The organism is Defluviimonas salinarum (assembly GCF_026013545.1).
In the GTDB taxonomy this organism is placed as follows: domain Bacteria; phylum Pseudomonadota; class Alphaproteobacteria; order Rhodobacterales; family Rhodobacteraceae; genus Albidovulum; species Albidovulum salinarum.
This window is the reverse complement of sequence record NZ_JAPDOG010000008.1, coordinates 1-55,815: the sequence shown is the minus strand read 5'-3', so window position 1 is coordinate 55,815 and position 55,815 is coordinate 1. Positions and strand designations below refer to the sequence as shown.

Sequence of the window (55,815 nt, the reverse complement as noted above, 5' to 3'; positions counted from 1 at the left end):
TCGCTTCGTTCGTCAGACGCGCGCGGCACCCGGCGCTCTGGCGACCTATCTCTTCGCGGCGAAATATTACGATCTCGCGCTGGCGGGCCAGATCCGCAGGACCGCGGGCGCGGTGCCGGCCACTGCGAAAGTCGCGATCTATCTGATCTATCCCAATCACGGGCTCCAGGCCTCGCATCTGCGCAGTCTCGAATACCTTGCGTCGAAGGGCTATGCGCCGGTCGTCGTGTCGAACCTCGCGCTCGAGGCCGCCGACCGCGACCGGGTCCTGCCGCTCTGCCATCTCTGCATCGAACGGCCGAACTTCGGCTACGACTTCGGCGGCTATCGCGACGGGGTCCACGCGGTCGCGGCCGGGGTCGCGACGCTCGACCGGCTGCTCCTGATCAACGATTCCACCTGGTTCGCCCTGCCCGGCCGCAACGACTGGCTCGACGAGGCGGAGGGGCTGAACGTCGATCTCGCGGCCGCCGCGTCGAACTTCGGCATTCCGCGTGTCGATCCGGCAGAGTTCCAGAGCATCGAGTGGAATTACCGCACCAGCCACCGGAACTTCCATTTCTGCTCCTTCGCGCTCCTCTTCGGCAACCGGGTTCTCGCCGATCCCGACTTTCTGCGGTTCTGGCGGAACTTCCCGCTGACCAACCGCAAGAACCGGACCGTGCGGCGCGGCGAGATCGGGCTCAGCAAGTGGATCCTGTCGCGCGACTTCAGCCACGGCGTCACCTGCGACCTGACACGCCTCGATGCGGAACTGGCAGCCCTCGACGATGCCCGGCTGCGCGAGATCGCGGACAACCTGATCGTGCCCGAGGACCGGCGCATGCTCGCGGTCAAGCACGCGGCGCTGAAGGGAAGGCCCGGCCGGCAGGACCTGATCCGGCTGATCCTGACCGGCGTCGCGCGGCAGGGATCGAGCTATGCACTGGCCGACTTCACCATCAACGAATGCGGCTTTCCGTTCCTCAAGAAGTCGCCGGTCTGGCTGAGCCGCGAGTCGTCCGACATCACGCTGCGCCTCGCGGCGAACCTGCCGGGAGAGGCCGGGGCGGAAATCCTCGCGGAGGCGCAGGCGCTCAGGCGCGCGCGGGTGCCGGAGTTCGACCGGCCCGCGTGAGCGGCCTCAACGACCGGCCGGCCGGTGCCCGGCTGGCAATCCTGATCCTTGATCTCATGCGATGACCCTGCCGAGGGCAGCGATGTCTGCAAAATTGTCCAGATTCAGGGGCATGGCAGCACCTTCCGTTGCGGCAGGAAGGTGTCCGAAAGGCGGCAAACGGGGTTGTGCGACTCGGCCCTCCACTATTACGCTTCGCGCACAATTACGAAAATCAACGGAGACAAAAGAACAGGGAGGAAAGGAATTGAAGAGATTTGTTTTTGCGGTGGCGGCGATGATGGCGGCCGGGCCGGCCTTGTCTCAGGACGCCAAGCCTCTGAATTTTCTCATGATCTGGGGAGATGATGTCGGGTACTGGAACATCTCGGCCTACAACCAGGGCATGATGGGCTATGAGACCCCGAACATCGACCGGATCGCAAACGAAGGCATGCTCTTCACGCATGCCTATGGCGAACAGTCCTGCACCGCCGGCCGGGCGGCTTTCATCACCGGGCAATCCGGTTTCCGCACCGGGCTTCTGAAAGTCGGCCTGCCGGGCGCGAAGGAGGGCATGGACCCGCGCGATCCCACGATCGCGGAATACGTCAAGTCCAAGGGCTACATGACCGGCCAGTTCGGCAAGAACCACCTCGGCGATCTTGCCGAGCACATGCCGACGAACCACGGCTTCGACGAGTTCTTCGGCAATCTCTACCATCTGAACGCCGAAGAGGAGCCGGAGAACGAGGACTATCCGCAAAGCGACGAGTTCCGCCAGAACTTCGGTCCGCGCGGAGTCATCCGGGCGACTGCCGACGGCCAGGAGGAGGACACCGGACCGCTCACGCGCAAGCGCATGGAAACGATCGACGAGGAAGTCACGACCGGCGCGCTCGACTTCATCGACCGTGCGGTCGCGCAGAACAAGCCCTTCTTCCTGTGGTACAACACCACGCGCATGCACATCTTCACGCATCTGAAGGAGGAAAGCCGGGGCGTGACCGGGCTCGGCATCTATCCCGACGGCATGGTCGAACACGATGGCATGGTCGGCCAGATGCTCGACAAGCTCGACGCGCTGGGGATCGCCGACAACACGGTCGTCATGTACTCGACCGACAACGGCGCCGAGGTCTTCTCCTGGCCCGACGGCGGAGCGACACCGTTCAAGGGTGAGAAGAACGACAACTGGGATGGCGGATTCCGGATTCCGCTTCTGGTCAAGTGGCCGGGCGTTATCGAACCGGGCCGGCGCTCGAACGCGACGATCAGCCATCTCGACTGGTTCCCGACCATCATGGCTGCGCTCGGCGATCCGGACATGAAGGAGAAGATGCTCCAGGAAACGCCGTTCGGCGAGGAAAACACCAAGGTCCATCTCGACGGCTACAACTTCCTGCCCTACTTCGCGGGCGAGACCGACAAGGGCCCGCGGCGCGAGTTCTTCTACTTCTCGGACACCGGCGACCTGCTCGCCATGCGCTACGACCAGTACAAGGTCGTCTTCGCCGAGCAGCGCGCCGAAGGCTTCGAGGTCTGGGAGGAGCCCTTCATCTTCCTGCGCCTGCCTAAGCTGATCAACCTCCTGTCCGACCCGTTCGAGCGCGCGATCGAGGAATCGATCTACTATTCGGACTGGCGGCTGCGGCGCGCCTATGTGCTCGCTCCGGCACAGGCCTTCGTCGGGGCGTTCCTGCAGACCTTCGTCGAATATCCGCCGCGGCAGACGCCGGGCAGCTTCTCGATCGACCAGGTGATGCGGAAGCTTCAGGACGGCGGCACCGCGTCCAACTGACGGGAATAGTGCGGGGCCGCGTCTGGGCGCGGCCCCGCCCTCTCAGGAGAGGGCAGACAATCATGAGGACGAGCTATTGCGCGGCCCTTCTGGGCACGCTTCAGATCGCCGTTGCGGCACAGGCGCAGGAAGCGCCGCCCTTGGTGCTCCAGATCACCGTCGACCAGTTCCGGGGCGACCTGATCGATCGCTACGGACGCCACCTCGGCGACGGCGGTTTCCGCTACCTGCTGGATCACGGCGTCCATTTCGCCAACGCGCATCACCGGCACGCAAATACCGAGACGATCGTCGGCCACACGACGCTGGCGACCGGCACCGATCCCGCGATCCACGGCATGGTGGCGAACCTGTGGTTCGACCGCGTCGCCGGAACCCAGTTCTACAACGTGCAGGACCCTGATTTCCCGCTCGTCGGCGCCGCCGGTGTGGACGCCTCGGCCGAGATCGACCCGACGCAACGCGCCGCCACGACCGACGGCCGCTCGCCGCGCAACATCCTGACCTCCACGGTCGCGGACGAGATCGCGCTTCATTTCGGGCCTGCGTCGAAGGTCTTCGGCGTCTCGGTCAAGGATCGCGGCGCGATTTCGATGGCCGGCCATGCCGGCACCGCCTACTGGTTCTCCAAGTCCGAGGGCAGGTTCGTCAGCAGCACCTTCTACCTCGACGCCTACCCCGAATGGATCGCAGAATGGGAGGCGAAGGGCACCGTCGCGGGCTATGCCGGGCAGAGCTGGGAGCTTTCGGCCGCGCCCGAGACCTACATGTTCGGCACGAGCGACGACCAGCCCTGGGAGACCGACTTCCCCGGCTTCGGGCGCACCTTTCCGCATGCCTGGGGCGAGGCGGACAACCGCTATTTCACGACGCTCCTGACGCTCAGCCCGGCGGGCGACGAGATCACGGTGGACTTTGCCAAGTCGCTGATCGACGCCGAGGGGCTCGGGCAGGACGCGGTGCCGGACTTCCTCGCGGTGAGCCTGTCCTCGACGGACTATGTCGGGCACCTCTTCGGCCCGTCCAGCCTCGAAGCCGAGGACAACTTCGCGCGTCTGGACCGGACGCTCGCCAACCTCCTCGCCCATGTGGACGAACGCGTCGGGCTCGACCGGACGCTGATCGTGCTGTCGGCCGATCACGGCGCACCCGAGCATCCGGGCTATCTCGCGACGCTGGGGATCGAGGCGGGAACCTTCGATTTCGAGCGGGTGGACACGGAGCCCGGCTTCGTGCGGCTGCGGGCGGAATTCGGGGAAAGCCGGGATCTGATCCTCAACTACTCGAACCCCTACCTTTACCTCAACACGGCGGCGATCGCGGCGCGGGGACTCGACAAGGCCGAGGTCGAGCGGGTCGTGGCCGACGAGCTGGAGAAGCTGCCGGGCATCGCCTACGCGATCCCAAGCTCGGCGCTGCGCGAGGGCGCGGTCCCGCGCGGCAAGATCCAGGACGCGGTGCTCGCGAACTTCAACCCGGACCGGTCGGGCGATATCTACGTCGTCTTCGATCCGCACTGGTTCATCGCCGATTTCGACGGGCTCACGGTCGCCTCGGCGCATGGCTCGCCCTGGACCTACGACAGCCACGTGCCGATCCTCGTCGCCGGCCCCGGAATCGCGCCGGCGCGGGTCTCGCGCAGGGTCGAGACCGTCGATGTCGCCCCGACCATCGCCGCCTATCTCGGCGCCAAGCCGCCCTCGGGCGCATTGGGACTGCCGCTGACGGAGGCGCTGCCGGCGTCCGGCGACGGAACGGCGAAGGCGACGGCAGAATGACGGCGCGCGACGCAATCGAAGAGCTCCGCGCCCGGATGGGTCAGGCCATTATCGGCCAGCGCGACGTCATCGAGCGGCTGCTGATCGGGCTTCTGGCGAACGGCAACCTTCTGGTCGAGGGCCTGCCCGGTCTCGCCAAGACGCGCGCGATCAAATCGCTCGCGAAGAACCTCGACTGCGATTTCTCGCGCATCCAGTTCACGCCCGACCTCTTGCCATCGGACGTGACCGGCACCGAGGTCTACCATCAGGCCGAGGGCGCGGCCGAGTTCCGCTTCGAGCCGGGACCGATCTTTGCCAATCTCGTCCTTGCGGACGAGATCAACCGGGCGCCCGCCAAGGTGCAGGCCGCGCTTCTCGAGGCGATGGAAGAGCGGCAGGTGACCGTGGCCGGCACCACCCACCGGATGCCGCCCCTGTTCATGGTCATGGCCACCCAGAACCCGGTGGAGCAGGAGGGCACCTATCCGTTGCCCGAAGCGCAGATGGACCGGTTCCTGATGCATGTCCTCATCGAGTATCCGCCAGTGGAGGACGAGGTGGAGGTGATCCGGCTGGTGCGCGGCGAGGAGATCGCGACCCAGTCGAAGGAGAAGCCGAAGGAGAAGCCGGCGCCGATCTCGCAGGAGGTGATCTTCGCGGCCCGCCGCGAGATCGGCGCGATCCATGTCGCCCCGGCGATGGAGAGGTACATGGCCGATCTGGTCAACGCGACCCGCCACCGGGAGGGCTACGGCGACGATCTCAAACGCTGGATCGAGGTCGGCGCGAGCCCGCGCGCCTCGCTGGCGCTCGATCGCTGCGGGCGCACCCATGCCTGGTTGAACGGCCGCGACTATGTCGACCCCGAGGACGTGCGCGCGATCGCGCGCGAGGTGCTGCGCCACCGGATGATGCTGACCTACGAGGCGCAGGGCGAAGGCGTGAGCGCCACCCGCGTCGTCGAGGAGCTGATCGCGCAGGTGGCGCTGCCCTGATGCGCGACCTCGCCGCCCGGAGCCGAACCGCCACCCTGCCGGGCCATCCGGCACCCGAAGGCGACACGCGGATCCGGACGAACCTGCCGCATCTGCTCTCGCTCGAAGCCCGGTCGCGGGCGCTCAGCTTCCTGCCGCGCCAGCCCGCCCGCTCGGTGTTGAACGGCCGCCACGCCTCGCGGCTCCGGGGGCGCGGGCTCAGTTTCGAGGAACTGCGCGGCTACCTGCCCGGAGACGATGTCCGCTCCATCGACTGGAAGGTGACGGCGCGGACCGGCGAGCCTTATGTGCGGGTGATGACCGAGGAGCGCGACCGCCCGGCGCTGATCGTCGTCGATCAGCGGATGTCGATGTTCTTCGGCTCCCGGCTCAACATGAAGTCGGTGACGGCGGCGGAGGCCGCCGCGCTGACGGCGTTTCGCATCCTCGACCAGGGCGACCGGGTCGGCGGGATCGTCTTCGGCGACGCGACCCTCGCCGAGATCCGGCCGCAGCGCAGCCGCGCCGCGCTTAGGCGGTTCCTGACCGCGATCGCGGATGCGAACGGGCTTCTCAGCGCCGACGCGCCGGCGGTGGAGGCGATGCCGCTGTCGAGGATCCTGCGCGCGACCGCGCGGATCGCACCGAAGAACCACCTCGTGATCGTGCTCTCGGACTTCGACGGCGTCGACGATGAGGCCGAGCGCCTCGTCTCCGGCCTTGCCCGGCGCAATGACCTGATCCTCGGGCTCGTGACCGATCCGATGGCACATGACCTGCCCGAGGGGCTGCGGCTCGTCGTCTCGGATGGCACGCTCCAGGCCGAGATCGACACCGGCGACAAGGCGCGGCACCGCGCGCTTTCGGAGATGGCCGAGGGGCGGCTCGCGACGGTGCTCGACTGGCAGAGGAAGTACGGCCCCCCGGTCCTGCCGCTTTCGACGGGCGAGGAGACCTTGCCGCAGATGCGCCGGCTCATGGGGCTCGGGCCGCGATGAACGGCGAAGACGCGAACGTGAACCTCGTGGACCTGATGGGCCGGTTGATCGAGCCCGAGGTCCCGGCCCCCGTCTCGCTGGTGCCGCAGACCGCGGGATGGTGGGTGCTTGGCGCGCTTGTTCTCACGGCGCTCGCCTACGCGCTCTGGCGGGGATGGCTCCATTGGCGCGCGAACGCTTATCGGCGAACCGCGCTCGCCGCGCTCGCCACCGCCGGGAACGATCCCGCCGCGATTGCGGCGATCCTGCGCCGGACCGCTTTGGCCGCCTATCCACGGCGCGAGGTGGCGGGCTTGGCGGGGCCGGATTGGGTCGCGTTCCTGAACGCGACGGGCGGCTTTCCCGAAGCCCTCGGCCCCGCCCTTATCCGCGCGCCCTATGCGCGCGAGGCCGGGGCGGCGGATCTTCGCGCCGCCGCGATACGGTGGATCCGCGGGCACCGGAGGGCGTCGTGATCCAGCTCGCATTGCCCTGGGCGCTGATCCTCCTGCCCCTGCCCTACCTCGTCTGGCGCTTCGCGCCGCCCTACCGGCGGCGCGTCGAGGGGCTGCGCTTTCCCTTCTTCCGCCGCATTGCCGAAGCCGCCGGGGCGGAGCCGAAACCGGGCGCGGTGGTGCTTGCGCGCTCACGGTTGCAGATGGCGGCGGCGGTCATCGTCTGGGCGCTGGTCGTCCTCGCGCTCGCGCGGCCGGAACGGGTCGGCGCGCCGGTCGAGCGGGTGAAGGCGGCGCGCGACGTGGTGCTCGCGATCGACATTTCGGGCTCGATGGGCACGCAGGATTTCCAGACGCCCGACGGCGAGCGGCTGCAGCGGCTTGCCGCGGTGAAGCAGGTGGTGGCAGAGTTCCTCGCCGGGCGCGAGGGCGACCGGGCCGCGCTCATCGTTTTCGGCTCAAAGGCCTATGTCCAGGCGCCGCTCACCGAGGATCTCGACACGGTTTCCGGCCTCCTGGGCCAGACCAGCGTCGGCATGGCGGGGCCGCATACCGCGCTCGGAGATGCCATCGGCCTCGCGATCCGGACCTTCGAGGCCTCCGAGATCGAGCAGCGGCTGCTGATCCTCCTGTCCGACGGATCGGACACGGCCTCGGCGATGTCTCCAGTCAACGCCGCCGAGATCGCCGCGAGCCGGGGCGTGGCGATCTATGCCATCGGCGTCGGCGATCCTGAGGCGCGGGGCGAGGCGCGGGTGGATCTCGGCGCATTACGGGACATCGCCGCGCGCACGGGAGGCGCCTATTTCTTCGCCGACGACGTCGCGGCGCTGGGCACCGTCTACGACCGGATCGACACCCTCGCCCCGCGTGAGACCCAGACGCTGTCCTACCGCCCGCGCCAGTCCCTCGCCCATTGGCCGCTGGGACTGGCTGCGCTGATCGCGCTCGGGGCGGTTGCGGTGCTGCACCTGCGCCCGCGCCTTGGCGCCGGGCCCGCGACGGAGAGGAGGTCGGCATGACGGGCTTCGACCTCGCGCTCGAGGCGTTCCACTTCCTGCGGCCGCTGTGGCTGCTGGCGCTCCTGCCGATCGCGGCGCTCTGGTGGTCGGTGCGGCGCGGCGCGACGCGGCGGCCGCCGGTGCGGACCGGGATCGCCCCGCATCTCGGCGCGGCGCTCACCGTCGGCGGCGACAGCCGGCTGCGGATCCTGCCGATCGACGGCGCCGCGCTCGCGATGGCGCTCTTGTGCCTCGGGGCGGCCGGGCCGACCTGGTCGCGCCAGCCGGACCCGTTCGTGGCGCAATCGGCCGCCCTCGTTGTCGCCCTGAAGGTGACGCCGTCGATGGAGGCGGCGGACATCGCGCCCTCGCGGCTGGAACGCGCCAAGCAGAAGATCCGCGACCTGCTCGACCTCCGCTCCGGGGCGCGCACGGCTCTGGTAGCCTATGCGGGCAGCGCCCACGGCGTCGTGCCGATGACGGAGGATCCCGGCGTGATGCTGCCCTATCTCGAGGGGCTCGCGCCGGAGGTGATGCCCGAGGAGGGCAACCGCGCGGCCTCGGCGGTGACGCTGGCCCAAGGCCTTCTCGCGGGCGAGGAGGGGCCGGGCGCGGTCCTTTTCGTCGCGGACGCGCTCGATCCCGCCGACGCGGCGAGCCTTGAGGCGGCCGGCTCTGCGATCATGCTTGCCATGCTCCCGGCCGGTCAGGGCGATGCCGGTTTCGACCGGCTGTCCGCCGTGCCGGTCCTGCCGGTCACCCCCGATCAGGCGGATGTCGTGCGGATCGACCGGATGCTCGACGCGGCGCAGGCGCGGGCCGCGCTGGAGAACAGCGAGCTGCCGTGGCGGGACCGGGGCGCCTGGCTCGCCTGGCCGGCGGCGCTGCTGACGCTGCTCTGGTTCCGGCGCGGATGGACGATGCGCTGGGTCGTGCTTGCCGCGCTCGCGCTGTGCCTTCCCGCGCACCGGGCGCAGGCGGACGGCATCGCCGACTGGTTCTTCACGCCCGACCAGCAGGGCCGCCTCGCCTTCGAGCGCAACGATTTCTCTGCCGCGGCAGAGGCCTTCATCGACCCGCTCTGGCGCGGCTACGCACTTTACCGGTCGGGCCAGTACGAGGCGGCGGTCGAGGTGCTTGCGCGGGTCGAGACCGCCGACGCGGCTTTCATCAAGGGCATGGCGCACATGAAGTCGCGCGGCTACCGGGACGGCGTGCGCGCCTTCGAGACCGCGCTCGCGCGCGACCCCGACCATGCCGCCGCCGCGGAGAACCTCGCCGTGGCGAAGGAGATCGTCGACTACGTCGAGCGCGTGCGCGAACAGTCCGACACCGGCGAGGAACAGGGGATCGGCGCCGACGAGGTGGTGTTCGACAATGAATCGGGACGCGGCGCGGAGACGGAGATCGAAGCCACCGAGGAGGGACCCGGCGAGGGCATGCTGACTGCGGAAGCCTGGATGAACACGGTGGACACCCGCACGGGCGACTTTCTCAGGAGCCGGTTCCTGCTGGAGTCGCTCGCCGCTGCCGGTGAGGCCCAAGGGGAGGCGCCGGAATGATGCGCGTCATCCTTCTGCTGTTTGCTTTGGCCCTTCCCGCCTCCGCACAGGAGGGCCCGGTCCTTGAGATGGAATTCGACGAGACGGCGGCGATCCCGGGCCAGCCGCTGTCGCTTCGGCTGACGGTTCTGGTGCCGACCTTCCTGCCCGATCCGCCTGCCTGGCCCGCGATGGAAATCCCGAACATCCGGGTCCGGATGGCATCGAGCGGGCCGACGAGCCGCCGGATCGACGGCGCGACCTGGGCGGGCGTGAGCCGGCGCTACCTGCTCACGCCGATGATCGCCGGCAATTTCGCGCTGCCGGCGCAGGAAGTGGCCGTGAGCTGGGCCGATCCCGAAACGAACGCCGCGCGCGAGACCCTGCTCGCGACCGAGCCGATTGCCTTCTCGGGCGTCGTGCCCGCGGGGGCGGAGGGGCTTGACCCCTTCATCGCCGCCGATACGCTGACGATCGAGCAGAGCATCGAGGGTGAGACCGAGGGTTTGGCACCGGGTGACAGCGTGATCCGCAACGTGACGGTGATGGTTGGGGGCGCCTCGCCGATGTTCCTGCCCGTGCTGCTGCCAGCGCACGACATACCCGGCTTCCGCGCCTATGCCAAAGAGCCGGTCGTCGAGGAACGGGAGGAGCGCGGCGTCCTCTCGGGCACGCGAAAGGAAAGCGTGACGCTGATCGCGGAAGGCGGCGGGACCGGAGAGGCGCCGGCGATCATGCTCGACTGGTTCAACCTCGCGACCGGAGAGGTCGAGACCGCCCGCGCCGATCCTGTTCCGCTGTCCGTCGAAGGCCCGCCGGTGTCGCTCGCTCCCGTGGAGGCTCCACGCGACTGGCGCAGGATCGCGGGCGCGGCCCTTGCCGGCGCGGTCGGGCTCGCGCTCCTCGGGGTGGTGCTGCGCTGGCTCACGCCGGTCGTGCGCCACCGGGTGGCAGAACACCGCGCCCGATGGCTGGTGTCGGAACAAAGGGCCTGGCGAATGCTGACCCGGACCGTCCGCCGCCGCGACGACGCCGCGCTGCGGCCCGCGCTGGACGAGTGGGCATCGCGCCTTCCCGGCGCCGACCCGAGACGCGACCCGCGTGTCGGGGCCGCGCTCGCAGCCCTCGGGGCGGCGCGCTACGGACCGGCGGGCGCGGGGGCGCAGGACGGCTGGCGCGGGCTTGCCGGCATCCTGCCGTCGCTGCGGTACGATGCGCTCCGGCATCGAAGGAAGGTTCTCCTTCCCCCTCTCAACCCGGCTCCCGGCCGCTCGTGACAGGCAGTTCCATGCGATTGAGATTTGTTGCCATCGTTCTCACTTTGCTCGGCCTGCCCGCCGCGGCGCAGGTGCCGCCGGCCTATGTCGGGTCGGACACCTGCGCCGGGTGCCATGCCGACGAAACCGCGCGCTGGTCGGGCTCGCACCACGCGCTGGCCTGGACCGAGCCCTCGCCCGAGACGGTGATCGCGGATTTCGACGGCACCAGTTTCGCGCATGACGGCATGACGGCGCGGTTCCGGCTGGGGGCAGACGGCGGCTACTTCGTCGAGGTGACGGAGAAGGAAGGCAGCACGACCGAATACAGGGTCCATTCCGTCGCGGGGATCGAGCCCCTGCAGCAATATCTCCTCGAGACCGAGCCGGGCCGCCTGCAGAGCTTCGATGTCGTCTGGGACAGCGAGGCGCACCGCTGGTTCCATCTCTATCCCGATCAGGACCTGCCACCGGGCGACGGCCTGCACTGGACCGGGCCCTACAAGAACTGGAATGCCCGCTGCGCGGAGTGCCACGCCACGGGGTACCGCAAGAACTACGATCCGGCAAAGCGGAGCTATGCCTCGTTCGAGGCCGAGATCGGGGTCGGCTGCGAGGCCTGCCACGGGCCGGGCGAGGCGCATCTGGCCTGGGCCGCGGGAAAGGAGATCAAGGGGTACAGCCTCGACCTCGACGCGGTCGGCTTCTCGAAATCCTTCGCGACGACCGGTTCGATGATCCAGCAATGCGCCACCTGCCATTCGCGTCGCGAGGCCCTTGACGACCGCTCGCCCTATCCCGGCACGCCCTATCACCAGTCCTACAACCTCTCGCTGCTGCGGCCCGGACTTTACTACGCGGACGGCCAGTCGCAGGACGAGGTCTATGTCTACGGCTCGTTCCTGCAGTCGAAGATGTACGCGAAGGGCGTCGGCTGCGGAGACTGCCACGACCCGCATACGGCGGAGCTGGTGGCGGAGGGCAACGCGGTCTGCACCCGCTGCCACAACCCCTCGGGCAACCCGGACTTCCCGAGCCTTGAGCCGGCGGACTACGACAGCGCCGCGCACCACTTCCACGCGCCGGGCACGACGGCCGCCGAATGCAAGAGCTGCCACATGGTCGAGCGCGTCTACATGGGCAATGACTGGCGCGCCGATCATTCCTTCCGTGTCCCGCGGCCGGACCTCGCGGCCGAGACCGCTGCGCCCGACGCCTGCACGACCTGCCATCAGGACCAGACCGCCGGCTGGGCCGCCGAGCGGATCGCGGCCTGGTATCCGATGAGCAACAACCGCGGCCCACATTTCGGCAATGTACTCGCCCACGGCCGCGAGAATCCCACCGCCGCCGCCGGGGATCTCGCCGACCTCGCCGCCGACGAAAGCCAGCCCGGCATCGTCCGCGCCACCGCGCTCTGGCTTCTGGAAAATGCCGACGCGCCTGAGCCCGTGAACCGCCTCGCGACGCTGCTCGAGGACGACGATCCGCTCGTGCGGGCCGCCGCCCTGGGGCTCCAGATCAAGGCGCCGCCGCAGGAGCGGGTGATGCGGGTCATCGGGCTCCTGGGCGACCCGGTCCGGCCGGTGCGGATCGCGGCGGCGCGCGCGATGCTCGGCAGCCCGATCGTTCGATTGCCCGGCCAGGCACAGGCGGCGCTCGAGGCGGCGATGTCGGAATGGCAAGCGTCGCTCGCGAGCCGGCTCGACTTCCCGGAGACGCATCTGCAGCTCGCCGGGATGGCGCTGACGATGCGCTCCGTTGCCGGCGCCACGGCGGCGTTCCGCGAGGCGGTGCGGATGGACCCGCAGCGGAGCGACGCCTGGATCATGCTCGTCCGCCTCGCGGCGGCGACGGATGGGGCCGAAGCGGCGCGCGAGGTGCTGGACGAGGCGCTCTCGGCCGCACCCGAAGATCCGGGCCTTCTCCAGCTGGGCCGGGAACTGGCCGCGGATTAGGAAAGCGTTCCCGGGCGGCTCCGGCCGGGAACGTACATCCGCCATGTCCGGGTGCGAAGACTCATGAGGGCAACAGACAAGCCAAGCCGCCATGCCCGGCGCTCACACGCGGAACCTGGCGCGCTGAGAGGCGCCAGATCACAGGATCCAGCTCCTAGATCAGGTTGTCGCAGTCGATCCGTCCGATGCGCCGGAGATCGTCGTAGATCTGGCACGACCGTTCTTCGATCGATCCCTGCCAGCCCTTGATCGTGCGATCGCGGAGCAGGCGGGGCGGGAAGTCCATCGTCTCCAGCAGGCGGTGATACCCGATCGCGAGCGCGGTCGGCATTTTTGGCTGTTCCAGAAGGATCTTCACGGCCTCATGGAACGCGGAGACCTCCACCATATCCCGATGCCGCCGAGAGCATGATGCGTCCCGCCGGGCGAGCGCGAGCCAGAGACGGATGGCCCGAAGCCTTTGTGCCGGGTCTTGCGACCGCGACAGGCTGCCGTGCCATTTGTCGCTGCGGTCCCAGTAGTAGGTGACCTCCTTGGTCATCGTTATGGAACGGCATGCCATGAACGCCTCAAGTAGGAATATCCGGTCCTCTCCGAGCATCAGGTCTTCGTGGAAACGAAGGTAGTTGTCAGCAATGACTCTGCGGTGGATCAGCGTGTTCCAGGTCGTCCACAGCATCGTCAGGCTCGGAACCGCATCGAATCGGGCCGCGCGAATCTCGGGCTGGTGCATCTGTTCCAAAGGATTGACCTCAAAGCCCGACTTGCCGTTGAGGTTGTAAAAGAGATGACTGCCGCGAACGATTTCCGCGCCGCTCTCGGTTGCTAGGTCCAGAAGCGTCGCGATCGCGTCATCCGGGAGCCAGTCGTCTCCGTCGACGAACAGGTGATATGTACCGTGCGCCAGCCGGAGCCCTTCATTCCTTCGCGCCGAAATGCCCTTGTTCGGCCCGCCGACCAGGCGAAACCTTGGATCGGCGTTTGCGAATTCGGTGACCAACGTCCGGGTTCCGTCCTCCGAGCCGTCGTCGATGACGTTGACCGCGACATTGCCCTCACTCTGCCGGGCGAGCGAGTTCAGGCAACGCAGGATCTGATCCTGGTTGTTGTACGTATTCACCGTCACCGTCACCAGCGGGCTGCACTTCTTCGGCGCCACGGCCGCGGGCATCGGCATTGCAGAGTCGTCGTCCGTGTCGATGCGGTCCATCATGTACACCGACATGTCATGGTAGGCCGCAATCTTCACCGGCTCCTTCCAGCCGTCGAGCTCCCGAAGGAGCGCGTGGAGGGGACGATGGGAATAGACGATGTGCCGGCTCTCAACCGGTCGGTCGTAGCCGGACACGATCAGACGCCGGCGCGCATGCGCGGACAGGAAGTCGATCAGGGCGCGCGCCTTTTCCACCGTCGGCTGGTGGATCAGCACGTCAAAGCAGATCACGGCGTCCGCGCCGGGCGGATCGATCTGCTCGGTGGAACCGAGGTGGAAGGTCCATTCGGGGCGGATGTCGCGGGCGTGATGGATCGAGGTCTCCGATACGTCCATTCCGGTATAGGACGCGAACCGAAGATCCTTGACGACCTCGAGGTCGCCGCACCCCACGTCCAGAACCGAATGACCCGGATCGACGACGAAATCCGTAAGAATCCGGCGTTTAAGTTCCTGGAAGCGCCCGCGCGAGCCGAGGCCGCTGCCCAGCTGCGGACAGAGCGCATAGCGGCGGTTCCAGAAGGCGCGGTTGCTGAAGACCGTCCGGAAGGCTTGCTGGACGCGCGCCACCTCCTGGGGCGAGTGATCGAGCAGGCTCTTTCCGGTGACGAGTCCATTCGCGGCGAGGCCGTCGTCGAAGGCAACGATGCCCTCCGGCACCGCGGAGGTCGGCGCTCCCGGCCCGTGAAGGAGCGCGAGCGATCCGGATGCAGCCGAGATCGCGAAACCGTCTGAAAGCGTCAGGTCCCGCGAGAAGAAGAATGCAGGCTCTCCGACCAGCCACAGCTCGTCCGTCGGGGCATCCGGCAGCTCGGGACCGACGGAAAAGCTGACGGCGAGGTCACCAAACAAGCCCATCTCTTCCCTCAGGACCGACAGATCCTCTTCCCTGCGCCCGTGGATCAGCACCTGCCGTATCGGATTGCGCAGGAATTCGCCGCAACTCGCGAGAAAGAGCAGCGCGAGATAAGACTGCCGGAGTCCGTCGTCGATGCGTAGGGCGATCGAGATCGGCGCCGGATCAGCCATTGGCCTTTGTCCCGCGAATCATATGCCGGATCCTGCGTTCGAAATTTCGAAGCGATTCCGGTGTCCGCGAGCGTTTCAGGGCCTTGCTGCTGACGATATGCGGCACGCCTGCGCCAACGTAGATCGCCTGCACAAGCGCAAGATCGTTCGGAATGCTGAAGGGCATCGGGACGATGCGCTTGGACTGAACATGGTAGCCCATCGCCTCGATCTCGGCGAGCACCCGCTCGAGCGTCAGGAGCGACCCGTCCGCAGACGTCAGGTTGTTGGTGCGCTTTTCGAGATCGAACGTGAACAGGAGCATGCCGCCGGGATTGAGCAAATGCGTGACACGGCTCAGTGCGGCCGCACGATCATTCGCCAACGTCCGCCAGATCGAGCGGTCGATGACCCAGGCGTCGCACTTCGCCTGCGCCATGTCGTTCGTGCCACCCGTCTTCTGAGCATTCCCCGAAGCGGTCCCCGTCTTGGTGAACGACAGCCTGACCGCGTCGGCGGTCATCGTGACGAGCGATGCCCCACAGCCGGAAAGACCTGCCGACACGGGTGTGAGCTCCGGGCCGACCAGACCGATACGCCGCGCCTCCAGGTTGTCCTCCAGCGTCCGGACGATCCACGGAAGCTCGATCAGCGACGCGGCGTCGATCGCCGCCTCGCCGGCCGCGCCGCTCCGGGCCGCGCGTGCGGCGAGGAGCGTGCGCAGTACCGCCGCGGAGTCTGCGGAGGCGTCGAGCAGACGCCCCGTGCCCGCCGGCCCGTCGGCTACCAGGGCCGACACGGCTGCCGGCTTGAGCGCAAGGAACACGTCACGCCCGCCATGCCGGGCGAGAGACATGACATGCTGAAACTGACCGGACCGCCTGAGACTGCCGGCGACATCGAGCGTGATTTCCGGATCGTCGCCGAGAAGAGCGGTCGAGACGCATTCGCCGGCCAGGAGAACGCTGTGCGACGCGGCCAGGGCGAGCTCGTCAACGAGGGCCTCGATACTCTTGAACGTCTCGAGGGCGCCGGCCAGGTCAAGGCAGATGACCATTTCGGCCCTGTCCGAACGCGTGAGCCCGCGGCTTTCGACGTGGTGCCCAGGCAATCGTTGCCGGGCGCTTTCGGCATAGGCCGCGCGTTCCTCGAAACCGGCATACTCCTTGACGTCGAGCCCTTCGATATGGCGCGCCGAGGCGCAGCGATGCTCGGCGACCGACCGGGCCGTCTCTATGCCGGCCAGCCTGAGCAAGGCATGCAGATGGCTGAGGTTCTGTGACGTGATGGACATGGTGGGTTCGATTTCAATCCAGTTCTTGAACGGCCGCTGCTCGGTCAGGCCGAAGCGCGCTTCGGCTTCGGCCTGCAGCGGCGCCAGGACATCGTTAACGCGATTTGTCGCCCGGTCGAGTGTTCGCGAGCCAATCGTCCCAATGCGACCATCGGACCTCAGGTTGTGATGATAGTGGATGACCCGGGGCGGATCGCTGTTCTCGTTCACTTGCGGCCAGACATAATGTGTCGCGCAGTTGAAAGTGTTGTCCAGGATCTCGAAATCCAGCCCGGCGTCGAGAGCTGCGAAATAGAACGAGATCTGATCCACATGCCAGAAATAGCTGTCGAGGATGATCTTGGCCTGCGAGCTGCCGAGGAGCCGCCCGGCCCATTCCTTCCAGCGGCCGCCGAATTCGCCGGCGAGCGCCGTCGGCAGGCAGTAGAGGCCTCCGTTGAAGTAACCTTCGGGCGTCAGGTCGCGTTCGAGCGTTCCTGCGATCATGCGGAACTCGGCGTTGATCTTGAAATGGTCGCGGAGCCGAAGGAACAGATCTGCCGGAGGGTTAGGGGCGTCGACCGTCTTTCCCATTGCGAAACGATGTCCCGATACGCCCGCCCGTTTCCGGAAGCGACGTGAGACCGTCTCGCTGAACGTCCCGCTACATACGGTATCGCAGTCGAACAGCGCGATGGCGCCGTCTTCGAAACGCTCGTGGCAGTCGAATTGCACCAGCTTGTTGCAGTGCTTGCCGTCGCCGAAGCGGTCCACCGGAATGACATTGGTCCCGAGCGCCCGGAAATGATCGAGAACCGGCAGATCCTTGTCGACCGACTGGATGAAGATGCGCGACGGATCAACCCCTTCGATGCGGATCAGGGCGTTCGCCCAGCGGACTGCCGCGGACTGGATCGACTGTGGCCTATCGACGATGCAACTGAATGAAACTGGAAGTACTTGCGTCATGCCAAGGATGTTCCCTAATCGGCAATCGCTGCGGTGCGATGGCGGTATGCGCGGAGTTCGCTCACAGTGATTATTAGCTGGTCCGAGTACTGTCTCGGAGACCTTTCTCAAGACCGGATGCGCTTCCACAGCTTTGACAGAAGCGAGCGCCTGCGTGCATGGCGTGGTTCCGGCGTCTGAGGACCGGGCGCCCTTTCCACACGATTCAGCTCCTTGCGCAGTTTCTCGCCCCCATCGAACGGGTTGGGGAAAGCCTTTCTCAGGCGCCGGTCCTGGTGGTACATGCGGCGATGGTCGTCCGGGATGGTGACGCCGTCGCGATATGTGCCGTAACCCCAGTCGCGCGAGCAGTCCTCCCGCGCCTGAAACGGAGCCAGGCGCTCCGCGTAGGCTTCCGACAGGGCATCGAGCGTACCGACATCATCGCACCACTTCTCGGAAGTGGCATCGTAGAGCCCGCGCACATATCCGCCCTTCTTCAGGAAGCCGGAGAAGTGGATGAAATCGGCGGGCGCATCGTCGATGAGGACGGTGCCATCCGCCGTCTGCTCGACCTTGCGCTGGAATGTGTTCCAGCGCGCCAGGTTCATGGTCGGCTGGCGCAACACCTTAACGTTGTCGAAATAGCACGGCACGAGGTCGAGCCATTTCTGGTCCGTGAACAGCCGCCTCTTGTCATCGATCAGGCAGTAGTCGGTGAGGCGATGGCGCCACCATTTCCCAAAGGCCTTGCCTTCCTGATCGGCCCGGACGCCAAGAAAGCCGCCGTTGAACACGCCCACGCGATGCGTGTTGAGTTCGAAGAAGACCCACGGATCCTTGACGTGCGGAATGTTCGCATGCGGCGTGAGAACGATCGAGTGCCGCGAAACGGCATCCAGGATCGTCTGGCAGGTGGAGTGGATCTCGCAATCGGGATCGAAGAACAGGACCGCATCGCAGTCCGGCCGATCAAGAAGGTCGGCCAGCACGAATCCCTTTGCCGCGGTCGCCAGCTCCATGACGGTATGCTGAAAGAGCCACTGGTCCAGATTGGGAACATGATCGGCTATGGCCGAGAGCGGGTAGATTTCGTGGAAGCCGTCCGCCTGCGGATCTGTGTCGCCCAGATCGCGATCGACGATGCACACGACACGCCGCGCCTCCGGCAGGAACTTTTCCAGAGAACGCGCCAGAAGGACGGCGTTCGGATAATAGTTCAGAGCGCAGGTGGTAAAGACATAAATCACTTGAGAATCTCGTCGATGAGAGAGCGGTACTTGTCGCTCCGTGAAAAAAAGAGCGAGAACGGCCAGCGTTTCAGCTTCCGTGCAACCTTGATCGCGGCTTTTTCTTTATTGTGATTGAATTCACGATCGACCAGTTTGCGGGTTTCCCCGATCTGAAGCGTCAACAGGGCATTTGTCAGGATCAATCCGGTCGGATCGTCGCTGAACTGCGCGGCGGCATGCCCGAAGTTCCCCTTGCCCGCGGTGTCCAGGCTTTCGAACTCGTCCCAGATGTCGCCTGCGGCGGAGGCGAGTTCCCAGTTCATCACCGGCAGGGGCGCGACGGCGCGCGTTACAGCCTTGGCATCGAATGTATCCGCCACATCGGCCGGCTCAAGATCGAGTCCGAGGCGATCCCGCACTTCGGATGCGAGATTTCGTCCCGCGGCGAAACTGGCATGACCGACAACGATCGTACGCTCCGGAAACCGCCGGGCCACTTCGAGCAGCTTCTCGTTGTGAGTGACCCAGAGCGCCAGTGCGTGGTCCGGCTCCGTCAGAAACCGCGCGCTCGTCTGATTTCTGTCGGTTCCCTGAACGACCTCACGGACCGAGCGGCGGTAGAGCGACCAGCTGCATTCCGCAGGCGAACGATAGACGATCAACGCCTTGAGCGATGGGACGACGTCCATCCAGTGGCCCAGGAACTGGCAGACACGCGGATCCTTGAACCCCCATACCGGGGCATTCGCCTCCCGCTCGGCGCAGTAGCCTCTTATGAATTCGCGGTCCCTTTCCACGAGAGGAATGTCGTTGTAGGTGACCGAGGCCCAGTCCAGTCCGGCCGCCGCCAGCACCTCGTCGTGAAACGTTACCGGAGGCCAATCCTCGAAATGGCCATAGCGGTTGTACTCGTTCGCGCCGATCAGATTGGTCCCGGGGTTAAGCCCCGACTGGGCCAGGTGTTGTGTGACGGAAGACGTTCCGCTTCGGTGAAACCCTCCAATCGCCAAACCCATCGCGCCCTCGTGATGCCATTTTCGCTCACTTCGTCGGGCATGGCACTACACTATCAAGTTTCGTTGTCAATCCGACCAAGGCTTGCAAACCGGACCCGGCGAACCAGCTCCGCCTCGTCGGCAGGGATCCGCCACGCAACCAGAACCTTGCTTGATGCGGGGACGACCGGCGCCTGCCGCGCCGCGAAAATGACGGAACGCGTTCCGAAACCGGTCTTGAACTCCAGCGGCAGACTGCCGTCGCGGCTCCAATCTCTCGCGTTCCGGCAGAATCTGGCACTGCCATCCGCGAACCTGTCCGGGACTGCGGGACCGGCTTTCGACCACCGGCATACCTCTTCGCCATTGGCTGGCACATGTTTGGCGGCCCCGATAGGATTCGAACCTATGACCTACCGCTTAGGAGGCGGTCGCTCTATCCCCTGAGCTACGAGGCCGCACCGATACAGCGCGCTGCACCGCGGTCGGTTCACCCCGTCAACGCCGGTCAAGTGATCCGCCCCCTTGTCTTTAGTCCGAGTGTCGGCGGGCTTCAAGAAAAGTCGGCGCCCCGCCGCGCGGATCGTGGCACCCGCCACCGGCGGCGCGGTCGCCGTTAGCGCTAATTTTTTGCAACCGATTGCTTGGACAAGCCCGAAATTTGGCGCTAATCAGAAGTGACGCCAACCAAGCTGGAGACCGCCCCGTGAGCAGCAACGGACCCGCCGAGCCGCGCCGGACCCTGACCTTGCGCGACGTTTCCGAAGCCTCGGGTGTCTCCGAAATGACCGTCAGCCGGGTGCTGCGCAATCGCGGCGATGTCTCGGACTCCACGCGCGAAAGGGTGCTCGAGGCGGCCAAGAGGCTCGGCTACGTGCCCAACAAGATTGCCGGCGCGCTTGCCTCGCAACGTGTGAACCTCGTCGCGGTGATCATCCCCTCGTTGTCGAACCTCGTCTTTCCGGAGGTCTTGAGCGGGATATCCGAGGAACTGGAGGAAAGCGGCCTGCAGCCGGTCTTCGGCGTCACCAACTACTCGGCCGAGCGCGAGGAGGCGGTGCTCTACGAGATGCTGTCCTGGCGGCCGACCGGGGTGATCATCGCCGGGCTCGAACACAGCGACGCGGCGCGGGCGATGCTGCAGAACGCCGGCATCCCGATCGTCGAGATCATGGATGTCGACGGCACGCCGGTCGACTCGGTCGTCGGCATCTCGCACAAGCGCGCCGGGCTCGAAATGGCGCGCGCGATCATTGGCGCGGGCTACCGCCGGATCGGCTTTCTCGGTACCAAGATGCCGCATGACCACCGGGCGCGGAAACGGCTCGAAGGGTTCGAGGCGGGGCTGGCCGAGGCCGGGATCGAGCTTGCGGACAGCGAGTTCTACTCGGGCGGCTCGGCGCTCCTCAAGGGGCGCGAGATGACCGAGGCGATCCTGAAGCGCAGCCCGGATCTCGATTTCCTCTACTATTCGAACGACATGATCGGGGCGGGCGGGCTGCTCTACTGCCTCGACAAGGGGATCGACGTGCCGGGCAAGCTCGGGCTGGCCGGGTTCAACGGGGTCGATCTCCTCGACGGGCTGCCGCGCAAGCTCGCCACGATGGATGCCTGCCGGCGCGAGATCGGGCGGCGCGCGGCCCAGATCATCTCGGGCCACAGCGACGCCGGGCTGATCGGCGGCGAGCATGTCGAACTGACGCCGGTGCTCGAACCGGGCGACACGATCCGGCAGGGCTGACGGAAACCCGAATTTTCGCCGAAAGTTCGCGACCCCCAGTTCAGGCCCTTCGCAGGATGTAGATGTCCATGATCCAGCCATGCCGCGCCCGCGACTCGGCGCGGGTTTCGACGATCCGCGGCGCCAGTTCGGCGAGCGGACCGGAGAGGATGATCTCCTCGGCCATGCCGACATAGGCGCCCCACCAGATCGTGACGCCTTCCGGGTCGACCGCTTGGAACGAGCACTCGCCGTCGAGCATGATCGCCAGCGTGTCGGCGCCAGCGGGCCAGCCCTCCTCGCGCAATTTCCGGCCGGTGGTGACGAGGAACGGCGCGCCGATCTCGTTGATCGGGATCGCGTGGGACGCGGTCAGCGCCTGCAGCGAGGTGATGCCGGGAATGACCGTGACCTTGAGCGGCACCGCCCGGTCCACCCGTCCGGCGATCCGGAGCGTGCTGTCGTAAAGCGAGGGATCGCCCCAGATCAGCAGCGCGACCCGACCCGTATCGCCGATTTCGGCCTGAATAGTGTCTGTCCAGACCCTAGCGATGGCGTCGTGCCAGTCGTCGACCCCGGCGCGGTAGTCGAGGTTCTCCGCGTCTCGCTTCGGCAGGTCGAAGATCACCACCCGCGCCGCGCTGCCTTGCAGCAGCTCATCGCAGATCGCCTGCCTGAGTTCCGCGAGATCGGCCTTGTTCGCGCCCTTCCTCGGGATCAGCACGAGGTCGGCCGAGCGCAGCGCCTTCTCGGCCTGCCGCGTCAGGTGATCCGGATTGCCGGTGCCGATGCCGATGAGAAGAAGCTCGATCATGTGCGCCCTTCCGCGCTGGATAACAAAAGGCCCCGCGCAACACCTCGCGCGGGGCCGGTGCTTTCTGTCAAGCCCGTCAGGCGTCCCGGGTCCAGAGCCGCGCCGCGAGCCAGCCAAGCGCCGCCCAGGCGAAGAAGCCGACGCCGAGGACGCGGGCCGAGTACTCGCCCGCCACTTCCGGCGGTGCGACACCGAAAAAGCCCTCCGGATGCGGCGCGCCGATCAGATGCGGCCCGGCCAGAAGCGCCCCGCCTATCAGCGCCGGCACGAAACCGCGGCCGAAGGCGAGCAGCGCGAGCCCGCCCGCCGTCGCGACGACCGTGCCGAGCCACCAGGCCTGACGCGCGCCAAGCTCGGCAGCGACCGATCCCGGCAGTTCCGGCGCCAGCCCCATCGCCGGGGCCAGCATCAGCGCGGCAAAGCCCGCGAGGCCCCAGAAGATGCCGTCCCGCGCCTCGACCCTGCGGCCGAAATGCTCGGCCAGCGCGAAGCCCGCGACGAGGATCAGCCCGTAGCTCGCGTAGATGAGCCCGGTGAAGAGCACGGTGAGCGCATTGCGGGTGGCGGCGGAAGTCTCGCCCTCTTCCGCGGCGGCGCCGTCATCATGCGCGGGTTCCCCCTCGGCATGGTCGTGGCCGGCAGCCTCAGCCGCCTCCCCCGTACCGCCGAAATGCACCAGCGCCCCGGTTTCGTATTCCTCACCCAGGAGGATCAGTTCCTGGATGAACGCGAAATGCAGCAGAGCCGCGAACAGCCCCGCTGCAAAGCCGGCGATCAGCCCGCCGGCCAGCAAACGTTGGATCATTGGTTCAGACCGTCAGGTCCTGCTCAGTGGCAGGGGAAGCCGGTCGCGTGGCGCATGTCGTGCGCGGCATCGTGCAGCGTCGCCGACTGGGCGTGGCCCGCGACAAACAGCATCGTCGCACCGATCAGCGCAACGAAGACGATGGACAGGAGCCCGGTGGAGGTCTTGGCGGCGGAATGGGTCGTAGCGTTCATGTCGTTCTCCTTGCCGTCACACCCGACGGCTTTTGTTGCCTTCCCACATGGCCGGTCTCCTGACTTGCGGGTCGCTGCGGCCTTCCGCCTTCCCGGGGGCGAACCCCAGTGGCCGTTGGAAAGCCGCTCGCCGCTCACAGTCGCGGGGGCGGTTGGGGCTTCGGGTGCCGCCTTTGGTCCACCCTTCCCCATTCCCGTTTCGGTCCGGACGCTTTGCGCCTGATGGACACCATGCCCTTCCATCTGCCAGCAAGCGGACCATCCGGTCAAGGCGGATTAGCGCCAATCGCCGCACCGATTGCGACCTGTCACCCCGGAATCCGGGCGATCGCCTTTTCCCTCAGCGTGCCGAGCGGGCGCGCATCGGCAAGGGTGCCGTCGGGCGCGGCGGCATAGAGCGCAAGAAAGGTCACGAGATTCGGGATCTCGGCCTCGGTGATCTCGCCGAAGAGATAGGCGGTCTTGCCCTCAGCCCGGAAGGCCACCGTCGAGGGCCGGGTGCAGCCCGACATGCAGTCGATCTCGCGCACGGCCGCTGCATCGCCGACCGCCTCGGCGAGTCGCGCCGCAAGCCCGGCCTGCCCCGCCGGGCAGGACCGGCAGACGGTGATGGTGACGGCGCTCATTTCCCCTCGGCCAGGGGGCCGAGCAGGATCAGCGCCGGCCCGTCGGAGGCCTCGGCCTCGATCAGGCGTTCCATCGACCCCAGCGTGCCGCGAACGATCTTTTCCGCCGGCGTAGAGACGCTTTCGGCCAGAAGCGCCGGCGTCTCGGCCGACATGCCCGCCCCCTGCAGACGCCGCGCCAGCTCGGCGAAGGTGCGCTTGCCCATGAAGACAACCGTCGTCGCCGTCGGATCGGCGAGTGCCGCGATGTTCAGGTCCTCGGGCAGCGCGCCGGTGACGTCATGGCCGGTGACGAACTGGACCCGCCGCGCGGTTAGACGCCGGGTGAGCGGGATGCCCGCCGCCGCCGCCGCCGCCATCGCCGAGGTCACGCCCGGAATGATCTCGTAGTCGATCCCGGCCTCGCGGCAGGCGGTGATCTCCTCCTCGAGCCGCCCGAAGAGCCCCGAATCGCCCGACTTCAGCCGCACCACCTTCGCGCCGGATTTCGCGTAATCGACCAGAAGCCGGCTCACATGGTCCTGCTTCGGCGAGGCGCGCCCCGCCCGCTTGCCGACGCCGACCATGTCCGCGCCCTCGCGCGCCTTGGCGAGAATCGGACCCGAAGAGAGATCGTCGAAGAGCACCGCATCGGCCTTCTGGAGCCGGTCCACCGCCTTCAGCGTCAACAGCTCCGGATCACCGGGGCCGGAGGAAACGAAACTGACGAAACCCTTCATGTCGCCTCCGCGATCAGGTGGAAGAACGTGCCGGTGGCCTGGCCCCGGCGCGACCCGGTCTCGGGCACCGGATCGCCATTGGCGTCGACGACGCTCGCGAGCGCCATATCCGGCTGCTCAAGGATCGTCGAGTAGTGAAATTCGTGGCCCCTGAGCCGCGCCCCCGTCCCGTGCCCCGGCACCGGCGCCGAAAGTGTGGCGAGCCGGTAGCCGAGATGCATCCTGCGCTTCTCGAACGAGGTCACGAGGCCGAGAAGCCCCGCCATCTCGTGACCCACGCCGTCGCGGTCGATGATCGCCGCCCCCATCGCCATGTAGCCACCGCATTCGCCGTGCACGGGGCGGGTGTCGGCAAACCGTCTCAATCCCTGCCGGAAATGCCCCGCTGCCGCGAGCCGCGCCCCGTGGAGTTCCGGGTATCCACCCGGCAGCCAGCAGCAATCGGCGCTCGGCTCCGGGGCCTCGTCGGCGAGCGGCGAGAACGGCAGGATCTCCGCCCCCGCCGCGCGCCAGCCATCGAGAAGGTGCGGATAGACGAAGGAGAACGCCTGGTCCTGCGCGAGAGCGATACGCTGCCCCGGCGCCGCCACCGCAACCGCCGCGCCCGGCGAAAGCCGGGTCGCCCGCGCCGCCGCGCGCAAGCCGTCGAGATCGAGATGCGCGGCCACGAACTCCGCCGCATCGGCGATGATGCGGTCAAGCTCCGGCGTCTCCTCGGCCTGAACGAGCCCGAGGTGTCGCTCCGGCACCTCGATCGTCGCCCGCCGCGGCAGGGCCCCGAAGACCCGGATCCCCGCCGCCGCCATCCCGGCGCGCACCAACGCCTCGTGCCGGGGCGAGGCGACCCGGTTCAGGACCACGCCCGCCACCGTCACATCCGGCCGCATCCGCGCGAAGCCGAGCGCCACCGCCGCCGCCGACTGCGCCTGGCCGGACACGTCCAGCACCAGCACGACCGGCCACCCGGTCAGCGCCGAGAGATCCGCCGAGGCCCCGGTCCCGGCCTCGCCAGCCACGGCCACGCCGTCAAAGAGCCCCATCGAGCCCTCGGCCAGCACGAGATCGGCCCCGTTCGCCGCCCCGATGAGCCCGCCAATCCGGTCCTCCGCCATCGCCCAGGTGTCGAGATTGACGGAAAACCGCCCCGACGCCGCGCGGTGAAATGCCGGGTCGATGTAGTCCGGCCCCGATTTGAACGGCTGCACCTGAAGCCCGGATGTCCGGAATGCGCCCAGAAGCCCCAGCATCAGCGTGGTCTTGCCCGTGCCCGAGGCCGGCGCCGAGATGATCAGCCCGTCAGGAACCACCGCCCGTCCCTTCTTCATTGCCGAAATACCCTCGGGGGGCGCGGGGGGCAGACGGCCCCCCGCTTCGGTCGGCCCGCCCCCGGCGGGCCGATACCCGGTCGGCTCCGGTCACGCCTCGGTCTCCGGGAACCGCGGGTGGGTCCCGACCGGCCGGTAGCGGCGGTCGTAATCGCCGGCATAGAGCCGGCTCTCGTCAAACTCCTCCGCCCCGATCGAGCGGCCGACGAAGATCAGCGCCGTGCGCTCCATCTCGGCACCGACGGCGGTCTCCAGAGTCTCGAGAGTCGCCCGCACGATGCGCTGGTCGGGCCAGCTCGCGCGCCAGATCACCGCGACCGGGCAGTCGGCGCCGTAATGCGGGGTCAGCTCCGCCACCACCTTCTCCAGCACATGGACCGAGAGATGGATCGCCAGCACCGCGCCGGTCCGGGCGAAGTTCTCCAGCGTCTCGCCCGGCGGCATGGTGGTCGCCCGGCCCGAGGTCCGGGTCAGCACCACCGACTGCACCACGCCCGGCAGGGTCAGTTCCGCGCCCAGAGCCGCGGCGCCGGCGGCGAAGGAGGGCACGCCCGGCGTCACGTCATAGGGAATGCCTAACTCGCGCAGGCGGCGAAGCTGCTCGCCCATCGCCGACCAGACCGAGAGATCGCCCGAATGAAGCCGCGCCACGTCCTGCCCCGCCTCGTGCGCCGCCTGGATCTCGGCGATGATCTCGTCGAGCGAAAGGGGCGCGGTATTGACGATCCTCGCCCCTTCCGGGCAGTGGCCAAGAATCACCTCCGGCACCAGCGATCCGGCATAAAGACAGACCGGGCAGGACGCGATCAGGTCGCGGCCGCGCAGGGTCAGAAGGTCGGGGGCGCCCGGTCCGGCGCCGATGAAATGCACAGTCATTCGTCTCTCCCAATCGCGATGGCGGCCGTGGCCAGCCCGTCGCCCGATACAACCCGCGGCCCCAGAAGCCGCGCTCCCGGCCCGGCCGCGGCCAGAGCCGCCGCCTCGGCCACCGATCCCGCGCCGAACCGTTCGGCGACCCGCGCCGAATGGGTCAGCGTCTCCTCGACCTCGAGCACCGCCCGGTCAAGCCCGCAGAGCCTCAGCCCCAGTTCCGCCGCCAGTTCCCGCGCCGCCGGCGCCTCGGCCTTTGACGCCGCTGTCGCCAGAAGCTCCGCACCGCCGCCGGCGCGCTCCACCGCATCCCGCAGCGAGGCGACCGTCGCGGCGCGCCGGAATCCGATCCCCGCGACCCTCATCTGACCACGCTCCACTGCGTCACCGGACGTGCCGGCATCCAGCCGCGCATCCGCCCGAGGGGCTCCGCCACCGCGATCTCGACCCGCATCAGCGAGCCGCCCCGCTCTGCGTGGCACGCCGCCAGGAGCGCCTCCGACTCGATCGTCACCGCGTTGGCGACGAGACGCGTTCCTTCCGGAATCGCCGCCCAAACAGTGTCTATTCCGGCCAAATTCGCGCCGCCGCCGATGAAGACGGCATCCGGCCTCGGCAGCCCTTCCAGCACCTCGGGCCAGTCCGCCCCGGTCACCGTCAGCCGGTGGGCGAGGCCGAAGGTCCCGGCATTCGTCCTGATGTTCGCCACCCGGTCGGCCCGGCTCTCGACCGCCTGCGCGGTGGCCCCCGGCGCCGCGAGGCACCATTCGACCGAGATCGAGCCCGAGCCTGCGCCAAGGTCCCAGAGCACCTCGCCGGGGCGCGGCGCCAGCGCCGAGAGCGTCAGTGCCCGGACCGGCCGCTTGGTCATCACCCCGTCGGAGGCGAAAAGCTCGTCCGGCAGACCCGAGGCGTGCGGCAGGCCCGAGGCACCCTCAGCCGCGATGGCGACCGCGACCGGATAGGCCGCGTCCGCGATGTCGAACCTCTCCGCCGTGGCGGCGCGGATGCGTTCGGACGGCCCGCCGAGCGATTCGAGCACCGTCAGGCGCGACGGGCCGAACCCCTTTGCCGTGAGCCATTCCGCCAGGGAGGACACCGCCGACCCGTCGCGGACGAGGCAGATCACCCGCACCCCGCGCGCCAGAACCGGAACCAGCCGCTCGAACGGCGCGGCATGAAGGCCGAGGCAGACCGTTTCCTCCAGCCGCCAGCCAAGCCGCGAGGCGGCGAGCGCGAAGGTCGAGGGTGCGGGATGCGAGACCCAGTCGCCGGGCTGAAGATGCGCGGAAAGCGATCCGCCGGCGCCGTGCCAGAACGGATCGCCGGACGCGAGGACCACCACGTTCCGGCCCTTTTCCGCCAGAACAGGGTCTATTTTGAACGGCACCGGCCATTCCCGCCCGCGCGCCCCAGCCTCCACCAAAGCCAGATGACGCGGCCCGCCGAAGATGGTATCGGCGCCCCGCAGAGCGGCGCGGCTTGCCTCGGTCAGACCCGACAGGCCATCCTCGCCAAGACCGATGATCGTCAGCCAGGGATCAGCCATGACGCGCGTCCTTCTTCTCGGCGGCACCACGGAGGCCTCCGGCCTCGCCCGCCACTTCGCGGCGACGGGCGTGACGGCGGTCTTCTCCTATGCCGGACGCACCGAAGCGCCGGTGGCGCAGCCGCTGCCGACCCGGATCGGCGGCTTCGGCGGCGCCGAGGGGCTCGCCCGCTACCTGCGGGCCGAGAGCATAACCCATGTCGTCGACGCGACGCATCCCTTTGCGGCCCAGATGAGCCGCAACGCGATCGCGGCCTGCGCGGAGACGGGCACGCCGTGCTGCGCCTACGAACGTGCGCCTTGGCAGGCGGGCGACGGCGATGACTGGACCCATGTTCCGGACCTTCAGGCCGCCGTCGCCGCCCTGCCCGTGACCCCGGCCCGCATCTTCCTTGCCATCGGCAAGCAAAACCTCGCGGGCTTCGCGGCGAAGCCGCAGCACCATTACCTCCTGCGCCTCGTCGATCCGCCCGAGGGCGCGCTGCCGCTTCCGGACGCGGAAGCCGTGATCGCGCGCGGCCCCTTCACCGAAGCCGGCGACCGCGCGCTTCTGAAGGACCACCGCATCACCCATATCGTCGCCAAGAACGCCGGCGGCTCGGGCGCGCGGGCGAAGCTCGACGCCGCGCGCCGGCTCGGGATCCCGGTGATCCTGATCGACCGGCCAAGCCTGCCGCCGCGCCGCATCGCGCGGGACCTGGATGAGGTGATGGCCTTCCTCGCTCACCGCGCCGACCTCGGGGTGTAGACGAAGCGGCCGACGCGGCGGGTGTCGCGGTTGCCGACGATGACGACGGTGCGCATGTCGGCCATCTCGGGCGTCGCTTCGCCGAGCGTCACGGTGTTCAGTGCCTCCTCAGGCGTCGTCACCGCGCGGGCGAAAGAGATCAGCGTCTCCGGCCCCGCCTCCTCTCGCAGGATCTCCAGCGCGCGGGCGAACTGGTGCGGGCGGCTCTTGGAACGCGGATTGTAGAACGCCATCGCGAAGCCGGCCTGCGCGGCGAGGCGCAGGCGATGCTCCACCAGTTCCCAGGGCTTGAGGTTGTCCGACAGGTTGATCGCGCAGAAATCGTGGCCCAGCGGCGCGCCGAGCCGCGAGGCGGCGGCCAGCATCGCGGTGATGCCGGGCAGGATGCGGATGTCGTAGGCCTGCGCGTCCGGCCGTTCCTCCAGCGCCTCGAACAAGGCCGAGGCCATGGCGAAGACGCCGGGATCGCCGGAGGAGACGATGACGACGCGCTTGCCTTCGCCCGCCATGTCGAGCGCGTGGCCCGCACGGTCCAGCTCCACCCGGTTGTCGGAGGGGTGCAGGGTCAGCCCCTCGCGCGGCGCGACCCGAGCGACGTAGGGAATGTAGCCGACGACATCGGTCGCCTCGGCCAGAGCGGCTCGCACCTCGTCGGTCACCAGCCGCTCATCGCCCGGCCCGAGGCCGGCTACCGCGATCCAGCCGCTCATGGCCGCCGCCCTTGCCCGTGCACGACGGCGATGGAGAAATAGGGCACCTTGGCGGGCGCTTCGCAAAGCCGGTGCACCTTCTGGTCCGTCATCGTGCCGCGCTCCACCAGCCAGGCGGTGTCGAGCCGACCGGCGGCGGTCAGGCAGCGCTTCAGCTTCTCGAGGTTGCGGCCGATCTTCATCACCACGAGCGCGTCGGTGTCGCGGATGCGGCGGGTGAGTTCCTCCTCGCCCATCGTCGCGGTGACCACGGTCAGCACGTCATCGCCCCAGGTGATCGGCTCGCCCGTCGCGGTCCAGCAGCCGGACATGCCGGTGATGCCGGGAACGACCTCGACCGCACGGCGTTCGCGGAGCCGCGTGTAGAGATGCATGAAGCTGCCGTAGAAGAAGGGATCGCCCTCGCAGAGGACCAGAACAGTCTCTGTTTCAGCCAGTTTGGCCAGTTTCTCGGCCCAGACCTCATAGAATTCCGCCATAACCCGGTTGTATTCGGGATCGGAGAAATGGATCTCGGTCGTCACGGGGTATTCCATCGGGTACTCGATGGCGTCAGGGCGCAGCATCCCCTCGACGATGCGCCGTGCCTGGCCCTCGTAGCCCGCCTTGCGGAAATAGGCGATGTGGGTCGAGGCGCGCACCAGCCGGTCGGACTTGACGCTCATCAGATCGGGATCGCCGGGGCCGAGGCCGACGCAGATGACCTTGCCCATGTTCATTCCTTCCGGCTCGCGAGCGCGTTGACGGCGGCGACGGTGATCGCCGAGCCGCCGAGGCGGCCCTTCACGATGACCGAGGGCACCGGCAGGTCCTCCATCAGCGCGTCCTTCGATTCGGCCGCACCCACGAAGCCCACCGGGCAGCCGATGATCGCCGCGGGGCGCGGGCAGGCCGGGTCCTCGAGCATGTTCAGGAGGTGAAAGAGCGCGGTCGGCGCGTTGCCGATGGCGACGACGGCCCCTTCCAGATGCGGCCGCCACAGCTCCAGCGCGGCGGCGGAGCGGGTGTTGCCCATCTCCTTCGCCAATTCGGGCACGCGCGGATCCTGCAGCGTGCAGATGACCGCGTTGTTGGCGGGCAGGCGCGCCCGGGTGATCCCCTCGCTGACCATGCGTGCGTCGCAGAGGATCGGCGCGCCGGCCTCAAGTGCTGCTCGGGCGGCGATCGCCATGCCGGGGGAGAAGCGGACGTGTTCCTCAAGCCCCACCATCCCGGCGGCATGGATCATGCGGACGACGACGACCTCCTCCTCGGGGGTGAAGCGCGCGAGGTCGGCCTCGGCGCGGATGGTGGCGAAGCTCTCGCGGTAAATCGCGGCGCCGTCGGTCTGGTAGCTATGGGGCATCTTCGGTCTCGGTGAGAAGGGCGGGGGTGGCGGTGAGCGTCGCGGGCGAGAGCCCGGTCCGCGAAGGCGTGTCGGCGGCGGTGCCGTTCCGGATCAGGTCGATGGCGCCACCCGTGCGGCCGACGAGCGTCAGGGCCGAGGGTGCGGGATGGGCGCAGCCCTTGGCGCAGCCGGAGACATGGAGCCGGCCGACGGAGGCAAGCGACGTGCTGAGCGCGCGCGCCAGCGGCCGCGTCTCGATCAGCGCCTGCGGGCAGCCGGGGGCGCCGGTGCAGGCGGTCACCCGCAGCATCGGGTCGGCGGGATCGGTGATGAGGCCGGGAATGGCGGGCGCCTGGGTGGCGCCCTCGATCAGGATCATGCGCCAGGGCGTGATCCGCAAAGCACCGTTTTCGGCAAGAATAGACAAGGTTTCGGCCGCCATCTGGCCGAATTCGAAGCCGACGAGGTAGCCGAGCGGCAGAGGTCCCGGCGCGGGGGCGGGGGCGCTCGCGCGCGGCAGCGCCGGGATCTCGGTGAACAGCTCGGGCAGGCGCGCGCCGCGCGCCAGATGCGCCGCCATGCGGCCGCGACCCTCGGGCGCGCCGCCGGTTTCAAGGAACCATTCCGCGAGCCTCAGCGCCTGCCGCGCCGCGCTCTCTATCGTCGCCTCGGCGCCGGAGCCCATGCCATCGGCGCGGACCAGAAGGACGCCGCCGGGGCCGCGCTCGATGCGGATATCGGCGGAGGTTTCCGACAGGACCGGCTCGGCGCCGCAATCGACCGCATAGCCGAACTTGCCCGGCGTCTGCGGCGCGCCCGGATGGCCCAGCGCCTCGGTGAGCGACCGCACCACCTCCTGCACCCCGTCGCCGTCCTGCCAGTAGGGCGTGACGGTGATGTTGCGGCGGCTCTCGGCCTCGGTCGTCTCGTCGATGAGGCCAAGGGCGGAAAGACCCTCAATCAGCGGCCCATGCGCCGCCTCGGTGACGCCGCGAAGCTGGACATTGGCGCGGGCGGAGAGGTCGATGAGCCCGTTGCCATGGCGCGCCGACAGTTCGGCTATGCCCTTCGCCTGCGTGGGCGTCAGCCGTCCGCCGCGCGGACGGACGCGGACGACGAGGCCGTCGCCCGACATCATCGGACGAAGCGCGCCGGGGCACCAGCCCTTGACGATCGGCTCGTTCATTGCCCCGTCTCCATCGCGATGGAGTTGCGCCGGGTGATCCAGAGCCCAGCATCGCGGAGCGCGGCGAAGCGGTCGCGCATCGCCTGCAGGGCGGCGGGGTTCTCGCGTTCGAGGAAGGCCACGACGTCGTCCCGGCCGAGCGTCGCCTCATGGTAGAGATCGAAGAGATGCGCCGGGACCGCGCGGGCGAGATGGGCGAAGGCCGCCATGTGGTCGAGCGTCGCCGCGATCTCGGCCGCGCCGCGGAAGCCGTGCCGCACCATGCCGTCGGCCCAGTCGGGGTTCGTCGCACGGGCGCGGACGACGCGGCCGATCTCCTCGGAGAGCGTCCGGGCGCGCGGCGCGTCGGGGCGGGTCGCGTCCAGATGGTAGAGCGCGGGTGCTTCTCCGCCGAGCCGTGCGACGGCGGCGGCAAACCCGCCCTCATGCGCGGCGTAGTCGGAGGCGAGCAGCAGGTCGGTCTCGGCGAGGTCCTGGATATGGACGAAGCCGTCGGCACCCTTCACCTGCTCTTCAAGCGCTGCGCGGGCGGGATGGGCCGCGCCCGAGGCGTCGATGGCCCATTCGGAGCCCGACAGCCAGGCCTCGCCGGCGGCATGCTGGCCCTCGGGGCCGTAATCCTCGATCGCCTCGCCCATCGCGAGGCCGTAGAGGCCCGGCTTCGGCCCGAAGACACGGGGGCTGGCGCGCAGATAGGGGTTGTCCTCGGGCGCTTCCTCGCGTTCGGCAAGGGTCTTGGCGGCGGCTTCGAAAAGCTGGGCGAGGCCGGGAAAAACGTCTCTGAACAGGCCGGAAACGCGCAAGGTCACGTCGATCCGGGGGCGACGCAAAAGCGCGAGCGGGATCACCTCGAAGCCCGCGACCCGCTCCGATCCCTCGTCCCATTTCGGGGTGAGGCCCGCGAGATGCAGCGCCATCGCGAATTCCTCGCCCGCCGTGCGCATCGTCGCCGAGCCCCAGAGGTCGACGACCAGAGATTTCGGCCAGTCGCCGTGGTCCTGAAGGTGTCGGCGGAGGAGTTCCTCGGCGAGCTTCACGCCCTGCGCATGAGCGGCGCGCGAGGGCACGGCGCGGGGGTCGGTGGTGAAGAGGTTGCGGCCCGTCGGCAGAACGTCCGACCGGCCACGGAAGGGCGAGCCGGAGGGGCCGGCCTCGACCCTTTGGCCGTTCAGCGCGGCGAGGAGCCCTGCGCGTTCCTCAGGCCCGCACTGGCCGGCGCCGAAGATGTGCAAGCCGTCGCCGTACTGGCTTTCCTTGATGTCGCAGACGAAGCGGTCGATGCGGGTGATCGCCACGGCAGGCGAGGCATCCTCGGGGATGCCGAGATCGTCCTCGACGCCGCGTCCCTTGGCCTCGTCGCGGATCGACTGGATCAGCCGGTCGCGGCGGGCGGGGTCGAGCCCGTCGGCGGTCGAGTATTCATCAAGGAGGCGTTCGAGCCGGGTCAGGTCCTCGGGCACCGCGCTTTCCACCAGAGGCGGCGGCAGGTGGCCGATGGTCACGGCGCCGATCCGGCGCTTGGCCTGGGCGGCCTCGCCGGGGTCGTTGACGATGAAGGGATAGATGACCGGCAGGGCACCGGTCAGCGCCTCGGGCCAGCAGTCGGCGGAAAGGGCGACCGACTTGCCCGGCAGCCATTCGAGCGTGCCATGCGCGCCGATATGGATCAGCGCGTGAAGCCCCTGCGCCCGGAGCCAGAGGTAGAAGGCGACATAGGCGTGGCGCGGGGTGCGGGAGAGGTCGTGGTAATCGTCCGCGCGCGTCGCCACCTCGCCGCGTTCAGGTTGCAGGGCAACGATGGCCTTGCCTCGGCGAAGGGCGTGGAAGCGGAACTGGCCATCCGTGACGGAGGGATCGGTCTCGGGTGCGCCCCAGGCGGCGAAGAGCGCGTCGTGCAAGGAGACTGGAAGGCCTGAAACAGTGTCTAGATAGGCCGAAACCGGCCATTCCAGCGTCTCGGTGATCAGCGCCGATCCGAGCCCCGCGCCGCTCTCGACAGCGTGGCCCTCGGTGGCGAGCGCCGCAAGGATGCCGTCGGCCGAGGCCAGCGCGTCGAGGCCGACGGCATGGGCGAGCTGGTGCGCCTTGCCGGGATAGGTGGAAAGGATGAGGGCGGTGTTGCGCTCCGCCGCCGGGGTCTTCGCGAGGCGGTGCCAGCCCGCGATGCGGTCGGCGACAGCGGCGATCCGGTCCGGGTCGGCGCGGTGGGCGAAGCGGGAATACTGCAGGTCGGGGTCGCGGCGGCCGGGGCTCTTGAAGCTCGCGACACCCGCGAAGATGCGGCCGTCGACCTCGGGCAGCACCACATGCATGGCGAGATCGGCGGGCGAGAGACCGCGTTCGGCCTCGGCCCAGTCCTTCTTTCGCGCGGTCGAAAGCGCCACCTGGAAGACCGGGCAGCCGGTGGCGTCGAGGGGCGAGGCGGAACCGTCGGCACCTTTCGCCGAGAAGGCGGTGGCATTGACGATGGCGGCGGGCTTCAGCCGGGTCAGCTCGGCGCGGAGCCAGGCGGCGGCGGCCGGGTCCTTCAGCGAGGCGGCATAGGCGCCGATGGCGGCGAAGCCACGCTCTTCCAGCGCCGCGATCAGCGCGTCGACCGGGTCGGTATCGGCCGAGGTGAGGTAGGAGCGGTAGAAGGTGACGACGGCGAACGGGCGGTCGGAGGCGTCGGGCGCCGTCACCACGCCCTTGGCCGGACGGTACCAGCCGAAGGTCGGCACGGTCTTGTCACCGATCACCGGCCCGGCATAGAGGCCGGCGGCCAGCGCCATCTGTTGCAGCGCGGCCTGCGCGGCTACCGCACCGCCCGCGTCGCAGAGCGATTGCAGCCGGCGCAGGGTCGATTTCGGCAGGGTCGAGAGCTCGTCGAGCCGCGCATCTTCGCGCCCGTCGGCGGGCAGGATCGCCAGCGCGATGCCCCTGCGCCGGGCGAGATCCTGCACCTGCGCGAGACCATAGGGCCAGTAGCTCTCGCCGCCGATCAGGCGGATGAGGATGCCTTTCGCCTCGCCAAGCGTCTGCTCGGCATAGGTGTCGACGGACAGCGGATGGCGCAGGGCCACGAGGTTCGCCAGCCGCAGCGTCGGCAGCCCGCCGTCAGCGCGATGCCAGCCCGCCGCGAAAGCGCCGAGGTCGCTATCGGAGAAGGACAGCACCACGAGCTCGGCCGGGTCCTGGCCGAGATCGCGGGGCGTGTCGGTCTCTTCCAACCCGTGGCTTTCGCGGAAGACGACATGCATGGGGGATCAGGCCTCCACGGCGACCGGGACGAGGACGCTGCGAATCGCGTCGAGGTCGACGTCATGGTGCTCGCCGATCACCACGAGCTTCGAGGCGCGGGGCGCATCGCCCCAGGGCTTGTCGTATTGCGCCCGGATCCGCGTGCCGACGGCCTGCACCAGCATTCGCATCGGCTTGCCCGCGACCGCGACATAGCCCTTCACGCGGAGGATGTTCTGCTCCTCGGCCAGCCGGGTGATCGCCGCCTTCAGCGCCTCGGGGTCGGCGACTTCCGGCAGGTCGATCACAACCGTGTCGAAATCGTCGTGCTCGTGGTCGTCATGGCCGTCATGATGCGAAGGCCGGGCGTCGAGGTCGTCCTCGGCGGCGGCATTCAGCCCGAGGATGACGGCGGGGTCGATGCGGCCTTCCTCCATTGCGAGGATCGGCAGCTTGCGCGGCGCTTCGGCCTCGATCACCGCGCGGGCGCTGGCAAGACCAGCCTCGCCGGCGAGATCGGCCTTCGACAGGAGCACGATGTCGGCGCAGGAGATCTGGTCCTCGAATACCTCCGACAGCGGCGTCTCGTGGTCGATCGAGTCATCGGCCTCGCGCTGGGCCTGGACCGCGTCGACATCGGGGGCGAAGCGGCCGGCGGCGACCGCCTCGGCATCGGCGAGCGCGATGACACCGTCGACGGTGATGCGCGAACGGATCGCGGGCCAGTCGAAGGCCTTCAGGAGCGGCTTCGGCAGGGCAAGGCCCGAGGTCTCGATCAGGATATGGTCGGGGCGCTGCGGCAGCGCCATCAGCGCCTCGATCGTCGGGATGAAGTCGTCGGCGACGGTGCAGCAGATGCAGCCATTGGCCAGCTCGACGATGTTCTCGGCCGGGCAGTTGTCGTCGGCGCAGGACTTGAGGATGTCGCCGTCGACGCCGACGGTGCCGAACTCGTTGACCAGAACCGCGAGGCGCTTGCCTTGCGGGTTCTGCATGAGATGCCGGATCAGCGTCGTCTTGCCCGCACCGAGGAAGCCGGTGATGACGGTGACGGGGATCTTGTTCAGGTCAGACATTCAGCTCTCCATCGGGGGGATGCGGGCAAGCGATTGCTTGCGGAAGATCTGGGGGCGCTCGCGCCAGGGGACGATCCCGTCCCCAGTCGCGGCATAGGCGGCCGCACCGGCGAGGATGTCTTCGACATGCTCATCCGGGTTGAGCCCGCGATAGACGTAGGACCAGCGGCCGGGGCCGCTCAAAGCGATGTTGCAGCCGTGGTCGCAGGCGGACAGGCACTCGACCGGCACGATTTGGACGCCCTCGGGCGCACCGGCGGCCTGAAGCGCCTCAAGGAGACGGGTGCCCGGGCGCACCTCGTCCTCCGGGATGGGCTGGCCCATCCGGCAGGTTGTGCAGACATGAAGCGTCACGGTCACGCGCGGCTCATCCTTCTCCCTTACGGAAAGGGGCGGCCTGCGGGGGGCGATCCTGCCCCGAGCCGGTCGCGGAACCCCCCGTCCGCCGTCACAACGTCCTCGCTGGCAGGTCTCCCGGCTTGCGGATGCCGGGGCTTTCGCCCCGACGGCCCCTCCCCCTTCCCGGCATCTCGCCAGTGGGCCTCGGGGGGCCTCTCCGGTCACGGTCGCGGGGGCGGCTGCGCTTCGGCGCCGGACCACTTGTGGTCGCAAAGCCTGTCGCATTCCCTCTTCGCCTGCCTTAGGCAGGAACCAGCGCGCCTCTCCTGAGGCATTGACGCGCATCTTGTCAAGCAAGCACGGCCCCGCATGAACGGTTACGAAGCCCCGACGCACAGGAACGACCCGGCGGGTGCCGCGGGCGGCATCCTCGCCACCGCGCACCGTCCGATGTTCCTCGCCGCCGGGCTCTGGGCGGTCGTCGTGATCGGCTGGCGGGCCTTCGGCGAATCGGGCGGGCCGGCGGCGGATGCGCTGGGCTCGGCCACGCTCTGGCACGCGCACGAGATGCTCTTCGGCTTCGCAGGCGCCGCCTTCGCGGGCTACACTCTCACCGCCGCGCCGAGCTGGAGCCACCGCCCGCCCGCCTCCGGCGCGCGGATCCTGATCCTGACGCTCATCTGGATCGCCGCCCGGCTCGCGCTCGCCGGGCTGCCTGCGCTGCCACTGCCGCTCGTCGCGGCCACGAGCGCGGGGTTCTTCGCCTGGCTCGCGCTGCTGCTCGGGCGCGAGGCCGTCGCCGGGCGCTCGGCCAAGGGCGGTCTGCAGGCGGGTTTCGCGGCACTCCTCGGCCTTGCCGATCTCGCCGTGCTCGGTGCCGGGGCCGATCCCCGCGCCGCGATCCTCGTCTTCGCGCTGATCCTCTCGGTCATCGGCGGCCGCATGGTCCGCGCCTTCACCGAGAACCGCGTCGCAGCGGAACATGCCCCGCCGGTGCCCGCAGCCGAGCGAGTGGCCCACATCGGCGGCGCCGCGATCCTCGCGGCACTTCTCGCCACGCTTGCCGGGGCCGAAACGCTTGCTGGCGTGGCCCTGATCGCCGGGGCCGGGGCCGAGGCGCTCCGGCTCGCGCTCTGGCAGCGGGCGGCGGTACGGCATGACGCGCTGCTCCTGATGCTGCATCTCGGCTTTCTCTGGCTGCCGGTCGGGCTTTGCCTCACCGGCCTCGCACGGCTGGGTGTGCCGCTCCTTGCCGAACCGGATGCGCTGCACGCGCTTACGGCGGGCGCGATGTCCTGCCTGATCTACGCGGTGGCCGCCCGTTCGGTGGCGCGGCGCGCGCCCGACCGGCTCGTCGCCGGCTGGCCGAACATCGCAGGCTTCGCCCTCGTCTGGCTCTCGGCCTGGTTGCGGATCGCCCAGAGCGCGGTTCCGGAACTGAGCCAGCTCGCGGCGCTCCTCTGGATCGCCGGCTGGACGCTCTTTCTGATTGCCCTCGCCCCGACCTTGCGTGGCGCGCCGCAACGCCCGGTCTTCAGCGGGCCGCGCGCATGAGCCGCCCCTCGCCATCCGCCCCGCAATCGCCTATTGAACACCGACCCGACGACAAGAGGGACCGCCATGACCACGCCCACGCCCCCGAGTGACGCCGAGCGCCACGCCCAGAAGATGGCCAAGAAGAAGGCCGCCCGCGACAAGATCATGGCGACGAAGGAAGGCGAGAAGGGCCTGATCATCGTTCATACCGGCGCGGGCAAGGGCAAGTCCTCCTCCGGCTTCGGCATGATCCTGCGCTGCATCGCGCATGGGATGCCCTCGGCCGTCGTGCAGTTCATCAAGGGCGCCTGGTCAACCGGCGAGCGCACACTGATCGAGGCGCATTTCGGCGATCTCTGCCAGTTTCACGCGATGGGCGAGGGCTTCACCTGGGAAACGCAGGACAAGGAGCGCGACATCGCGGCGGCACGGAAGGGCTGGGAGAAGGCCAAGGAGCTGATCCGCGACGAGCGCATCAGGATGGTGCTCCTCGACGAGATCAACATCGCGCTTCGCTACGACTATCTCGACATTGCCGAGGTCGTGGCCTTCCTGAAGGACGAGAAGCCGGCGATGACCCATGTCGTGCTGACAGGCCGCAACGCCAAGGAGGAGCTGATCGAGATCGCCGATCTGGTGACCGAGATGACGCTGATCAAGCATCCGTTCCGGTCGGGGATCAAGGGTCAGAAGGGGGTCGAGTTCTGATGGCGGTGCGGCGTCTCCTGACCGAGTTCGGCATGGGCACCAGCCTGCGCCGGCAGGACTATACCGAGGCCGCGATCCGCGCGGTGAAGGATGCGCTCTGGCACAATTCGATAAACCTCGCGGAGTTGTTCGGGCGACCGAAGGGCGACATGCTGATCGATGTGGAGATCGGCGTGCAGGCGCCCGACAGGGTCGATTCCGCCGCTATCCTTGCGGTCTTCCCCTACGGCCAGCCGAAAGTGACGCTTGTTAAGGGCGGCCTTGACGTGCCGCGCGCCGATGGTGGCAACCCGACGGTGATCGCCAATGCGGCGGTTTCGGTCTCGCTGGAGGTTGGCCCATGAGCGATCAGCGCTTCATCATCGAAATGGGTATGGGCAACGACCAGTACGGGCGGGACTACCAGAAGGCCGCCCGGCGCGCGATCGAGGACGCGATCCGCCATTCGTCGATCCCGATGTTCGACGCGCTCGATCTCGACCACGCCGAGATGCGGGTCGTGGTGACGGTGGGAGTGCAGAAGCCGGAGGCTGTGGATTGCGCCGCGCTCGCCGCTGGCCTGCCTCGCGGCCGGATTTCAGTCACAACGGTCGAAGGCGGGCTCGATGTCATCAATCCCGACAGCGGCAACGTGATCGTCATCGCCACGGCGGCTGTCGAGGCGTTCCTGCCATTTCGGGGCTGAGTGATGCCGCCGCGTCTTCGCAAGCCATGCAGGTGCGCGCCTTCGGATCTGCGCCGGGACCTTGCCGGGGGCGGTGGCCGGGGGCGCTGCCCCCGGACCCCCGGGGTACTTGGACAATGAAGAAGGCGGGTACACTGTGAAGGCGCTGATGATCCAGGGCTGCGGCTCCAATGTCGGCAAGTCGCTCCTCGTGGCCGGGCTCTGCCGCGCAGCCAAACGGCGGGGGCTGTCGGTGGCGCCGTTCAAGCCGCAGAACATGTCGAACAACGCCGCCGTCACCGTGGACGGAGGCGAGATCGGGCGGGCGCAGGCACTTCAGGCGCTGGCCTCGGGGCTCGCGCCGCATACCGACATGAATCCGGTCCTTCTCAAGCCCGAAACCGATACCGGGGCGCAGGTCGTTGTGCAGGGAAAGAGACTGACGACGGTACGGGCAAGAGACTATTCCGCCCTGAAACCGCAACTTCTGGCTTCGGTTCTCGAGAGCTTCACGCGTCTGAAAGCCGCCCATGACCTCGTCATCGTCGAGGGTGCGGGCAGCCCGGCAGAGATCAATCTGCGCAGAGGCGACATCGCGAACATGGGGTTCGCGCGTGCGGCCGACGTGCCGGTGGTGCTTGCCGGCGACATCGACCGCGGCGGCGTGATCGGCCAGATCGTCGGCACCCAGGCGGTGCTCGACCCCGAGGACGCCGCCATGGTCGCGGGGTTCCTCATCAACAAGTTCCGTGGCGACCCCGCGCTCTTCGACGACGGCTACCGGCTGATCGAGGCGCGCACCGGCTGGCGCGGCTTCGGCGTGCTGCCCTATTTTCTGGGCGCCGCGAAGCTGCCCGCCGAGGATGCGCTCGACCTCGGCGGCGCCACGGCGGGCGGGCCGCTGAAGATCGCCTGCCTCGCGCTGTCGCGCATCGCCAATTTCGACGATCTAGACCCGCTGAAGCTGGAGCCCGCCGTCAGCCTCACGATGGTGCGCTCCGGTGACGCCATCCCCGGCGACGCGAGCCTCGTCATACTCCCCGGCTCCAAGTCGACCCGCGGCGATCTGGCCTTTCTGCGACAGCAGGGCTGGGACATCGACCTTGCCGCCCATGTCCGGCGCGGCGGTCATGTGCTCGGCATCTGCGGCGGCTACCAGATGCTTGGACAATGCATCGCCGATCCCGACGGGATCGAGGGCGAACCGGGCGAGACCCCCGGCCTCGGCCTTCTCGACGTCACAACGGTGATGACCCCCGACAAGCGGCTCACCCGTACCGCCGCCGTCCATGCGGCCACCGGCACCTTGATGGAGGGCTACGAGATCCATATCGGCCGGACCGATGGTCCCGATCGCACTCGTCCCTTCGCTCATGTCGAGGGCGCGCCCGAAGGCGCCTGTTCCGCCGATGGCCGTGTCACCGGCAGCTACCTGCACGGCATGTTCACAACGGACGCCTTCCGCGCCGCCTTCCTCGCCCGGCTCGGCGCCCCCTCGACCGCCACCTACGGCACCAGTATCGAGACCACGCTCGACGCGCTGGCCGACCACATGGAGGCGCATCTTGACGTGGAGGGTCTGCTCTCCCTCGCGCGCTGAGCCCTTCTTCTTTTCGAAAGTATCCCGGGGGAGTCGCCGCGGAAGCGGCGACGGGGGCAGCGCCCCCGCCTACCTCTCCTCCCACTCCGTCGGCTGGTTTCCCTGCCAGCCGACCCGGTGCAGGAGCGGCGTGTCATCGTCGAATTCCGGCCAGCCCAAGCAGAGATAGGCACTGAAATGCCAATCATCCGGCACGTCGAAGAGCCGTTCGATCACCGCTGGATCGACGATCGACACCATACCGAGGCCGAGATTTTCCGCCCGCGCCGCGAGCCACAGCGTCAGGATCGCCATCGCGGTCGACTGGTGCAGCGTCTCGGGCATGGTGCGGCGGCCAAGACCGCGCCCCGCGGCCGGATCGGTCACGGTGAAGACCGCGAGATGCTCCGGCGCGGCGTCGAGACCCGCGAGCTTGAGCTTGACGTATTCCGCGCGGGCCGCGCTGTCATAGGCCGCCGCGGCTTCGGCGTTGCAGCGTTCGAACTCGGCCCGCACGCCGGCGCGCAAGCCGGCGTCGCGCACCCGCAACACCCGCCACGGCCGGGCGTTGCCGACCGAGGGCGCCCAGCCCATCGCCTCCCTGAGCCGCTCCAGCACCGCTTCGGAAACCGGATCTGTCCGGAAATGCCGCACGTCGCGCCGCCAGCGCAGGATCCGCTCCAGTGCCCGCCGTTCCTCGCGATCGAATTCCATTCCGCCCCCCGCTCTCAGGCCGGCGCGGCGGCGAGCCGCGCCCATTCCGCCGCATTCCCCGGCAGGCCGAGCCGGATCCAGCCCGACGCATAGGGAAAGATCCGCGACCAGATCCGCGCCCGCGCCAGGCGCTCCTGCGCCGTCGCCGCGTCGCCGCAGTCGTAAAGCCGGAACAGCGCGCTGCCGCCGATGCTGCGCCAACCCGCAGCCTCGGCCATCGCGTCGAGCCGCTCCGTCTCGGCCGCGAGCCGCGCGCTGGTCGCGACCGCCCAGTCGCGGTCCATGAGCGCGGCGCGGCCGACCTCGATCGCGGCGCCGGAGACCGGCCAGGGACCGGCCATCTCGGCGAGCGCTGCGATTTCCTCCTCCGCGCCGAGCACGAAGCCGAGCCTGAGCCCCGCGAGGCCGTAGAACTTTCCGAAAGACCGCAAGATGAACATTCCGGGCCGACCGGCCGCCGCTGCGATCGACAGGCCGGGGTCGGGATCGGCGAAGCTCTCGTCAACGACGAGGCAGGTCACGCCGCCGGCCAGCCGCAGCAAATCCTCGGGCTTGTACCGTTTGCCGTCGGGGTTGTTCGGATTAACCACGATCGCAAGGTCGGCGCCCTCAAGCGCGGCGAGATCTCCGACCTCGGCGACCTGCCAGCCCGCGGCGCGCAGGGCGGCGGCGTGCTCGTTGTAGGTCGGCGCGAGGATGCGCGCCCGGCCGGGCGCCGCGGTTCGCGGGATCATCTGGATCGCCGCCTGCGCGCCGGCGACCGGCAGGATCGCGGCGGGACAGCGATAGGCGGCGCGGGCGGCCTCGACGAGCGACGCCGTCGCCGCACGGGTCGGCAGCGTCGTCCAGGCCTCAGGCGAGATCGCGGGCAAGGGATAGGGCACCCGGTTGATGCCGGTCGAGAGATCGATCCAGTCCGCCGCGTCACCGCCGTAATGCGCGATTGCCCAGTCGATATTGCCGCCGTGATCGCGCATGCGCCCTCCGCCTCAGATCAGCGCGCATAGCGCGACGACGGCTGCGAGGGCAAGCATTGCGAAGCGGTAGAGGCCGAGCGCCCGGCCGATGTCCGTGGCACCTGGATCGGCTCCGCCCGCATTGACCCAGGGTTCGTCCGCGACCCGGTCGGCATAGACCCGCGGGCCGGAGAGGCGGATGCCAAGCGCGCCGGCCATCGCCGCTTCCGGCCAGCCGGCATTGGGCGAGCGGTGATGGCCCGCATCGCGCCGCATCGTCGCGAGCGCCTCTTTAGGCCGCGTCGAGACCGCGGCGAAGAGAAGCCCGGCGAGCCGCGCCGGGATCAGGTTCACCACGTCGTCGATCCGCGCCGAGGCCCAGCCGAAGGCCTCGTGGCGCGGGGTCCGATGGCCGATCATCGAATCGAGCGTGTTGATCGCCTTGTAGGCCGCGAGGCCGGGCAGGCCGAAGATCACGCCCCAGAAGACCGGCGCGACGATGCCGTCGGAGGTGTTCTCGGCCAGGCTCTCGATCGCGGCGCGCGCGACGCCGGCCTGGTCGAGCCGCGAAGGGTCACGCCCGACGATCATCGACACGGCATGGCGCGCGCCGTCGAGATTGCCGGCCTCCAGCGGTGCGGCCACCGCAGCGACGTGCTCGTGCATCGAGCGGAGCGCGACGAAGGGCCAGGCGAGGATACCGCCGAGGAGGACCCCGAACCAGCCGGAGGGCAGGAACCAGGTCAGGATCCAGGCGAGATTCGCTGCGACCATGATAACCACGAGCGCCGCAACGATCCCGGCTATGCGGCGCCCGTGCTCGTCTGACGCTTCGAGGTTCAGCCATGCGTCGAGCCGCACAATCAGCGTGCCGATCCAGGTCACCGGATGCCCGATCGCCGCATAGAGCCATTTCGGCCAGCCCAGCGCCACATCGAGCACCAGCGCCACAAGCACGATTGCCGCGCCGCTCATCCCTTGCCTCCCACCTCGAACCGGACGTTACCGCGTAGGCCCGCGCGCCTGAGCGTCGCGGCGATATCCTCGGGCATGTCGCCACGCCGGAATAGCAGCGCCCGCGCCGATCCGGTATGGGCAATCACAAAGCCCGCGGCGCCGGTCGCGCGGGCCAGCGCCTCGGTCGGATCGCCCTCCGGCCCGCGCAGCGCGAGCGTGCGCCGCGCCGATTCCGCGGCGAGCGCCGCCACCGCCGCGCCGTCGCCGGCTTCCGCCGCCGCGCGCCACGGCGCGATCAGGTCGGCGATGTCGGGAAAGTCCATGTCGCGCGCCTCGGTCCGCCGGTGCGGACCGTAGAAGCCGCCGACCACGTCGAGCGCGGGCAGCGGCGGCAACCGGTCGAGCACCACCGCCCGGCGCGAGGCCCAGAGAAGCCGCTCGGGCACGTCGAACATGAGGGGATCGCTCGCACCCTCGGTCGCGACACAGGCGCGCGCGAGATCGTGCGGTCCCGATCTGGCCCCCGCAAGGCGGGCGAGCGCCACCAGTGCCGCGGTCGAAGCTCCGGCGCCACCGCCGGCCGGCATCGTCGCGCGCAGCATCACCCGGCCGTTGAGCCGACAGCGCAGCGCGGTCAGGAGCCGCCGCGCCCGCGCCGGGCCGAGCAGCATCTGCCCCGCCCCATGCACCGCGAGGCCCGGCCCCGGCACATGGCGCGCGGTCACCGCGAGCACCGGACAGGGCAGCGTAACCAGCGCGACCGGTCCGCCGGGCCCGATCCGGCCTTGCAGGAATTCTCCGAAATGCCCGGCGACCCGAACGGCGGCCGCGCTCATCCTGGCACCCAGTTCACGCCGATCACCGACCAGCCGCCGCCCTCCAGAAGCCGCAGCCGGGTGACCGACAGGGGCGCGATCTCGAAGGCGAGCCCTTGCGCCGGATTGCCGAGCGCCAGCGCCAGCGCCGCCCGCGCGGTGCCGGCATGGGCCACCACGGCGACCCGCCCGCCGCAGGCCGCGCGGCGAAGCGCCGGTGCCACGCGCGCGCAGAGATCGGCGAAGCTTTCGCCGCGCGGCGGGCGGTGATCGGCGAGTTCCGCAGGCGGCAGTGGCCCGAGATCGGGCAGTTCGGCATAGGGCCGGCCTTCCCAGTCGCCGAAATCCTGTTCCCAGAGGGCGGCATCCAGTTCCGGCTCCGCGAGATCGGGCCAGAGCGCCGCGGCGGTCTGGCGGCACCGCAGCGCCGGGCTGACCACGATGCGGTCGGGCGTACCCAGCGCGGCGCGCGTTGCCTCGATCCGTTCCACATCGCCGCAATCGGCCGGCACGTCGGTGCGGCCGCAGAGCTTGCCCTGGCTCAAGGCCGGCGCATGGCGGATCAGAATCAGCTCTGTCGCAGCCCCGCCCTTCACCGTCGCATTCTCCCTTTCACACGCGGCCCGTTTCTGCTTTGTCAGCGAGCCATGGGCAAGACGATACTCATCACCGGCGGCGCGAGATCCGGCAAAAGCGGCATTGCCGAGACGATGACGCTCGGCCTTGGCCCGCGTGCGGTCTATATCGCCACCGCCGAGGCGCATGACGCCGAGATGGAAAAGCGCATCGCCACCCATCAGGCGCGACGCGGCGCGGAGTGGACCACCCATGCCGAACCGCTCGACCTGACGGAAGCACTTCAGGCAACCGACGGCCAGGGGCCCCGGCTCGTCGACTGCCTGACGCTCTGGCTCTCGAACCTGATGTTCTCGGGCCGCGACTGGCAGGAGGAGGCGCGCGCGATGATCGCCGCACTGCCCGCCCAGCGCGACCCGGTGATCTTCGTCACCAACGAAGTCGGCGGCGGCATCGTCCCCGACAACGCGCTCGCCCGCGAGTTCCGCGACGCGGCCGGGCTGCTTAACCAACGGGTCGCGGCGGCGGTGGACGAAGTCCATCTCGCCGTCTGCGGCCTGCCCCTGAAAGTGAAATGACATGAGCCTTCCGCGCATCTCCTCCCTCGACCAGATCCCGCTGCTTGCCGACCGGCTGCCCGATGCCGACGCCGCCGCCGCCGAAGCGGCCCGCGCGCGGCAGAACTCTCTCACGAAGCCGCCGGGATCGCTTGGCCGGCTCGAGACGCTGGCCGAGTTCATGGCGACCTGGCGCGGCACGGCGCGGCCGGAGATCTGGCGGGCGCAGGCGCTCGTCTTCGCCGGCAACCACGGCATCTGCGCGCAAGGAGTGAACCCCTATCCGCAGGAAGTCACCGCGCAGATGGTGGCGAATTTCGAGACCGGCGGCGCGGCGATCAACCAGCTCTGTGCGGTGAACGGCGCCGAGCTGTCGGTCGTGGCGCTCGACCTCGACCGGCCGACGGGGGACTTCACCGAAGGCCCGGCGATGTCGGAGACCGACTGCCTCGACGCGCTCTGGCAGGGCGCCTCGGCGGTGGACGAAGGTGCGGACATTCTTGTCCTCGGCGAAATGGGGATCGGCAACTCGACCGTCGCGGCGGCGCTGGCAGCGGCTTGTTTCGGCGGCGACGTGGCGGAGTGGACGGGGCCCGGAACAGGCTCTGACAAGGCCGGAATCACGCGCAAGATCGACGCGATCGAGCGCGGGCTGAAGCGCCACGAGGGCGTGATCGGCAACGCGCCGGCGATCCTTGCCGCCCTTGGCGGGCGCGAACAGGCGGCGATCTGCGGCGCGGTGCTGGCGGCGCGGGCGGCGCGGATCCCGGTGATCCTCGACGGCTTCATCTGCACCGCCGCGGCGGCGGTTCTCTATGCCGTCGACAAGCGGCTTCTCGACCATTGCCTCGTCGGCCATGTCTCGGCCGAGCCCGGTCACCGCAAACTCCTGGCCGCGATCCACAAGCGCCCGGTCCTCGAATTCGACATGCGGCTCGGCGAGGGCTCGGGCGCGGCGCTGGCGCTCGGAATCGTGCGGGCGGCGCTGGCCTGCCACAACGGCATGGCCACCTTCGGCGAGGCGGGGGTGTCGGAGGCATGAGGCCTTCGCGCGCGGGCGAGATCCGGCTGGCCTTCATGCTCCTGAGCCGCCTGCCGGCCGGGCGCATCGAGGGCGAGGCGCCCGCGATGGCGGCGTCGTCCTGGGCCTGGCCGCTCGTCGGTGTCGCGGTCGGCGCGATCATGGCGCTCGTCTGCGGGTCCGCGCTGTGGCTTGGCCTGCCGCCCCTGATGGCGGCACTTCTGGCGCTCGCCGCCGGGGCGCTGGCCACCGGGGCGATGCATGAGGACGGGCTTGCCGACCTCGCCGACGGCTTCGGCGGCGGCCGCGACCGGGCGCGCAAGCTCGAGATCATGCGCGACAGCCGGATCGGCTCCTACGGGGTCGTGGCGCTGGTCCTTGCCCTGGCCTTCCGCGCGATCGGCATCTCGACCCTGGCCGAGGCCGGATCGGCCACCGCCGCGCTCGTCGGCATCGCGGCGGCGAGCCGGGCGGTGCTGCCGGCCGCGCTGGTCATGATGCCGGCAGCGCGCGGCGACGGGCTTGGTCACTCTGCCGCCGGGAGCGGTCCGGCGCCGGCGCTGGTCGCTGCCGGGATCGGCTTTCTCTGCCTCCTGCCCTTGGGCTTCGGAACCGCGGTCGTGGCGGGGGGCGCGATGGCGCTGGCCGCGACGCTCCTTGCCGGCCTCGCCCTGCGGCAGATCGGCGGCCAGACCGGCGATGTCATGGGCGCGATGCAGCAGGTGGCCGAGGTCGCCGGCTGGGCAGTCCTTTCCGCATCGGTTTGATCAAACACTGGTCATGGGCATAGCATCAGGCTATCGGTACCATAATTTGCCATCTTCCAATTTGATCAAATTTGGAGGATAAGGGCGCAACGCAAGGAGTGGCGCCATGAACCAGCATCCCGATCTGATCGCCGGAATCGCCCGGACCCGCCTCAAGACCATCGCGAAACGCGAGGCCGAACGCTTCGCCAAGGCGCGGCCGAAGACGCGAGCGGCGCTTGCGGGAGGTGCCGACGCCTATCTCGACGCGGTGCCGATGCACTGGATGAAGGACTGGCCGATGCCCTTCCCGATGCTGGTGGAGACCGCGCGGGGTGCGCGGCTCACCGATATCGACGGCAACGAGGTCGACGATTTCTGCCTTGGCGACACCGGCTCGATGTTCGGCCATTCGCCGGAACCGGTCGCGAAGGCGATTCGCAAGCAGGCGCGATACGGGCTGACCTACATGCTGCCGACCGAGGCCGCTTTGGAGGCGGGGCGGCTCCTGACCGAGCGTTTCGGCGAATTCCATTGGCAGATCGCCACGACCGCGACGGATGCCAACCGCTTCGCCATTCGCGTGGCCCGGGCGGTCACCGGCAAGCCCAAGGTCCTCGTGTTCCACGGCTGCTATCACGGCACCGTCGATGACGCGATGGTGGAACTCGCGAACGGCAAGACCGTCACGCGGCCCGGCCTCACCGGCCAGGTCGCCGACCTCACCAAGGTCGCCGCCTGCGCGGAGTTCAACGATCTCGACAGCGTCGAGGCGGCCCTCAAGACCGGCGAGATCGCGGCGATCCTGACCGAACCGGTGATGACCAATTCCTGCATGGTCCTGCCCGAACCGGGCTTCCATGACGGCTTGCGCAAGCTCGCCACCAAGCACGGCGCGCTGCTGATCATCGACGAGACCCACACGATTTCCTCGGGCCTCGGCGGTTACACCGGCGTCCACGGCCTCGACCCCGACATTTTCGTCGTCGGAAAATGCGTGGCCGGTGGCATGCCCACCGCGGTCTGGGGGCTGCGGCCGAAACTGGCCAAGGCCTATATCCGCTACAATGCCGGCCGCGCCTCGGGTCATTCCGGCATGGGCACGACGCTGTCTGCGAACCCGATGCAGTTCGCCTGCCTTCGCGCGACCCTCGCCGAGGTGATGACCAAGGCCACTTACGACCACATGGAGAAGGGCGCGGAAAGGCTCTATTCCGGCCTGAAACGGGTTATCGAGGCGCATGGCGCCCCCTGGCATGTCGTCCGCGTCGGCGCGCGGGTCGAGTTCATCTGCGCCCCCGGCCCCTTGAAAAACGGGACCGAGGCGGGCGCCGCCCATATGCCTGAGGTCGAGGCGACCTTGCACACCGCGCTTCTCAATCGCGGCTGCCTGATCGCGCCCTTCCACAACATGATGCTGGTCAGCCCCGCGACGAAAAAGCGCCAGATCGACCAGCTCATCGCCGCCTTCGACGCCATCCTTTCCGAACTCTTTGCCTGAGGACACCATGACCAATCCCTGCCCCTCGGGCGCGACCCTCGCCGAGGCCGAGGACTTCCTCGCCGAACATCCCGAGATCGAGGCTGTGGACATCGTGCTCCACGATTCGAACGGCATCGGCCGCGGCAAGATCATCCGCCGCCACGAGCTGCCCTCGCTCTACAAGTCCGGCCGGCACATGCCGATCTCGATCCTCGGCCTCGACATCTGCGGCGAGGACGTGCACGAGACCGGCCTGATCTGGGACAAGGGCGACGGCGACCTCCGCGCCTGGCCGATTCCCGGCACGCTGAAGGTCCTGCACAACACCACCCCGCCGCGCGCCGAGGTGCTGATGTCGCTCTACGAGCTCGACGGGCGGCCGATGACCTCGGATCCCCGCCACGCGCTCCAGCGCCAAGTCGATGAATTCGCCAAGCGCGGTCTGAAACCCGCGGGGGCCTTCGAGCTGGAATTCTTCCTGCTCGCCAAGGAGCGCGGCCCCGACGGCAGGGTCCGCCCCGCCGCCGACGTGCTCGACGGGCGCGACAGCCACAAGACCGAGGTCTATTCGGTCGATCACCTGCACGGGATGCTGCCCCTCTTCTCTGACATCTACGCTGGCGCGGCCAAGGCCGGGATCACGGCGGAGACGATGATCTCGGAATATGCACCGGGCCAGTACGAACTGACGCTGCACTACCGCGAGGACGTGATGCAGGCGGCCGACGACCTGATGCGGCTGAAGCGGATCGTTCGGGCGCAGGCGCGCGCGCACGGGGTCGTCGCCTGTTTCATGGCCAAGCCCATCGCCGACTACGCCGGCTCGGGCATGCATTTCCACGTCTCCCTGATGAACGAGAAGGGCGAGAACGTCTTTGCCGAGAAGAAGCCTGGCAAGTGGGAGACCATGCTCCTTCACGCGCTCGGCGGGCTCCGGGCGACGATGGCGGAATCGATGCTGGTCTTCGCGCCGCATCTCAATTCCTGGCGCCGCTTCGCCAACCAGAGCTACGCGCCGATCTCGACCGCCTGGGGGGTGAACAACCGCTCTGTGGCACTTCGCGTGCCCGCCGGCGACGTGAAGGCGCGGCGGATCGAGCATCGGCCCTCGGGCGTCGACGCCAATCCCTATCTCGTCGCCGCGACCGTGCTCGCGGGCATTCTCCACGGCTTCGACAAGAAGCTCGATCCCGGCCCGGAGACCACCGGCAATGCCTATGCCGAGGATCCGGAAGGGCCGGAGATCCCGCGCGAATGGCGCGCGGCGATCGAGGCGGCGCGGAACTCGGAGTTCCTTAAGCAGGCGCTCGGCGAGGACATGCACCGCACCTTCGTCGAGGTGAAGGCCGCGGAGTATGCCCGCGTTGCCCGCACGATCTCGGAAGTCGATTACGACCTCTACCTGCACACGGTCTGATCGCACCGGCCCGGCCCCGCGGGGACCGGACCCGGCGCTCAGGTCCAGTCGAGCACGACCTTGCCGCTCTTGCCCGAGCGCATGATCTCGAACCCGTCGCGGAAGTCATCGACCTTGAAACGGTGGGTGATGACGCGGCGGATATCGAGGCCGTTCTCCAGCATCGCGATCATCTTGTACCAGGTCTCGAAGATCTCGCGGCCATAGACGCCCTTGATGGTGATCGCCTTGAAGACGATGCGGGACCAGTCCACCGGGCTCTTGCCCGGCGGGATGCCGAGCATCGCGATCCGCCCGCCCATCACCATGTTCTCGACCATCTGGTCGAGCGCGGCCTGGCTGCCTGACATCTCCATGCCGACGTCGAAGCCCTCCTTCATCTTCAGGGCGCCCTCGACGTCCTTCAGATCCTGTTTCGCGACGTTCACCGGGATCACGTCGGTGACCTGCGCGGCAAGGTCGAGCCGGTCCTGATTGATATCGGTGATCACCACATGCCGCGCGCCGACATGGCGGGCAACGGCGGCGGCCATGATGCCGATCGGGCCCGCGCCGGTGATCAGCACGTCCTCGCCGACGAGATCGAACGACAGCGCAGTATGGACGGCGTTGCCCAATGGATCGAGGATCGCCCCGATCTCGTCGTCGATCTCGTCGGGCAGCGGCACCACGTTGAAGGCGGGAAGCCTCAGGTACTCGGCAAATGCCCCTTGCTCGTTCACGCCGATCCCCCGCGTCGCGGGGTCGAGGTGGAACTTGCCGGCACGACTCTGCCGCGACTGCTTGCCGATCAGATGGCCCTCGCCCGAACAGCGTTGGCCGATGGTCAGCCCCTCGACGTTCTTGCCGATCTCGACGATCTCGCCGGCGAATTCATGCCCCGTGACAAGACCCACGGGCACCGTCTTCGCCGCCCATTCGTCCCAGTTCCAGATATGGATATCGGTGCCGCAGATCCCGGTCTTGCGGATCCGGATCAGCACGTCGTCCGCGCCGATCTCCGGCACCGGGCGGTGCTCCATCCAGAGCCCGACCTCGGGCTTCGCCTTCGCCAGTGCCTTCATGTCATTGCGCATCAGATCGCTCCCACCGCCTTGCCCGCTGCCCAGAAGGCGTCGAGCGCGAAATCGAGATCAGCGCGCGTCAGCCGCGCGTTCATCTGGGTCCGGATTCGCGCCTGCCCCTTCGGCACGACCGGGAAGAAGAAGCCCGCGACATAGACGCCGCGCTCGTAGAGCGCCGCCGCCATCTTCTGAGAGAGGGCCGCGTCGCCGAGCATCACCGGCACGATCGGGTGCTCACCCGGCAGGAGGGTGAAGCCCGCCTCCTCCAGCCCCGCGCGCCAGTAGCGGGCATTGTCGAACAAGGACGCTCTGAGATCGTCCGCCGCCTCGACGAGATCGAGCGCGGCGATGCCCGCCGCGACCACGGCCGGCGGCAGCGCGTTCGAGAAGAGATAGGGCCGCGCCCGCTGACGCAAGAGGTCGATGGCCGCCTGCGGCCCGGCGATATAGCCGCCGAGCGCGCCGCCCAGCGCCTTGCCGAGCGTGCCGGTCAGGATATCGACCTCGACCCCGGCATGGGCCGGCGTGCCGCGCCCCTGCGGTCCCATGAACCCGGTCGCGTGGCAATCGTCGACCATGGTGAGCGCGCCGTATTTCTCCGCCAGGGCCACGATCTCCGGCAGCTTCGCGAGATAGCCATCCATCGAGAAGACGCCATCGGTCGCGATCATCACGAAGCGCGCGCCATCCGCCCGCGCCGCCTTGAGCTGCGCCTCGAGATCGGCCATGTCGGAATTGGCGTAACGGTAGCGTTTCGCCTTGCAGAGCCTGATGCCGTCGATGATCGAGGCATGGTTCAGCGCATCCGAGATGATCGCATCCTCCGGCCCCAGCAGCGGCTCGAACAAACCGCCATTGGCGTCGAAACAGGCGGCGAAGAGTATGGAATCGTCCTTGCCGAGGAACCGCGCGATCCGCGCCTCGAGCTCCCGGTGCAGGTCCTGCGTGCCGCAGATGAACCGGACCGAGGCCATGCCGTAACCGTGATCCTCCATCGCCGCCTTCGCCGCCGCGATCAGCGCCGGATGATCGGCCAGCCCGAGGTAGTTGTTGGCGCAGAGATTGAGCACGTCGCGCCCCGCGACCTTCACATGGGCCCCTTGAGCCGAGGTGATCAGCCGCTCGCGCTTGTAAAGCCCCTCGGCCTCGATCCCGCGCAGGGTCTCGCCCAGATGGTCGAGAAAGGTCGCCTTGTCCGACATGACAGAATCTCCTCCCATATGGCGGAACAATATCCGCCAAAACGCCTTTGTCAATATGACGGAATAAAATCCGCTATCCCGGAACTCCTTTCATCTTGCCCCAACTATCCCCGGGGGGTGCGGGGGACAGGCGCCCCCCCCCCGCGAGGTCAGCTGTTCTGCACGATCAGGATCGCCCGCGCCGGCCCGGCATCGGCCTCGATCCGGTGCGGCCGGTCGGCGAAGTAGCGCGCCGTGTCACCGACGCCCAATCCCTGCACATCATCACCAGACACCACGGTCACCGCACCTTCCAGAACCGTCAGATGCTCGCGGCAGCCCGGCCCGTGCGGATCGCTGACGAGCCGCCCCCCGGCATCGAATCGCAGATCGTAAACCTCGTGCTCGCCGGCCGCCTCGGCAGGCGAGAGGATCCGGATCCGCACCCCCTGCCCGCGGCCCGCGATCACCGGCGCCGCTTCGGCCCGGATCACCTCGATCCCGGGCGCGGTCCGGCCCTCGAGAAGCCCCGCGAAATCGACCTGCAACGCCTGCGTCAGGTTCCACAGCGTCGCCACCGTCGGGCTGCTCTCTCCCCGCTCGATCTGGCTCACCATCGAGCGCGACACCCCCGAGAGCTTGGCCACGGCATCGAGGCTGAGCCCCTTCGACTTCCGCGCCTCCTTCAGCGAGGCGGCAAGGCGGTCATGGATGTTGGCGCGCGTGTTCATGCGGCAAAGGTGGTCCCGGCGCGCGGAAAGGTCAACGGGGCAGCATCGCCTCGCCGTCGGGGTCGGCGGCCTCCGCCACCAGCCAGTCGCGGAAGGCCTGCAGGGGCGGATACCAGGCGCCGACCGAGGGCCAGACGAGGTAATAGCTGCCCTCGCCCCGGACCGGCCCGCCAAAGACCTCGACGAGCCTCCCGTCCGCCAGTTCGGTCTTGGCGAGGAACTCCGGCAGAAGTGCCACGCCGAGCCCGTGGATCACCGCCTGGATCATCGGCGCGAACTGGTCGAAGAGCATGCCCTGCCCGATCCGCCGCTCGAGCCCGTGATGGGCGAACCAGGCGGCCCAGGCATTCGGCCGGGTCTCGAGTTGCAAAAGCGGCAGACCGATCAGGTCCGATGGCGCCTCGACCGGGTGATCGGCAATAAAGCGCGGCGCGGAACAGGCCACGAGTCGCTCGTCGAAGAGCTTCACCGCGCCGGTGCCGGCCCAGTCTTCGGCCCCGAAATGGATCGCGGCATCGAATCCCTCCTCCTCGAAATCGAAGGGCTTCAGCCGCGTTCCGAGGTTGATCGTGATCCCTGGATGATCGCCAAGAAAGCGCGGAAGGCGCGGCGCCAGCCACCGCGTGCCGAAGGTCGGCAGGATCGCGAGCGAGAGCGTACCGCCCCCGGTATCGGACCTGACCCGCATCGAACCGCGCGAGATGAGGTCCAGCGCCTTCACCACATCGCGGGCATAGGCCAGCGCATGGTCGGTCGGAATGAGCCGCCGCCGCTCGCGCAGAAAGAGCGTCACGCCCAACTGCGCCTCGAGGTTCTGGATCAGCCGGCTCACCGCACCCTGGGTCAGGTCGAGGTCGCGGGCGGCGGCGAGCGTCGAGCCGGTCCGGACGACCGATTCGAAAGCCGTGAGCAGGGAAATCGACGGGAGGAGTCGACGGGGCATCGCCATTGTATTCGCTCCATGCATATATCAAGGCCACAATATCGGTATCCATGCGGCATACAATGGCCCATAAGGCATAAAACCGCGCATGAGGCCGCCATGTCCGATCCGTTCCGCCGCTCCGCCCGCATCGACGCGGTCGAACTCTCCGAGATCCTGAAGATTTCCGAGCTCGCCGACGCGCTGAAGCGCGAGGGGCGCGACGTCATCACGCTCGGCACCGGCGAGCCCGACTTCTCGACGCCGCCGCATGTGATCCACGCCGCGCACCAGGCCGCGCTGGCGGGCGAGACCACCTACACCCTTACCGCCGGCACGCTCGAGTTGCGCCGCGCCATCGCCGCGGCCTGCCAGCGCGAGAACGGCTACACGCCGGAAACGGCGGAAATCATAGTCTGCACCGGCGCGAAACAGGTTCTCTACAACGCCTTCGCTGCGACGCTCGACCCCGGTGATGAGGTGCTGATCGTCGCGCCCTATTGGACGAGCTACCCCGACATCGTCACCGTCTGCGACGGCAAGCCAGTTGTCATGCCGACCAGTGCCGAGACCGGGTTCCGCATCACGCCCGAGCAATTGCGCGACGCGATCGGGCCGAACACCCGCTGGCTCCTCCTCAACTCGCCCTCGAACCCCTCGGGCGCGGTCTATTCGGCGGCCGATCTCGAAGCCCTGGCCGAAGTGCTGCGCGACGCGCCCCATGTCGGCATCATGGTCGACGAAATCTACCAGCACATCTCCTACGTCCCGTTCCGCTCTTTCCGCGCCATCGCCTCCGACCTCGCCGACCGCACACTGATCGTGAACGGCGTGTCGAAGAGCTACGCGATGACCGGCTGGCGCATCGGCTGGGGGATCGGACCGAAACGGCTGACCGCGGCAATGCTGGCCGTCCAGAGCCAGATCACCTCGGGCGCGTCCTCGGTCGCCCAAGCGGCGGCCGTCGCCGCGCTGGACGGCGACCAGCAGCTTCTGGCCGAACGCAGCGACGATTTCCGCGAGCGCCGTGACATGCTGGCCGCCGCACTGAATGCGACCGGCGTGCTCGACTGCCCTTCGGCCGACGGCGCCTTCTACCTCTTCCCCGGCTGCGCCCGCGCCTTCGGAAAGGTCACGGCCGGGGGCCGCCGCATCGAGAGCGACGCCGATTTTTGCACCGCACTTCTGGAGGAAGAGGGCGTCGCCCTCGTCCCCGGCCGTGCCTTCGGCACGCCCGGCTATGTGCGGCTCTCCTACGCCTATTCCCGGGCCTCGCTGACCGAGGCCGCCACCCGCATCGCGCGGTTCTGCGCGAATCTGAAGTGAGGACCCAAATGGCTCTGAAACCGAAAGACGCCCCCGACCTGTCGCGCTTCGACTGGGAAGACGCCTTCCGCATGGAAGACCAGCTGACCGAGGAAGAGCGGATGCTCCGCGACGGCGCCCGCGCCTACGCGGCCGAAAAACTCCAGC

The 55,815-nt window shown here is 68.6% G+C and carries 52 protein-coding genes, 1 tRNA gene, 1 pseudogene and 2 riboswitches (1 of these 56 only partly in view); of the genes and pseudogenes, 24 read left to right on the top strand and 30 right to left on the bottom strand.

Annotated features, from left to right (window positions below):
* The 10 genes from OM960_RS10495 to OM960_RS10450 form a co-directional block, all read left to right on the top strand.
* A protein-coding gene (locus OM960_RS10495) for a rhamnan synthesis F family protein (protein WP_264771921.1) crosses the window boundary here: on the top strand, window positions 1–1,117 show its 3' portion. It extends 53 nt beyond the left edge of the window; only the last 1,117 of its 1,170 coding nucleotides appear in the window; its start codon lies off the left edge, out of view; it ends in the stop codon at window positions 1,115–1,117.
* 247 nt (window positions 1,118–1,364) lie between these two features.
* On the top strand, window positions 1,365–2,897 hold the full coding sequence (locus OM960_RS10490) for an arylsulfatase (RefSeq protein WP_354003553.1): 1,533 nt from the start codon (window positions 1,365–1,367) through the stop codon (window positions 2,895–2,897).
* A gap of 62 nt (window positions 2,898–2,959) precedes the next feature.
* Window positions 2,960–4,675: an alkaline phosphatase family protein gene (locus OM960_RS10485; protein ID WP_264771920.1), complete on the top strand. Its 1,716-nt coding sequence runs from the start codon at window positions 2,960–2,962 to the stop codon at window positions 4,673–4,675.
* Complete coding sequence (locus tag OM960_RS10480) at window positions 4,672–5,652, top strand: AAA family ATPase (protein ID WP_264771919.1); 981 nt, start codon at window positions 4,672–4,674, stop codon at window positions 5,650–5,652. Before OM960_RS10485 ends, OM960_RS10480 begins: the two co-directional genes overlap by 4 nt.
* Window positions 5,652–6,629: a DUF58 domain-containing protein gene (locus tag OM960_RS10475; RefSeq protein WP_263338176.1), complete on the top strand. Its 978-nt coding sequence runs from the start codon at window positions 5,652–5,654 to the stop codon at window positions 6,627–6,629. The genes OM960_RS10480 and OM960_RS10475 overlap by 1 nt, the downstream gene beginning before the upstream one ends.
* Entirely contained in the window at window positions 6,626–7,084 is a 459-nt protein-coding gene (locus OM960_RS10470) for a DUF4381 domain-containing protein (protein ID WP_264771918.1), read from the top strand. Before OM960_RS10475 ends, OM960_RS10470 begins: the two co-directional genes overlap by 4 nt.
* Window positions 7,081–8,085, top strand: a complete 1,005-nt coding sequence (locus OM960_RS10465) for a vWA domain-containing protein (protein WP_264771917.1) — start codon at window positions 7,081–7,083, stop codon at window positions 8,083–8,085. Before OM960_RS10470 ends, OM960_RS10465 begins: the two co-directional genes overlap by 4 nt.
* Window positions 8,082–9,626 (top strand): vWA domain-containing protein, encoded by a 1,545-nt coding sequence (locus OM960_RS10460; RefSeq protein WP_264771916.1) that lies wholly within the window; start codon window positions 8,082–8,084, stop codon window positions 9,624–9,626. The genes OM960_RS10465 and OM960_RS10460 overlap by 4 nt, the downstream gene beginning before the upstream one ends.
* Window positions 9,623–10,882 carry a hypothetical protein gene (locus tag OM960_RS10455; protein WP_264771915.1) on the top strand — a complete coding sequence of 420 codons (1,260 nt, stop codon included), beginning with the start codon at window positions 9,623–9,625 and terminating at the stop codon, window positions 10,880–10,882. Before OM960_RS10460 ends, OM960_RS10455 begins: the two co-directional genes overlap by 4 nt.
* Before the next feature lie 11 nt (window positions 10,883–10,893).
* Window positions 10,894–12,819, top strand: a complete 1,926-nt coding sequence (locus OM960_RS10450; RefSeq protein ID WP_264771914.1) for a multiheme c-type cytochrome — start codon at window positions 10,894–10,896, stop codon at window positions 12,817–12,819.
* Between the two features lie 154 nt (window positions 12,820–12,973).
* On the opposite strand, the gene OM960_RS10445 is transcribed toward OM960_RS10450, so the two are convergent.
* The 5 genes from OM960_RS10445 to OM960_RS10425 all read right to left on the bottom strand — a co-directional run bounded on the left by OM960_RS10445 (window position 12,974) and on the right by OM960_RS10425 (window position 19,946).
* A complete protein-coding gene (locus tag OM960_RS10445) occupies window positions 12,974–14,941 on the bottom strand; it encodes a glycosyltransferase (RefSeq protein ID WP_264771913.1) in 1,968 nt (655 codons plus the stop codon).
* A 112-nt stretch (window positions 14,942–15,053) separates the two neighbouring features.
* Window positions 15,054–17,282: a GT-B fold glycosyltransferase domain-containing protein gene (locus tag OM960_RS10440; RefSeq protein ID WP_264771912.1), complete on the bottom strand. Its 2,229-nt coding sequence runs from the start codon at window positions 17,280–17,282 to the stop codon at window positions 15,054–15,056.
* A gap of 107 nt (window positions 17,283–17,389) precedes the next feature.
* On the bottom strand, window positions 17,390–18,511 hold the full coding sequence (locus OM960_RS10435; RefSeq protein WP_263338154.1) for a hypothetical protein: 1,122 nt from the start codon (window positions 18,509–18,511) through the stop codon (window positions 17,390–17,392).
* Complete coding sequence (locus OM960_RS10430; RefSeq protein WP_264771911.1) at window positions 18,508–19,509, bottom strand: hypothetical protein; 1,002 nt, start codon at window positions 19,507–19,509, stop codon at window positions 18,508–18,510. Before OM960_RS10430 ends, OM960_RS10435 begins: the two co-directional genes overlap by 4 nt.
* Before the next feature lie 361 nt (window positions 19,510–19,870).
* Window positions 19,871–19,946, bottom strand: a tRNA-Arg gene (locus OM960_RS10425).
* Between the two features lie 248 nt (window positions 19,947–20,194).
* On the opposite strand from OM960_RS10425, the gene OM960_RS10420 reads away from it, so the two are divergent.
* On the top strand, window positions 20,195–21,229 hold the full coding sequence (locus tag OM960_RS10420) for a LacI family DNA-binding transcriptional regulator (RefSeq protein ID WP_263338150.1): 1,035 nt from the start codon (window positions 20,195–20,197) through the stop codon (window positions 21,227–21,229).
* Window positions 21,230–21,269: 40 nt separating this feature from the next.
* On the opposite strand, the gene cobF is transcribed toward OM960_RS10420, so the two are convergent.
* The 9 genes from cobF to cbiE all read right to left on the bottom strand — a co-directional run bounded on the left by cobF (window position 21,270) and on the right by cbiE (window position 28,110).
* A complete protein-coding gene (gene cobF / locus OM960_RS10415; protein ID WP_264771910.1) occupies window positions 21,270–22,022 on the bottom strand; it encodes a precorrin-6A synthase (deacetylating) in 753 nt (250 codons plus the stop codon).
* A gap of 76 nt (window positions 22,023–22,098) precedes the next feature.
* Window positions 22,099–22,827 carry a CbtA family protein gene (locus OM960_RS10410; protein WP_264771909.1) on the bottom strand — a complete coding sequence of 243 codons (729 nt, stop codon included), beginning with the start codon at window positions 22,825–22,827 and terminating at the stop codon, window positions 22,099–22,101.
* A gap of 23 nt (window positions 22,828–22,850) precedes the next feature.
* Window positions 22,851–23,021: a CbtB domain-containing protein gene (locus tag OM960_RS10405; RefSeq protein WP_263338144.1), complete on the bottom strand. Its 171-nt coding sequence runs from the start codon at window positions 23,019–23,021 to the stop codon at window positions 22,851–22,853.
* Between the two features lie 32 nt (window positions 23,022–23,053).
* A riboswitch (cobalamin riboswitch) is annotated at window positions 23,054–23,270 on the bottom strand.
* 59 nt (window positions 23,271–23,329) lie between these two features.
* Complete coding sequence (locus OM960_RS10400; RefSeq protein ID WP_263338142.1) at window positions 23,330–23,647, bottom strand: DUF1636 domain-containing protein; 318 nt, start codon at window positions 23,645–23,647, stop codon at window positions 23,330–23,332.
* Entirely contained in the window at window positions 23,644–24,366 is a 723-nt protein-coding gene (gene cobA, locus OM960_RS10395) for a uroporphyrinogen-III C-methyltransferase (protein ID WP_263338140.1), read from the bottom strand. Before cobA ends, OM960_RS10400 begins: the two co-directional genes overlap by 4 nt.
* Window positions 24,363–25,691 (bottom strand): cobyrinic acid a,c-diamide synthase CobB, encoded by a 1,329-nt coding sequence (locus tag OM960_RS10390; RefSeq protein ID WP_264771908.1) that lies wholly within the window; start codon window positions 25,689–25,691, stop codon window positions 24,363–24,365. The genes cobA and OM960_RS10390 overlap by 4 nt, the downstream gene beginning before the upstream one ends.
* Window positions 25,692–25,781: 90 nt before the next feature.
* Complete coding sequence (gene cobM / locus OM960_RS10385) at window positions 25,782–26,567, bottom strand: precorrin-4 C(11)-methyltransferase (protein WP_264771907.1); 786 nt, start codon at window positions 26,565–26,567, stop codon at window positions 25,782–25,784.
* Window positions 26,564–26,926 carry a cobalamin biosynthesis protein gene (locus OM960_RS10380; protein WP_264771906.1) on the bottom strand — a complete coding sequence of 121 codons (363 nt, stop codon included), beginning with the start codon at window positions 26,924–26,926 and terminating at the stop codon, window positions 26,564–26,566. Before OM960_RS10380 ends, cobM begins: the two co-directional genes overlap by 4 nt.
* Window positions 26,923–28,110, bottom strand: a complete 1,188-nt coding sequence (cbiE, locus tag OM960_RS10375; protein WP_264771905.1) for a precorrin-6y C5,15-methyltransferase (decarboxylating) subunit CbiE — start codon at window positions 28,108–28,110, stop codon at window positions 26,923–26,925. The genes OM960_RS10380 and cbiE overlap by 4 nt, the downstream gene beginning before the upstream one ends.
* Here cbiE and OM960_RS10370 point away from each other — a divergent pair.
* Window positions 28,109–28,858 carry a cobalt-precorrin-6A reductase gene (locus OM960_RS10370; RefSeq protein WP_264771904.1) on the top strand — a complete coding sequence of 250 codons (750 nt, stop codon included), beginning with the start codon at window positions 28,109–28,111 and terminating at the stop codon, window positions 28,856–28,858. The genes cbiE and OM960_RS10370 overlap by 2 nt on opposite strands.
* On the opposite strand, the gene cobJ is transcribed toward OM960_RS10370, so the two are convergent.
* Genes cobJ through OM960_RS10335 form a run of 7 tightly spaced genes read right to left on the bottom strand, consistent with a single transcriptional unit; the run spans window position 28,834 to window position 36,736 of the window.
* A complete protein-coding gene (cobJ, locus tag OM960_RS10365) occupies window positions 28,834–29,568 on the bottom strand; it encodes a precorrin-3B C(17)-methyltransferase (protein ID WP_264771903.1) in 735 nt (244 codons plus the stop codon). The two genes, OM960_RS10370 and cobJ, sit on opposite strands and share 25 nt — an antisense overlap.
* The gene (locus tag OM960_RS10360; protein WP_264771902.1) at window positions 29,565–30,281 is read right to left on the bottom strand and encodes a precorrin-2 C(20)-methyltransferase; all 717 of its coding nucleotides are present in this window, start codon (window positions 30,279–30,281) and stop codon (window positions 29,565–29,567) included. The genes cobJ and OM960_RS10360 overlap by 4 nt, the downstream gene beginning before the upstream one ends.
* Before the next feature lie 2 nt (window positions 30,282–30,283).
* Window positions 30,284–30,913, bottom strand: a complete 630-nt coding sequence (locus tag OM960_RS10355; RefSeq protein ID WP_264771901.1) for a precorrin-8X methylmutase — start codon at window positions 30,911–30,913, stop codon at window positions 30,284–30,286.
* Entirely contained in the window at window positions 30,903–32,081 is a 1,179-nt protein-coding gene (gene cobG / locus OM960_RS10350; protein WP_264771900.1) for a precorrin-3B synthase, read from the bottom strand. The genes OM960_RS10355 and cobG overlap by 11 nt, the downstream gene beginning before the upstream one ends.
* A complete protein-coding gene (gene cobN, locus OM960_RS10345) occupies window positions 32,078–35,320 on the bottom strand; it encodes a cobaltochelatase subunit CobN (RefSeq protein ID WP_264771899.1) in 3,243 nt (1,080 codons plus the stop codon). The genes cobG and cobN overlap by 4 nt, the downstream gene beginning before the upstream one ends.
* A gap of 6 nt (window positions 35,321–35,326) precedes the next feature.
* On the bottom strand, window positions 35,327–36,376 hold the full coding sequence (cobW, locus tag OM960_RS10340) for a cobalamin biosynthesis protein CobW (RefSeq protein ID WP_264771898.1): 1,050 nt from the start codon (window positions 36,374–36,376) through the stop codon (window positions 35,327–35,329).
* On the bottom strand, window positions 36,377–36,736 hold the full coding sequence (locus OM960_RS10335; RefSeq protein WP_263338113.1) for a DUF1636 family protein: 360 nt from the start codon (window positions 36,734–36,736) through the stop codon (window positions 36,377–36,379). It abuts the gene before it with no gap.
* A gap of 87 nt (window positions 36,737–36,823) precedes the next feature.
* A riboswitch (cobalamin riboswitch) is annotated at window positions 36,824–37,046 on the bottom strand.
* Between the two features lie 38 nt (window positions 37,047–37,084).
* Between OM960_RS10335 and OM960_RS10330 the strand changes: the two genes are divergently transcribed.
* The 5 genes from OM960_RS10330 to OM960_RS10310 all read left to right on the top strand — a co-directional run bounded on the left by OM960_RS10330 (window position 37,085) and on the right by OM960_RS10310 (window position 41,223).
* Complete coding sequence (locus OM960_RS10330; protein WP_264771897.1) at window positions 37,085–38,269, top strand: NnrS family protein; 1,185 nt, start codon at window positions 37,085–37,087, stop codon at window positions 38,267–38,269.
* A gap of 66 nt (window positions 38,270–38,335) precedes the next feature.
* Window positions 38,336–38,959 (top strand): cob(I)yrinic acid a,c-diamide adenosyltransferase, encoded by a 624-nt coding sequence (gene cobO, locus OM960_RS10325; RefSeq protein ID WP_263338109.1) that lies wholly within the window; start codon window positions 38,336–38,338, stop codon window positions 38,957–38,959.
* Entirely contained in the window at window positions 38,959–39,303 is a 345-nt protein-coding gene (locus OM960_RS10320; RefSeq protein WP_264771896.1) for a Lin0512 family protein, read from the top strand. Before cobO ends, OM960_RS10320 begins: the two co-directional genes overlap by 1 nt.
* Window positions 39,300–39,644, top strand: a complete 345-nt coding sequence (locus tag OM960_RS10315; RefSeq protein ID WP_263338104.1) for a Lin0512 family protein — start codon at window positions 39,300–39,302, stop codon at window positions 39,642–39,644. Before OM960_RS10320 ends, OM960_RS10315 begins: the two co-directional genes overlap by 4 nt.
* Before the next feature lie 136 nt (window positions 39,645–39,780).
* On the top strand, window positions 39,781–41,223 hold the full coding sequence (locus OM960_RS10310) for a cobyric acid synthase (protein WP_264771895.1): 1,443 nt from the start codon (window positions 39,781–39,783) through the stop codon (window positions 41,221–41,223).
* A gap of 69 nt (window positions 41,224–41,292) precedes the next feature.
* Here the strand turns inward: OM960_RS10310 and bluB are convergent, their stop codons facing one another.
* The 5 genes from bluB to OM960_RS10285 are packed head-to-tail and all read right to left on the bottom strand — an operon-like array spanning window position 41,293 to window position 45,240.
* The gene (bluB, locus tag OM960_RS10305) at window positions 41,293–41,916 is read right to left on the bottom strand and encodes a 5,6-dimethylbenzimidazole synthase (protein ID WP_264771894.1); all 624 of its coding nucleotides are present in this window, start codon (window positions 41,914–41,916) and stop codon (window positions 41,293–41,295) included.
* A 14-nt stretch (window positions 41,917–41,930) separates the two neighbouring features.
* Window positions 41,931–42,893, bottom strand: a complete 963-nt coding sequence (cobD, locus tag OM960_RS10300; RefSeq protein ID WP_264771893.1) for a threonine-phosphate decarboxylase CobD — start codon at window positions 42,891–42,893, stop codon at window positions 41,931–41,933.
* 12 nt (window positions 42,894–42,905) lie between these two features.
* Complete coding sequence (cbiB, locus tag OM960_RS10295; protein ID WP_264771892.1) at window positions 42,906–43,847, bottom strand: adenosylcobinamide-phosphate synthase CbiB; 942 nt, start codon at window positions 43,845–43,847, stop codon at window positions 42,906–42,908.
* Complete coding sequence (locus OM960_RS10290) at window positions 43,844–44,665, bottom strand: propanediol utilization protein (RefSeq protein ID WP_264771891.1); 822 nt, start codon at window positions 44,663–44,665, stop codon at window positions 43,844–43,846. Before OM960_RS10290 ends, cbiB begins: the two co-directional genes overlap by 4 nt.
* Window positions 44,662–45,240 (bottom strand): histidine phosphatase family protein, encoded by a 579-nt coding sequence (locus tag OM960_RS10285; RefSeq protein WP_264771890.1) that lies wholly within the window; start codon window positions 45,238–45,240, stop codon window positions 44,662–44,664. Before OM960_RS10285 ends, OM960_RS10290 begins: the two co-directional genes overlap by 4 nt.
* A 51-nt stretch (window positions 45,241–45,291) precedes the next feature.
* Between OM960_RS10285 and cobU the strand changes: the two genes are divergently transcribed.
* The 5 genes from cobU (at window position 45,292) to OM960_RS10260 (ending at window position 50,444) form a co-directional block, all read left to right on the top strand.
* Window positions 45,292–45,798 (top strand): bifunctional adenosylcobinamide kinase/adenosylcobinamide-phosphate guanylyltransferase, encoded by a 507-nt coding sequence (gene cobU, locus OM960_RS10280; RefSeq protein ID WP_263338083.1) that lies wholly within the window; start codon window positions 45,292–45,294, stop codon window positions 45,796–45,798.
* A gap of 1 nt (window position 45,799) precedes the next feature.
* Window positions 45,800–46,819, top strand: coding sequence for a nicotinate-nucleotide--dimethylbenzimidazole phosphoribosyltransferase (cobT, locus tag OM960_RS10275; protein WP_264771889.1), 1,020 nt, complete (start codon window positions 45,800–45,802; stop codon window positions 46,817–46,819).
* Window positions 46,816–47,565, top strand: coding sequence for an adenosylcobinamide-GDP ribazoletransferase (gene cobS, locus OM960_RS10270; protein ID WP_264771888.1), 750 nt, complete (start codon window positions 46,816–46,818; stop codon window positions 47,563–47,565). Before cobT ends, cobS begins: the two co-directional genes overlap by 4 nt.
* Before the next feature lie 106 nt (window positions 47,566–47,671).
* On the top strand, window positions 47,672–49,045 hold the full coding sequence (locus OM960_RS10265; protein WP_264771887.1) for an aspartate aminotransferase family protein: 1,374 nt from the start codon (window positions 47,672–47,674) through the stop codon (window positions 49,043–49,045).
* Between the two features lie 7 nt (window positions 49,046–49,052).
* Window positions 49,053–50,444, top strand: coding sequence for a glutamine synthetase family protein (locus tag OM960_RS10260; protein WP_263338073.1), 1,392 nt, complete (start codon window positions 49,053–49,055; stop codon window positions 50,442–50,444).
* A gap of 38 nt (window positions 50,445–50,482) precedes the next feature.
* Here OM960_RS10260 and tdh read toward each other — a convergent pair whose 3' ends face one another.
* The 4 genes from tdh to OM960_RS10240 form a co-directional block, all read right to left on the bottom strand.
* Window positions 50,483–51,508: an L-threonine 3-dehydrogenase gene (gene tdh, locus OM960_RS10255; protein WP_263338352.1), complete on the bottom strand. Its 1,026-nt coding sequence runs from the start codon at window positions 51,506–51,508 to the stop codon at window positions 50,483–50,485.
* Between the two features lie 11 nt (window positions 51,509–51,519).
* A complete protein-coding gene (locus OM960_RS10250) occupies window positions 51,520–52,710 on the bottom strand; it encodes a glycine C-acetyltransferase (protein WP_264771886.1) in 1,191 nt (396 codons plus the stop codon).
* Window positions 52,711–52,859: 149 nt separating this feature from the next.
* Complete coding sequence (locus OM960_RS10245; RefSeq protein ID WP_263338070.1) at window positions 52,860–53,420, bottom strand: helix-turn-helix domain-containing protein; 561 nt, start codon at window positions 53,418–53,420, stop codon at window positions 52,860–52,862.
* A 31-nt stretch (window positions 53,421–53,451) separates the two neighbouring features.
* On the bottom strand, window positions 53,452–54,369 hold the full coding sequence (locus OM960_RS10240) for a LysR family transcriptional regulator (protein WP_263338066.1): 918 nt from the start codon (window positions 54,367–54,369) through the stop codon (window positions 53,452–53,454).
* A 93-nt stretch (window positions 54,370–54,462) separates the two neighbouring features.
* Here OM960_RS10240 and OM960_RS10235 point away from each other — a divergent pair, with 93 nt between their 5' ends.
* The gene (locus tag OM960_RS10235) at window positions 54,463–55,668 is read left to right on the top strand and encodes a pyridoxal phosphate-dependent aminotransferase (protein ID WP_264771885.1); all 1,206 of its coding nucleotides are present in this window, start codon (window positions 54,463–54,465) and stop codon (window positions 55,666–55,668) included.
* An 8-nt stretch (window positions 55,669–55,676) separates the two neighbouring features.
* Window positions 55,677–55,815 (top strand): annotated as a pseudogene (locus tag OM960_RS10230) (acyl-CoA dehydrogenase); the annotation flags it as partial.

What these genes read in the sequence shown, in the direction of transcription:
- OM960_RS10485 (WP_264771920.1), top strand. Translation starts at nt 2,960, where the DNA reads ATGAGGACGAGCTATTGCGCGGCCCTTCTGGGCACGCTTCAGATCGCC.
- OM960_RS10480 (WP_264771919.1), top strand. Translation starts at nt 4,672, where the DNA reads ATGACGGCGCGCGACGCAATCGAAGAGCTCCGCGCCCGGATGGGTCAG.
- OM960_RS10475 (WP_263338176.1), top strand. Translation starts at nt 5,652, where the DNA reads ATGCGCGACCTCGCCGCCCGGAGCCGAACCGCCACCCTGCCGGGCCAT.
- OM960_RS10470 (WP_264771918.1), top strand. Translation starts at nt 6,626, where the DNA reads ATGAACGGCGAAGACGCGAACGTGAACCTCGTGGACCTGATGGGCCGG.
- OM960_RS10460 (WP_264771916.1), top strand. Translation starts at nt 8,082, where the DNA reads ATGACGGGCTTCGACCTCGCGCTCGAGGCGTTCCACTTCCTGCGGCCG.
- OM960_RS10455 (WP_264771915.1), top strand. Translation starts at nt 9,623, where the DNA reads ATGATGCGCGTCATCCTTCTGCTGTTTGCTTTGGCCCTTCCCGCCTCC.
- OM960_RS10450 (WP_264771914.1), top strand. Translation starts at nt 10,894, where the DNA reads ATGCGATTGAGATTTGTTGCCATCGTTCTCACTTTGCTCGGCCTGCCC.
- OM960_RS10440 (WP_264771912.1), bottom strand. Translation starts at nt 17,282, where the DNA reads ATGACGCAAGTACTTCCAGTTTCATTCAGTTGCATCGTCGATAGGCCA.
- OM960_RS10430 (WP_264771911.1), bottom strand. Translation starts at nt 19,509, where the DNA reads ATGGGTTTGGCGATTGGAGGGTTTCACCGAAGCGGAACGTCTTCCGTC.
- cobF (WP_264771910.1), bottom strand. Translation starts at nt 22,022, where the DNA reads ATGATCGAGCTTCTTCTCATCGGCATCGGCACCGGCAATCCGGATCAC.
- OM960_RS10410 (WP_264771909.1), bottom strand. Translation starts at nt 22,827, where the DNA reads ATGATCCAACGTTTGCTGGCCGGCGGGCTGATCGCCGGCTTTGCAGCG.
- OM960_RS10405 (WP_263338144.1), bottom strand. Translation starts at nt 23,021, where the DNA reads ATGAACGCTACGACCCATTCCGCCGCCAAGACCTCCACCGGGCTCCTG.
- OM960_RS10400 (WP_263338142.1), bottom strand. Translation starts at nt 23,647, where the DNA reads ATGAGCGCCGTCACCATCACCGTCTGCCGGTCCTGCCCGGCGGGGCAG.
- cobA (WP_263338140.1), bottom strand. Translation starts at nt 24,366, where the DNA reads ATGAAGGGTTTCGTCAGTTTCGTTTCCTCCGGCCCCGGTGATCCGGAG.
- OM960_RS10390 (WP_264771908.1), bottom strand. Translation starts at nt 25,691, where the DNA reads ATGAAGAAGGGACGGGCGGTGGTTCCTGACGGGCTGATCATCTCGGCG.
- cobM (WP_264771907.1), bottom strand. Translation starts at nt 26,567, where the DNA reads ATGACTGTGCATTTCATCGGCGCCGGACCGGGCGCCCCCGACCTTCTG.
- OM960_RS10380 (WP_264771906.1), bottom strand. Translation starts at nt 26,926, where the DNA reads ATGAGGGTCGCGGGGATCGGATTCCGGCGCGCCGCGACGGTCGCCTCG.
- OM960_RS10370 (WP_264771904.1), top strand. Translation starts at nt 28,109, where the DNA reads ATGACGCGCGTCCTTCTTCTCGGCGGCACCACGGAGGCCTCCGGCCTC.
- cbiE (WP_264771905.1), bottom strand. Translation starts at nt 28,110, where the DNA reads ATGGCTGATCCCTGGCTGACGATCATCGGTCTTGGCGAGGATGGCCTG.
- cobJ (WP_264771903.1), bottom strand. Translation starts at nt 29,568, where the DNA reads ATGAGCGGCTGGATCGCGGTAGCCGGCCTCGGGCCGGGCGATGAGCGG.
- OM960_RS10360 (WP_264771902.1), bottom strand. Translation starts at nt 30,281, where the DNA reads ATGGGCAAGGTCATCTGCGTCGGCCTCGGCCCCGGCGATCCCGATCTG.
- OM960_RS10355 (WP_264771901.1), bottom strand. Translation starts at nt 30,913, where the DNA reads ATGCCCCATAGCTACCAGACCGACGGCGCCGCGATTTACCGCGAGAGC.
- cobG (WP_264771900.1), bottom strand. Translation starts at nt 32,081, where the DNA reads ATGAACGAGCCGATCGTCAAGGGCTGGTGCCCCGGCGCGCTTCGTCCG.
- cobN (WP_264771899.1), bottom strand. Translation starts at nt 35,320, where the DNA reads ATGCATGTCGTCTTCCGCGAAAGCCACGGGTTGGAAGAGACCGACACG.
- cobW (WP_264771898.1), bottom strand. Translation starts at nt 36,376, where the DNA reads ATGTCTGACCTGAACAAGATCCCCGTCACCGTCATCACCGGCTTCCTC.
- OM960_RS10330 (WP_264771897.1), top strand. Translation starts at nt 37,085, where the DNA reads ATGAACGGTTACGAAGCCCCGACGCACAGGAACGACCCGGCGGGTGCC.
- cobO (WP_263338109.1), top strand. Translation starts at nt 38,336, where the DNA reads ATGACCACGCCCACGCCCCCGAGTGACGCCGAGCGCCACGCCCAGAAG.
- OM960_RS10320 (WP_264771896.1), top strand. Translation starts at nt 38,959, where the DNA reads ATGGCGGTGCGGCGTCTCCTGACCGAGTTCGGCATGGGCACCAGCCTG.
- OM960_RS10315 (WP_263338104.1), top strand. Translation starts at nt 39,300, where the DNA reads ATGAGCGATCAGCGCTTCATCATCGAAATGGGTATGGGCAACGACCAG.
- bluB (WP_264771894.1), bottom strand. Translation starts at nt 41,916, where the DNA reads ATGGAATTCGATCGCGAGGAACGGCGGGCACTGGAGCGGATCCTGCGC.
- cobD (WP_264771893.1), bottom strand. Translation starts at nt 42,893, where the DNA reads ATGCGCGATCACGGCGGCAATATCGACTGGGCAATCGCGCATTACGGC.
- cbiB (WP_264771892.1), bottom strand. Translation starts at nt 43,847, where the DNA reads ATGAGCGGCGCGGCAATCGTGCTTGTGGCGCTGGTGCTCGATGTGGCG.
- OM960_RS10290 (WP_264771891.1), bottom strand. Translation starts at nt 44,665, where the DNA reads ATGAGCGCGGCCGCCGTTCGGGTCGCCGGGCATTTCGGAGAATTCCTG.
- cobU (WP_263338083.1), top strand. Translation starts at nt 45,292, where the DNA reads ATGGGCAAGACGATACTCATCACCGGCGGCGCGAGATCCGGCAAAAGC.
- cobT (WP_264771889.1), top strand. Translation starts at nt 45,800, where the DNA reads ATGAGCCTTCCGCGCATCTCCTCCCTCGACCAGATCCCGCTGCTTGCC.
- cobS (WP_264771888.1), top strand. Translation starts at nt 46,816, where the DNA reads ATGAGGCCTTCGCGCGCGGGCGAGATCCGGCTGGCCTTCATGCTCCTG.
- OM960_RS10265 (WP_264771887.1), top strand. Translation starts at nt 47,672, where the DNA reads ATGAACCAGCATCCCGATCTGATCGCCGGAATCGCCCGGACCCGCCTC.
- OM960_RS10260 (WP_263338073.1), top strand. Translation starts at nt 49,053, where the DNA reads ATGACCAATCCCTGCCCCTCGGGCGCGACCCTCGCCGAGGCCGAGGAC.
- tdh (WP_263338352.1), bottom strand. Translation starts at nt 51,508, where the DNA reads ATGAAGGCACTGGCGAAGGCGAAGCCCGAGGTCGGGCTCTGGATGGAG.
- OM960_RS10250 (WP_264771886.1), bottom strand. Translation starts at nt 52,710, where the DNA reads ATGTCGGACAAGGCGACCTTTCTCGACCATCTGGGCGAGACCCTGCGC.
- OM960_RS10245 (WP_263338070.1), bottom strand. Translation starts at nt 53,420, where the DNA reads ATGAACACGCGCGCCAACATCCATGACCGCCTTGCCGCCTCGCTGAAG.
- OM960_RS10240 (WP_263338066.1), bottom strand. Translation starts at nt 54,369, where the DNA reads ATGGCGATGCCCCGTCGACTCCTCCCGTCGATTTCCCTGCTCACGGCT.
- OM960_RS10235 (WP_264771885.1), top strand. Translation starts at nt 54,463, where the DNA reads ATGTCCGATCCGTTCCGCCGCTCCGCCCGCATCGACGCGGTCGAACTC.